This window comes from Halobacillus aidingensis (assembly GCF_900104185.1).
Lineage (GTDB): Bacteria > Bacillota > Bacilli > Bacillales > Halobacillaceae > Halobacillus > Halobacillus aidingensis.
On the sequence record NZ_FNIZ01000002.1, the window covers coordinates 1 to 55,913 of the forward strand.

A 55,913-nucleotide genomic window follows, 5' to 3' on the forward strand; every position below is an offset into this window, starting at 1 on the left:
GGCATCCCGTATCACGCATGAAACATGAGAAATCCTCATCCGGAATACTTTCCACCAATTCATGGACCGAATAGGCGATGTCATTTTCCTGAAGTTTCATTTCAACGTCCATGGGCAAAACCACTTGATTCATGTTATAATTTTTAAACATAAGAGCACCTCCGAGGTTATTGTGTAGGAACTTTAATTTTATCAGAGTGTGCTCTTATTTTTAATTGAAATGAAAAAAGACAACATAAATTGAGGAGCCCTGCGAACCAAATTGGTTCGCAGGGCTCCTTTTTGTTTCAGAGGCTGAGTTTTGTCCCAGCCTCTTTTTTCTGTAAAAGCTGCCTATTCCTGAGGGGCTGTTTTGGAACTTTTGTATGGTTGGATGGTGGTTGGGAAAGCGAACCTTTTCCCGTAGGACGTTGACATCTTCCATATTATTAAAGAAACAGCAGTTGGAAAATTTTCAGAAAATATCCAAGTAGTTTACAAGGGTATTACAATTTATTTAAGAATTCGTGGGTTTTCTTCAAATTGCGACAATTATGTATATACTGATACATGGTTAAAAAGAGCGAATGTATAAGATCAATAACTGTGTACAGGGAGTCGTCATTTAAATGAAGAAACTTATAATAATCATTGTAGTTCTATATACCACGTTTTATATGAATTCAAACATAGTGATGGCCATTTCCAAACCGGATTCTCCGTTGATCAATAGTGAAGCGGCCATCGTTCTTGAGGCGAATACAGGAAAAGTTTTATATGAGAAGAATGCTGAGACGAGTATGTACCCGGCCAGTTTGACAAAGATTGCAACAGCGATCTATGCCATTGAAAACGGGGACCTTAATGAGACTGTAACGGTTAGTGAAAGGGCTTATGAAACAGGAGGTTCCAGTGTTTTTCTTGAAGAGGGAGACCAGGCAACCTTAAAAGAGCTCGTGCAAGGGCTGCTCTTAAACTCCGGGAATGATGCTGGTGTTGCGATTGCCGAGCATTTAAGTGGGAGTGTCGAGCAATTCTCTGAAGACTTGAATGCGTACCTTAAAGAAAAAGCCGGTGTGAAGCAGACGGATTTCAAGAATCCTCATGGTTTGTTCGACTCGGAGCATCGGACGACAGCGAAAGACTTGGCTGAAATTACGAAGTATGCACAAGAAAATGAGACGTTCAAAGAAATTTATGGGTTAGAGACCCTGGATTGGGATGGGGAGAAGTGGGATGCTACGCTGTATACTCATCACCGTTTAATGAGAGAAGACCCGTATGAAGGTGTGACAGGTGGGAAGACAGGATATGTACCACAATCTGGTTTCACTTTGGCTACGAGTGCGAGCCGGGAGAATATGGATTTGATTGTAATTACAATGAAAAGCCGCACGAAAGATTTGTCTTATGAAGATACGAAGAAACTGCTGGACTATGGATTTGAATTCTATGAAACATCGGTATTAAAACCCAACGAAGAATTTCCAGGTGTAAAAGAAGACTATCAACTCCCTGAGGAGATTTCCTACACTCACCTAAAAGGAGATCCTGTTAACGCGGAAATGGACGGGGCAGGGATGCTTTCTGTAACCAATTCAGATGGAAAAGAGATATTTTCAGCACAGATGGAAAAGGTGGAGAAAGAAGCGAAACCTCCTGTGCAAAAGACAGAGGTCGAAAAGTCGGACTGGCAGGATTATTGGACACTATTCATTTTCCCGCGGCACTTTTGGGTCACAGAAATATACGAAGAACTTAAATAAACCTCCTCATTAGGGAGGTTTATTTTTTTGTTGCTGGTGAAGAAAAGGGGTGACAAAATGGTTCAGGAAAACTGAATTCGGAAATCCTCAGCCTAATGATGGAAAGGAGGTTCCGTTGCAGGTCCTCCTTTTTTCTTTAGGGTTTTAAAAGGAAATGAAGGCTAGATAGTGGAACTAGTATAAGAACACAGGGGAAAGGGGTGGGAGAGATGGCTTATGAACAAAAAACTAAGCAGAACGATCGTAGCGTGATTGCATTCATTGAAGAAGTGGACCATCCGAAAAAGCGGGAAGATGCCTACCGGTTGTTGGACATTTTCACTGAAACGACAGGGTATGAAGCCAAAATGTGGGGACCGTCCATCATTGGCTTCGGTTCTTATCATTACAAATATAAGACGGGCCATGAAGGGGATGCTCCACTTGTAGGCTTTTCTCCACGCAAAGCGAAAATCAGCCTTTATTTCGCAACGGGTGATCCGGGACGTGAAGAGCTTCTTGAGAAGTTTGGGAAACACAAGAGTGGAAAAGCGTGTGTGTATATCAACAAGGTGGATGACATTGATGAAGAGGTTTTAAAAGAACTTATCCTTCAATCTGTTACCTTCTTGCAGCGCACGTTTCCGGAGGAGTAAGGGATGTATCAGTATTTCCGAGGATTGACGATTCGTGAAGGCACAAAGGGAGTACCTGCCAAACGTGCAAAACAGCTGTTTGAAGAGGTCGGTTGGTCACAAGGTGTTCCTTTGTGGCAGGAAGAAAAATTTTCTCTCATCTTTGAGAACTCTACATGGGCGTTTACCGTATGGGATCAAGAAGAAATGGTAGGAATGGTTCGAGTCGTTTCTGATCAAATCATGATGGCGACGATCATGGACTTGGTCGTTTCGGAACCTTACCGAGGAAAGGGACTCGCCCATAAGCTGATTTCTTTATGTATGGAAAAACTGCCGCATGGAGATTGGTTTGCGCATACATCGGAAGAGAATTTCTCATTCTATGAGTCTTGTGGTTTTCATGTAGAGGAAAACTGTTCCTTTTACGGTTATCGAAAAGCGAGAGAAGAAGGACATCGAATATGATCAAGGCTGTTATTTTTGACTTGGACCGGACGCTTTTGGACCGCGATGCTTCTGTTGAGCATTTTATTAACGATCAATTCGCTCGATTCGAGAAGTCTCTCAATTCTGTATCAAGAGAAGTTTTCACCTCAAGATTCATTGAATTGGATGAGCAAGGGTATCGGCCTAAGGATCAAGTTTATCAACAACTTGTACATGAACTGGCTTTAGGGAAAGGCATGGAGGTAGAGCTCTATCAAGATTATCAGGACTCTTTTAAACATCATTGTATTCCTTTTCAAGGACTACAGGAAGTCTTGCTGCAATTAATAGCGAACAAATACCATCTGGGTCTCATCACAAATGGAAGAAGTCGTTTCCAAATGGACAACATGAAGGCCTTAGGCATTCAACCTTTTTTCAAAACCATCCTCATCTCAGAGTTGGAAGGGGTAAAAAAACCTGACCCAACGATTTTTGAACGAGCGATGGAACGGATGAATCAGCCGCCTGAAGCATGTATATATGTCGGAGATCATATGGAAAAAGATGTGCAAGCAGCAGAAAATATTGGGATGACACCCGTTTGGAAAAAGGATAGACAAGAGGAAGAATCATTGGCTCGCTATTCTATCTTTCATTTGACTGAACTCCCACCGCTTTTGCAAAAGTTGAATACTAAGGACTAAGGAGGAACGCTCGTGTTATTCGAAGTGACCAATCAAATACGTGTCCCCGACCTTGTAGAAGGGCAGCAATGGTATGAAAAACTACTTAGGAAGAAGCCTGATTTCATCCCTCATGAAGGTTTTGTCGAGTGGGAGGTCATCCCTGGATTCTGGCTGCAGCTGGCGGAGGGAGCGCCAGCTGAAAACAGTGGACCTTTCCGTATTGGCGTTACAGACCTTGAAGCGACAAAAGACTTTCTGATTGAAGAATTAGGCATTGCCCCTTTTGACATCCATTCGCGTGAAGAGGTCCCCGTCAAGTGGGGGACTTTTGAAGATCCTTGGGGCAACGGGGTAGGTTTTTATGAGTATCATGATAAAAAAGAAGAGGAAGAACGCTTAAACCTTCTTTACAAATAAGCGCGATGGGGCCGCCATTAAGGGGCTCTTTTTTGACGTGAAGACTGGAGGAAAGAAATGAACATCATTCCATTGAAATATTTTGATCTTAACAATCGCATGCTGGATGCTTTTGATCGATATCAAAAAACGGACCGCGTATGGGTGTTGAAATCAGGCGTATTTAATGAAGAACGCGATTCTTTTGAAGAGGATTGGACCGAAGAAAACAAACAGACAATCATTCATCACTTTCGGTTGGTGATAGAAAATGGCGGAGCCGTAGTAGCGGCTGTGAAGGAGCAGAAAGTCTACGGGTTCGCTGTCATTGAAGCGACTCCTTTTGGGGAAAAGGCCATGTACCGAGAATTATCGTACATACACGTGAGCCGGAACCTTAGAGGAACTGGGATAGGGAGATTGCTTTTCCAGAAAGCGGGAGCGGTTGCGAAAGCATTGGGAGCGGAGAAACTGTATATTGGTGCCCATCCCTCTGTCGGCACCCAGAAGTTTTATCAGAAGATGGGTTGTGTGCTCGCTCAGGAGGTCAATCCTATTATTTTTTCGCGTGAACCTAGAGATATTCAACTGGAATTCCCTCTATAAAAGACCCATACGCATGAAACTGCGTATGGGTCTAAGGTTATTTTTTGTTAAAGAACTCGAGGAAAGCATGATAGATCTCTGTTCCCTGATAAGATAAGAGAGACAAAGCTGTCAATGAGAACATACCGATCATGATCATTCTGAACCATAACATAGGTGAACCCTCCTTTGATTGTTGGCTGACTGGAGCAACATCAAAGGTATTGAATCACATAATTGGATTGATAGAACACAGGGTTCAGAAAGAATAACTTGCGAAAGGGCCTCATGGATGTTGATGTAATTTTTGTACATAAGCGTACGATCAACAGAAAACCAAACAAAGCTGGAGTGACAAACGTTTTGTCTGTTTGATCATCGTTTGAGGACGTTGTTTCAAGTAGAGTGCTTTCCTGGACGTCGCCTTTGAAATAGCCGCTTTGGTGTTCGCCGTATGTAAACGGCAATGCAAAACTGAGAAGCAGGATGACTATGAACAAGGCTGAGTGTCTTTTCATTCGGCGCACTCCCTTTGTATCTATGAATATATCCATTCTACATGATGCAGCCGGTAACGCAAGCAAAAGTTTTTCTAATCAAAAGGTAGTCATGTTTACTAGTTATTAAAGCATGTGGCAGGATTCTTAAAGATTTAGTTTCGAGATGTTTTTTGAGTGGATGGGGCTGCGGGGAATGAGTCGCTTTCCGCGGGAGCGCGGTGAGCCTCCTCAGGCTGACGCCTTGCGGGGTCTCACCAAGCACTCTTTTCCCGCAGGAGTCTCCCCATTCCCCTCCGCCCCTTTGCCATATAAGTGTATCAAAACCACTTCTGGAAACAGCTCATTTTCAATTGATGCAGATGAGGAGTTTTAAGCACACGGGTCATGTATTTGGATTCCTAATGTTTGATATAGAGGGCTTCCTGCGTGCAGCATGTGGACAGTGGAAGACAGCCCTTCGGACGAAGGGGTTCGTTTCTCCACTATATCAAACGGGGCGGTTGGGAAGCTGCGAGACTCCCGTGGGAGAAAGGAGATAGGCGAGATCCCGCAGGACGTAGTCCGAGGAAGCTCGCCACTCCCCCACAGGAAAGCGAGTAGCTTCCCAACCACCCCTAACGCTCAAACCAGGCAACGAACCCAGGAACATCTCGAAACTGAGCCTTCAACTATCGGGGGTTAATATTCAAAAAAGGACCATTCATACTTTATGTCTGGAAGGGGTGGAGTAGCACGTTTTTGTGAAAAAAGGGTGCAGACAGACGAGTGATTTTTCGGTAAGCTTGGAAAAGAAGAAAACAAGAATGCAGCAAAGAACAAATACAGACAGAAATAAGTAGACGTTCGGTTGAGCAAGGGGGAATAATCTATGAATCAACAAGAAAAGCGGATGGAAGATCCGCGTTACAAAATTGCGAATAAAGAAGCGTTGATCGGAGTCGCGCTTGTTGTCGTGAACTTCATTCTTTGGTATGGCTTTGCCTATGGTCTCGGGTCAGGGCCTGTGGAGGAGTACGACTACATTTTCGGCTTTCCTGCTTGGTTTTTTTATAGTTGTATCGCCGTCACGGTTTTTATCTTCCTTCTCGTGATTTTTGCGGTCAAGTTTTTATTTAAGGAAGTACCGCTGGATGAGGAGGATGAAAAATGAACTGGGGCGTTGTTATACCACTGCTATTATTTTTAGTGATCATTTTCTTCATCGGCTTTTATGCTTCGAAATACTTAAAGTCTAGTACGGATTTTCTGCAGGAATATTTTTTAGGAAGCCGTCAGCTTGGTGGTTTCATTTTAGCGATGACGATGGTGGCCACTTATGGAAGTGCGAGCAGCTTTGTCGGCGGCCCTGGAGTCGCTTACACAGTCGGACTGGGCTGGGTTTTGCTTTCCATGACACAGCTTGCGACGGGCTATTTTGTACTGTCGGTACTTGGAAAGAAATTTGCCATCATGGCTAGGAAGATTCGTGCTGTCACACTTGTGGATTTCTTAAGGGAACGTTATCAAAGTAAATGGGTAGTCATTCTTTCAGCGGCAAGCATCATCATTTTCTTATTCTCCGCGATGGCGGCCCAGTGGGTCGGAGGTGCGCGCCTGATTGAATCCTTTACAGGTCTTTCCTATACGGCAGCCTTGTTCATTTTCGCTGTTTCTGTGCTTGTTTATGTCATTATCGGAGGATTCCGTGCTGTAGCGATTACGGATACTGTGCAGGGGGTCATCATGTTTTTCGGGACGATGATCATCTTGATCGGTACGATTATCGTAGGGGGCGGGATTGAGAACATTATCTCCGATCTTGCTGCAGAGAACCCGGATCTAATTTCGCCGTATGGAGCGGACCGTTCCCTTACGCCGGTGTATGTATCGTCCTTTTGGATCCTTGTCGGTGTGGGTGTCGTCGGTCTGCCGCAAGTCGCTGTCCGTGCCATGAGCTATAAGAGCTCACGCGGGATGCACAGGGCTTTGATTATCGGTACTGTTGTGGTCGGTGTCATCATGCTCGGCATGCATTTGACAGGTGTCTTTGCTAGACCTGTCCTTCCTGGAATTGAAGTCGGAGATACAGTGATGCCGCGAATCGCTATGGAGGTGCTGCCGGCATGGCTGGCAGGCATTGTACTTGCAGCCCCGATGGCCGCAATCATGTCGACCGTCGATTCACTCCTTCTGCTTGTCAGTTCAGCTGTAGTGAAAGATGTGTATATGAACTATGTGAACCCTGAGGCAAGTGCGAAGAAGGTGAAACGACTGAGTATTTCAGTTACCGCAATCATTGGAATTCTCGTATTTGCCATGGCAATTCAGCCGCCGGATTTACTGATTTGGTTGAACTTATTTGCTTTCGGTGGTTTGGAAGCAGCTTTCATTTGGCCTGTCATCATGGGGTTATATTGGAAAAAAGGCAATGCCAGTGGAGCCATTGCTTCTATTTTAACAGGGGTAGGAAGCTATATTTTATTTCATAGCTTTATGCCTCAAGCGCTTGGTATGCATACAGTAGTACTGCCTGTACTTTTGAGTCTGCTTGCTTATATCTTGTTTAGTTTATTGACGGTGAAACGGCATGAGACCATTCAGGAGCAGGTGTTCCAAAAGTTGTGGAGTGCTTAAATAGCAAAAAGGGTGGAGGATGCTCCATCCTTTTTTTTGTTAGTAAACAAATCATAGACTGTGTTACGGTATGAATGAATATTGCTCGGGAAATAACTTTAGGTTCAAAAGTTCAGGACGGAGGGTGAACGTATGATGAAAATATATACGGGAATGATAGCCGCCTTCTTTTCATCCATCATCGTATCAATCACGGTGAACGTCTTATCTCCCGGTGATGGGGATGTTTCAGCTCTTATATTTTTGTACATATTTCCTGTTTATCTCTTTGTGGGAATTCTCTTGTCTATTATCATCGATCGTGTATGGCCTACGCGGAAATGGTGGCAAACCTTTCCTTATTATACGCTCATAGGTTTGGGGTTAAGTGGGGTCGTTGTGTTTACTTCCTCTCTAGGAAGGGGAGAAGAGCTTGTGGTTTCGGCTTTTATCATCGGGTGTGCTTGGTTGTACTTCATTGTACTTACGGTTCTTAGTTATGTAAGGAAAATGGGAGTGAAAGTATAATGGAAGGAGGACAATGATGGAGCTTGTATTTGTGCGTCATGGGGAAGGAGAACATACGGCAACAACTGATGGATTACATACCCTCCACCCTGTATTGACAACCCGTGGAGAAAGACAGGCAATAAAATTACAAGAAACATGGTCCCTATCCTCTGAAGATCTACTCATCGTCAGTCCGACGGTAAGAACTTTACAAACGGCTGAACGGTGGACTGAAGACATTTCATGCCGTAGATTTGTGTCTCCTGCCGTTGGCCCCCGCATGTTTCCGCAGAAGAAGGAGTGGAAAACTTTACCGTGTGACCGAACATTAGGTAAAGACCGGGTTTCTGCTGAATTCCCGGACTTTCATTTGATTGGTGAACGATGGGAAGAGGGGATCAATGATATCCCTGAAAAGGAATTCGTGGACGTTGCTTCTGAACTGATTCATTGGTGTAAGCAGCAAGGGAAAGACCGTGTTTTTGTCGTTACACATGATGGTACGATGACAGCATACAGGCAATGGATCGAAGGGAGACCATTAACTCGTGAGGATTTTCCGAAAGAGACGGACTGGGTAAGGGTTAAGGTGGAATGAAGAAGCCCTACAATGATGTTACGAAACATAAACAACATGTGGAGAGTCATCGTTCAGGTGCGAAAGGGAGGCTCCCTTTTTCGATTAAGGTTATGGAAATCATTCTTTCTGCACTCCTCGTGCATGTGTTTCTTCATTGAAAAGGCACAGCGTTTACTAAACGCCTGTGCCTTTTTGTTTATGACCCTATTTTTCTATATTCCTCTGCCATTGGCATCTCTTTTCCTTGAGTAAAAGCACTGATTAGAACGACAAGTCCTACGTTAACAATCAAGCCGAGGATCCCTGGATTAATATCCAAAGGGGTGGACTCCGCGACAAGCTGGAAGTAGTAGTTGACGACGGTTCCTGAGATTAATCCTGTAATGACAGCTGGTGCGGTGATTTTTTTCGAATACAAAGCACCATATACCCCAGGTGCGAATTGGACGATTGATCCGTAGGCTCCGAGGAGGAGGGCGATCAACCCCTGTCCACCAAACACAGTGATGAAATAGGCCAGCCCGCCAATTACGAACACGCCGATTCTCATGATTAAAAGCGTCGCTTTCTTTGAAAGGTCCCTTTTCACGTTGCGGATCAATCCGTCCGTGAATTCAAGGGAAGCGCTGTGTGTGATGGCATCCGCGGTACTCATGGCGGCTGCCAGGGCACCAGCACCGACAAGGCCATACACCCAGCCCGGCAAAGTGAGAACGGTGGTAATCAGGTATGGCAAAATTTCATCAGGTGAACCGATTTGGTCGGATTGGATGACGTTGACGGCAGAAAATCCGACGAACAAGAGCGGGATTAAGAACAAGGCGAACATAGGATAGACGAGCACGGTTTTCTTGATCGTCCGTGCTTTTGTAGCATAGGATTTTGAAAACAAGTGCGGCCACATGAGAAACCCGATGGTCGATACGAGTATAGTCGTGGTGTATGCCATCGTGGACATCGTTGAACCTTCTGCACCGATCTGCAGAAAGCCTGGGTTGTCCTGTGTCAAATTACGGAACATGTTCGGGACACTGTCATGAAGCTGATTCACGATTGTCAGACCGACCGTCCAGGAAATGACGATCATGAGAATCCCTTGAAACACATCAGACCAGGCTGCAGCCCGAAGCCCGCCAGTAGCTACGTAAACGACAACAATTCCGTAAGAAAGCAGGGCACCAAGCCAGAAGGGGATCCGTCCTTCTGTCATGATGTTGAAAATATAGGCCATCCCTTTCATTTGTGTGGCCAAGTACTGGATAGAGGCTAGTAAAGCGACAATTCCAATGATCATGGCGATCACACGGCTGGAGTAGCGCAGCTGTAAAAATCCGGCGACCGTATAGATGTTGTGCTTCCGGCCGATAGCTCCGATTTTCGGTCCAATGATATACCAAGGTAAGATGGCGAAGGCTGTATAGGTGATGATGTACAAAGCTGGAGCACCGCGGGAAAAGGCCCATCCCGGAGCGCCAAGGAAAGAGAAGGCGCTGAAGACCGCTCCACCCATGAGGAACCACATGACGAACAGACCGAGATTCCCTTTTGCTGTTGTGAACTCTTCTAGTGAACTTTTGTCCTGGTTACGGCCAGCTAAAACCCCGATGAATAAAGCGACGACAAGATAACCAATCATCATGATCATTGCAATTTGCCATTGTGCCATTTAGTGGACCTCCTTTTCGTCTTTGTCAGGATCGATTTTGTACAGGAATAGGACGATGATGAATGTGACTACGATCCAAAAAATGACCCAGAATACCGAAAAAGGTAACCCGATAATGAATGGCGTTTCCCTGTTGGCGATGGAGAATAGAGGGAAGACCAGGAGTGAAAATGGGATGGTTAAGGATAGGCAGTAAATTTTAACAAACTTTTGTTTGGTCAATGAGCATCCTCCTTTTGTTTTTCATACACGAGATCTCCATTCAGGACCGTCATTTCAACTTGGATGTCCTTTAATTGATGAGAGGGACAATGCAGGATCGATTGGTCGAGTATGACGAGATCTGCGTACTTTTCTGGTTCGATTGTTCCTTTTAAATGTTCATCGCCGCTTGCGTAAGCCCCTGCCCACGTATAAGCGCGGATCGCTTCTTCGACCGTAATAGTCTGATCTGGTCCGACGGATTGTCCGTTTTTACTTGTTCGATTGACGGCTGCGTGGATGCCAATCAGCGGATTCACCGATGTAATGGGGCTATCGGAACCGATGGCAAACGGAATGTTCTGTTCCAGATAACTTTTTAACGGGAAAAAGTGGTGGATTCTGTCCCCGTAATCGTTGATATACCCGTCTCCGAATTCGTAAAGAAAAGCAGGGTTCGGAATCGGAATGGAATGGGTGGCTTTTATCCTTTCTACAAGGTCAGGGGGAGTGATTCCTGCATGCTCAAGCCTGTGACGATTGTTCATGCCTGTTTTGTGATTGAGCGCTCGCTCAATTGTGGTCAACAGCATATGTACGGATTCATCCCCCATGGCATGAGCGGTAATTTGCCACCCTTGTTTGTGTGCAGGGAGGAGGTGTTGATCCAGTTCTTTTTGATCCATATATAGAATACCTGAATCATCTGGATTACTCGTATATGGCTTCCGGGTTTTGCATGTGGGGCCGCTGCTGCTTCCATCAATGAAAACTTTCGCAGGACCGATTTTAAACCAATCGTCACCGAGTCCTGTCATGATCCCGCTTTCTACACCTGCTTTGACTACGGATGGAGAATCGTAGAGGGAACCATACATGACGTAAAGACGCTGTCTGATTTTACCTCTCTGAGCAGCTTTTTGTAAGTAGCGGATGTGTTTCGTGCCATATCCTCCGGCATCATGGACGCTCGTTATCCCATTTTGTAAAAAGTGACTTGAGGCCATTTGTAATCCAAGCATCACTTCCGCCTCTGAATAATCGGCAAGCTGGAACATTTCCATATGGGCGGCTTCCAACAATAATCCGGTAAGATCGTCACCATCCCTGTGATAGGTTCCCCCGGGTGGATTTGGTGTTTGTGAAGTGAGGCCTGCCATTTCCAGTGCTTTGCTATTCACACATGAAATATGACCACAGGTACGTACGACAATGATTGGATGGGACGTGGACACTTTGTCCAAATCCCATTTTGTCAGATGGCGTTCTTCAAGCAGGGCGTTTTGATTGTACCCCCAGCCGCGGACCCATTCTCCTTGAGGTGTTTCCTCTGCCCGCATATGAAGTTTTTCAATGATAGAATCTATGGAATCCTCCTGCTTCAGGTTGACGCCGAGCTGATTGGTTCCGTACAACTCGAGGTGGGCGTGGGCATCATTAAATCCTGGCAGCAGACTTCTTCCATTCAGATCAATGACCTCTGTGTGAGAACTGCACCGTTCCATTATTTCAGCCGTCGATCCTACTTGAAGAATCCGCTTCCCTTTGACAGCAAGGGCTTCCTGGATGGTGCCATGTTGATCTGCGGTTATAACTTCTCCGTTGATGAATACGGTTGTTGCTTCCATCTTTTCTCCCTCCATTTAGGACTGAGCGATTTTTAACGCGGTGTGGTAGAGGAGCTCGACTCCTTTTTGCATGTCTTCCATTTCGGCATATTCCAACGGGTTGTGGCTGATCCCTTTTTCACACCGGACGAAAATCATCCCGTAATCACTGATGTAGGACATGAATAAGGCATCGTGAAAAGGGCCGCTCATCAAGGTTGGGGAGTCATAACCGAGCTGTTCGTCTTCCTTTTTCATGATGTCTTTGATCCAATCGGCACAGTAGCGGGGATCACTGCGTGTATCTTCACTGATGGAGAATTCCAGGTTGTGTTCTCTGCTTGTACGTTCAATGATTTCATAGAGTTTCTTTTCGAGTTTTGTGCGGGCATCCAAATCGATATCACGAAGGTCGATCGTGAACTCGACTTTTTCAGGGATAATGTTGCGGGAGTTCGGGAAGGTCTGGACACTGCCGACAGTTCCTACAGTATTCGGCGTGCCTTCTTTAAGGACAAGTTCATTGAATTCTTTTGTGATGATGGAGGCTCCTAGAAACGCATCCTGCCTTAAGTTCATCGGAACAGACCCTGCGTGTCCCGCAAACCCTTCCAATGTCACTGTAAGCCAGATCGGACCGGAAATGGCGGATACGATTCCGACGGGTTTGTTTTGCGACTCGAGTACAGGACCCTGCTCGATATGAAGCTCAAGAAAGGCTTCAATATCGCCAGGCTTATAGACAGGACTTTGACTCAAATCTGGTTCTACGCCGAATTCTCTAAGTGCTTCTAATCGGGTCACCCCATTTTTATCTTTACGTTCGAGTTCACCATCTTCCAATTGACCAATGATTCCGCGGACACCGAAGACACCTTTATTGAATCTGGAACCCTCTTCATCTGCAAAGCAGATCACCTCTATGGAGCGATTGGGGGTGATGCCTTCTTCTTTCATCGTATGTACAACTTCAATGGCGCCTAAAGCACCTAATGTTCCGTCAAAACGACCGCCATAGGGCTGGGAGTCAATATGGGAACCTAACATTAGAATCGGTTTGTCTTTTTCTTTTCCTTCGACACGACCAACTAAGTTCCCGAATCCGTCAATATGTGTATCAAGACCGGCTTCTTCCATCCAAAGGCGTACAACATCAACGGCTTCTCTGTCTTCTTTCGAATGAGCGAGTCGACAGACACCGGTTTCTCCAATTTTCCCGATTTCGGCTAAGGTTTCGATGTGTTCCTGAAATCTTTTTTGATTGATCTTCAAGTTGGATCTCCTCCTTGTTTTACTAACTATATCAAGTTCATAATTGTCTGACAATTGACAAAACGTTAAATCATAGGGGAGGAAGATTGGACAGGAGGGGGTTTTTTGTACAAGATGTCGGATGTGGAGGTCATTCATTCATTTTTCGGAAAGAATGAATGACCTACTAAAAGTTGGATGCTGATGCTTTTGAGATATAGCAGCTTTGATACAGCAGGAAGGAATGGGTTTAAAAAAGAATATAATCGTAGGAGGATGATTGGATGGATCAAAAATGGGTGAAAAGTCGTTTGATAGATTGGGCGCAAAAAGCTGGTCTTGGGTTGGATATAGATGATACCGACATTCAGTACATATGGAATCCAAATGGTTTTGTTAATCAGTCCTATCAAATTTCTGATGAGAAAAAACACTTGCATGTGAAGTTTGCAAAGCGGGACCATCAACCGAAGTTACAACAATGGGCGCGTCATCACAAATATTTGACGGAACATTATCAAGCACCAATGTTGGTTATGGACATTCATGAATCGGTGATTCCTGATCACCCTTATGGTCTTGTGTTCGAATTTTTTTCTGGGGAGGTATGGGAAAATCAAGCTTGGACGGATGAAATTTTTTCGAAGGTATCTCAGTTACACGGTGATCAAAAGCTTAAACGTATGCTTGGAGCAGCAGAAAAAAGGTGCGCAGATGCTTTCATCGGAACGTATATTCGTCGGTTCAGAGAAGATATGAAAATTATTGATGCCAATAGAGAAATCCTTTCTTTTGTAGAAAAGGAAACCTTTGATTGGTTTCATGATGTGACGGATCAGTTGGAAGAGGAAGTGCTACATTCCCCTCATTTTGAACGTCCAGCTGATGATGTTGTTCATAATGACTTGAACCAGCAAAATATTTTAGTGAATGCGGACGGGTTTTGCATGATTGATTGGGATGACCTTACTCTTGGAGATGGCGCAGCAGATTATGCATCGCTGCTTTGGTCTTGGGTTTATACGGAGGAATGATCGATGTGGGAGGAAAGAGTGAGAGTACTTGCAGGAGATGAGCGGTTTGAACGGATGGGACTTTATTTTAAGGCGAAATTATTAGATGGCATCATTGATGTGCTTGCCGATTATGTAGAAGCAGAGGAATTCCCTGATGTGAAGGAGAGAACGCAACATAGAGCGAAAGTCACACATCTTCACGCTCTGGAATTATATAAAACGCGTTATGGTACAGTTCTATAAGTGATCGATCCAAAGGATAGCGCCTTTAAAAGGTTCGCACAATTCTTGGGCATGTTTGTCTCTCTTTTTACATATCCTACTAGTAATAGAGGATCACATAGGGAGTGACAAAATGGGTTTCACATATGGAAAAGATGAACTGATTGGTGACTTGCAGCAGGTGTTTGCCAGACACAATGTCCAATCCATCCGCGTCAAAGAGCCCGGCACGTTGTTCCGTGTGGAGACAGATGGTTCACTTACGATCGGGATTGGGGCGACGATCACGTCATTTGAACGCCAGCCTGATGAAAAACAAGCACCCGTATTTAAGGTGATTAATGGAAAGAAAAAATGACGAAAAGTCCTGGGCAGGGGGATGTCCAGGACTTTTCTATGTGTTGACGTGCGTATGATTATGCTTTTTTCCAGTATGCAGCTTCTTTACTGGAACGTAGAGGTGGGAACGTATCGCCATTGCTCAACTCGATATGTTTCTCATCCTCTGTCACATTGTCGTTTTTACGACCATCCACTAAACCATCAAATTCGTAAGTGCCTGCTTCTGGAGCTTGTTCACCTGTTTTGTAACGATCAGCCATTGAGAAAAACATCCTTTCGAATTTGTTTTAGTTGTGCGCACATAAGCTATATAACCGCATACGCCAAAGTGAAAACCCTTTTTTGTAAAAATGTTACATTTGAAGGAGTTTCCATTTTCTAAGACTTGTAGTTTGACAAGTAGAAGATAAGTTATTAATATATACAACGTTGAATAGTTTGTGTAGCAACATCTTGAATTACGGACATAAAACCAATCCTACGTCCGAACAGCTATCATTAGGCTTATTTTTATAATCTATGGTTGCTACAACAACTAATTTATATAAATGGAGGTTCACACGATGACAAAAGTACTTTTCGTAAAAGCAAATTCCAGACCGATGGAGCAGTCTGTGAGCGTCAAACTTTACCACACTTTCTTGGATAACTATAAAAAGGTCCACCCGGATCACGAGATAGAAGAGCTCGACTTGTTTGAGGAAAACCTGGATTATTATGACAATGACAAAATCAATGGCATGTTTAAGCTTTCTAAAGGTATGGAACTTACTCAAGCTGAAATCCAAGCGACGAATACAGTAACAGCATACTTGGATCAGTTCCTTGCTGCAGACAAAGTCGTATTTGCATTCCCGCTATGGAATTTCACCATTCCAGCAGTTCTGCATACGTATTTCGACTACCTGGCTCAGGCTGGCCAAACGTTCCGCTATACAGAAGAAGGACCTGTCGGCTTGCTTCCTGATAAGAAGGTAGCCATTTTGAATGCCCGTGGCGGCGTTTACTCTGAAGGTCCTGCGAAATCCGCAGAGATGGCCGTTAATTATGTAGAAAACATCCTGCAATTCTGGGGAATCGAAGATATTACGACTCTCGTGGTCGAAGGTCATAACCAGTTCCCTGATCGCGCAGAAAAAATTATCGAAAATGGACTTGAAGAAGCTGCATCTGCAGCTGCGTCATTCTAATTCATCTCAAAGAACAAAAAAGCATCCCAATGGGGTGCTTTTTTTGTGTTCGGATTTAGATGGAAGAAAATGTATGACCTGGTACGGAAGAATATGTAAGACCTGGTCAGACATTTTATGGAATGATTTCCGCTTGATCTTGGGAAACTATGGGGAGAAGCTGGGGACGGAAAGGGGTAAGGGATGAGAGAGTTATTCGTCTTGTTGAAGAAAGGTAATAAACCGGCATTGTGGGCAAGCATCATAAACGCCACGATTTCATTGATTAAAGGCATTGCTTACTTCATTACTGGGAATGTGGCGATGTTTGCGGAAATGATGCACAGCATTGGTGACATGGCCAACCAATTCTTTGTGTTCATTGGTTCAGCCCTTAGTAAAAAAGCACCGACCGATAAATTTCCGAATGGTTTTGCCCGGCTTGTAAACCTTGTATTGCTTGGTGCTGTCATTATCGTTGGCATATTGGCTTATGAAACGATCAAAGAAGGGATCCATCATATCCTTCATCCACCAGAAGCAGGTTCCTGGCTCTGGCTGAACTTGACGGTACTTGGGGTTGCTGCGATTCTTGAGTCTTTTGTGTTGTACAAAGCAATGAAAGAAGTTGTCAAAGATATCGGTCAGGAGAATGTCAAAGGGATGGAGGTTGTAAAAGTGAGCCTCGCAAATCTCGGAGGGGCAAAACCGGCAACAAAGCTGGTTTTCCTTGAAGATATGGTCGCGACCGCAGGTGCACTCATTGCGATGATTTCCATCCTCATTGCCACCTATACGCCTTTTCATACAGCTGAAGGATATGCTTCCGTCATCATCGGTGTGATGCTGTTTTATGTTGTCGGTCGTATTTTCTTAGACAATGCAGCTGGTGTGTTAGGGGTAGCTGATGAAGAAATGGAAAAGAAAATTGGTGAATTTGTTTTTGAGCACCCTGAAGTGCGGGATATCAAAAAACTGATGGTTATGAAAGAGGGAGAAGAGCTGCATGTGGAATTGAAATTGGAGTTCGATCCGGAAATGTCCATAGAAATGATCGACCACGTGCTCGATGGAATTGAGAAGAAAATCCTTAACCAGCGCGGTGTAACAGAAGTCATCATTGAATCAGATAAAGATGATGACCAATTATCGTGGGATCCAGGAAAGAATGAAGTGTAATCATTTGGAAATTACTGTATGACCTGACCTGGAAGAAAATGTATGACGTGGTGTAGAAAAATATGGAAGGATGAGGTGGGAGTATGGGTAAGGAAAGGTACGATAAGGTAGAGTCGGATATTATGACGCATGGGCATAATCCTTATGAGATTGTGAAAGGGTTACTGAAAGAATCTGTGGAGAGGCTTGGCCTTCACGAAAACATTTATCATCTTCTTAAGAAACCGATGCGGGTGTTTGAAGTTTCCATTCCGGTAAGGATGGATGATGGGCGGATTGAAAATTTTACGGGATACCGGTCTCAGCATATGGATATCCTCGGACCGACAAAGGGTGGGATCCGCTTTCATCCGGATGTTAATCTAGATGAAGTGAAGGCACTATCCATCTGGATGTCTTTGAAGTCAGCGATTATCGATCTTCCTTTAGGGGGAGGTAAAGGCGGAGTGATTGTTGATCCTGATCAATTATCTGAGAGTGAGCTTGAGCTTCTGAGCCGAAACTACATCAAGAAAATCACACCAATCATCGGACCTCAGAAAGACATCCCGGCCCCGGACGTAAATACAAATCCGAAAGTCATGGGGTGGATGATCGATGAGTTCGATCAGCTTCGTGGATATAATATCCCCGGGATGCTGACAGGCAAGCCTGTTGTTCTAGGCGGTTCGCTTGGACGCCTGCAAGCGACGGGGCGTGGGGTTGTATTCACAATCCGTGAAGCTTGTAAAGTGCTCGGGATCGAGATGAGAGAGGCCACGGCAGCTATACAAGGCTTCGGGAATGTAGGGAGCATGACGGCGAAGTTTTTGCACGAACTTGGTGTGAAAATCGTAGCGGTCACGGACGCTAAAGGCGGCATCTATAAAGAAGGTGGCCTGGATATTCCGGATTTGCTAGCCTTCACAAACAAAGGAGAAAATTATGCTTCTTCCTATGAAAAAGCAGAACCGATCACGAACGAAAAGATGTTCAGCCTTCCTGTTGACATTCTCATCCCGGCTGCAATTGAAAATCAGGTGACAGAAGAAACAGCCCCGACGATTCAAGCGAAAATCCTTGCCGAAGCGGCGAATGGACCAACGACCCCGGCAGGTGATCAAATCCTTGAGGAAAAAGGGATTTTCGTCATCCCTGACATTCTCTGCAATGCCGGCGGTGTGACGGTTTCGTACTTTGAATGGGTTCAGAACAATATGAATTATTACTGGAAAGTCGATGAAATCAATAAACAATTGGAAGAAAAAATGCTTTCAGGATTTGAAAAGGTCATTCAGATGAAAGAAGAAAAAGGATGTCGGATGCGCGATGCGGCGTATATGGTCGGCATCAGCCATCTCGTGAAAGCGATGGATGCTCGTGGTTGGATCGGAGAAAAAGAGCTTAATTCATAACAAAAGCTGCTGTCCAGATTGTCGGACAGCAGCTTTTGTTTTACCCGTTCAGCCTTATGCCATAAAACTTCAATTCCGTCATATCCTCAAGTGCATATTGGACGCCTTCCCGTCCGATGCCACTCTTTTTCACCCCACCATATGGATGGTTGTCTTGACGGTAGGTGGACATTTCATTGATCCAAACCCCACCCATTTCCAGTTGATCAGCGACTCGAAATGCTCGATCAATATCTCTTGTGAAAATGCCGGCCTGAAGTCCATATATGGAGTCATTGGACTGATGGACGACCTGGTTTTCTGATGAGAATAGAATCACAGAAACGATGGGGGCGAACACTTCTTCTGCAATAATTTTCATGTCGCTTTTGACGTTTGTCATGATGGTCGGTTTTAATAACGTCCCATTCCGCTCACCACCAGTTTCAAGTTTAGCGCCATTGTCAATCGCATCATCAATCCACATCTTTGCGCGTTTCGCTTCATCTTCATTGATCATCGGTCCGAACTCCGTTTCCTCGCTCATCGGATCACCAATCTTCAGTGCTTCTGTTTTCTCAATAAACGCTGTTAAAAAACGATCATAGATATTCTGATGCACATAGATACGCTGGGCCGATATACAGACTTGTCCTGAAAAAGCAAAAGCGCCTTTGACTAAACTCGAAACCGCATAGTCCAAGTCTGCATCCTCAAAAAGAATGTTAGGACTGTTTGAGCCGAGTTCAAGTGTCACTTTTTTAAATCCAGCATTTTCACGGATCGTTCGTCCCACAGGCAGGCTTCCTGTAAATGTGACCTTATGAATTTTATCGTGTTTCACAAGAGGGTCTCCAATTTCTTTTCCTGTTCCAAGCAGAAAGTTAAGGGCGCCTTTTGGGAGTCCGGACTCATGAAGAAGCTGGACGAGTTTGTAGGCGGAAACCGGTGTTTTTTCCGCTGGTTTCAATACGATCGTGTTACCCGCGGCAATGGCAGGAGCCACTTTATGCAGCGTTAAATTTAAAGGGAAATTGAAAGGTGTGATCGCTGCCACAACCCCGAGCGGCACGCGCTTTGTGAATCCAATCCGGTTTTCCCCGCCAATCGCTGCATCCATCGGAATGACTTTCCCTTCAATGTGCTTCGCTTCTTCTGCCGCAAAGCGCAGGACTTGGACCGAACGCTGCACTTCACCCTGGCTGAATTGAAGGGGTTTCCCGGCTTCTTTGGTGATAGTTTCAGCGAACTCATCCTTACGTTCCTCTAAAAGTTTCGATGCTTTTAAAAGAATATCTGCCCGGTCATGCGCCGGCATTTTCTTCATCGTCTGATGAAAAGTGTCGTAACTAATATCGATGGCTCTATTTAAATCATCTTCTTTAGCTAAGGCCAGCTCAGCAACCATTTCCTCGTTGTAAGGGTTTTTTACCGTAATGGTTTCCCTTGTTTCTTCCAGATATTCTTCACCATTGATAATGGAGCCGATTTTCATGTGTTCACCTCATTCGCATGTAATATTTTTTAGTTTTTCCGTTAGCTTCATGTTTTCGCTGTAATCGACAGGGCAGTCGATCAACACAGGTTTGTTCATGGAAATCGCCTTGTCCAGTGCTTTTTGCAGGTCTGTCGATTGATCAACACGGAAAGCTTCCATGCCGAAAGACTGGGCCAATTTGATAAAGTTCGGATTGCCGAATTCAATGTAGGATGGATGCTCGAATTTTTTCATCTGATGCCATTCAATCAACCCGTAGCCATCATCCCTCCAAAGGAGAATGATGATCGGGAGGTTCAGTCTGACCGCGGTTTCGAGCTCTGCCCCAGTCATTAGAAAAGATCCATCCCCGCAGACAGCGACTACGTTCCGATCCGGAGCGGCCATTTTAGTTGCAATTGCCCCCGGGACCGCTACTCCCATGGAAGCGAGTCCGTTCGAGATGAGGCAGGTGTTCGGCTTGGATGTATGGTACATGCGGGCCATCCACATTTTGTGGGCGCCGACATCTGAAATCACGATGTCTTCCTCTCCCATGGCATTTCGCAAGTCCGCAATGATTCTTTGCGGTTTAAGTGGGAAGGCCTCATCCTGTTGATATTGCGCATACTCATCGAGGATATTTTTACGGATGGATGTGGCCCAGTCAAGGTTTCTTTCTTTTTCAGGAACCGCTTTTATTAATTGTTTCAAGTTCTCTTTGATATTCCCGACCACGTTCAAGGCGACCGGATAATAAGCGTCAATTTCAGCTTCTTCTGTATCGATATGCAAAATGGGTGTCTCACCGGTCGGATTCCAGTTTTGAGGTGGCGTCTCGGCCATATCAAAACCGATCGGGATGATCAGGTCTGCCTGTTGGAATCCACATGTAATATGATCTTTCCCACTCAAACCTGCCGTAAGGAGGCTGAGTTCATGCTTCCAGGACAGAGCGCCTTTCCCCATAAACGAGTGAACGACAGGGATGTCCGCTTTTTCTGCTAACGCTTGAAGTTCACCTGTTGCTTGCTCACGAGTAATTCCGTTCCCTGCTAAAATCAGAGGCTTCTCTGCCTTGGAAAGCAAATCCACTGCTTTCTGGATGACTTTTTCGTCGGCTTGTGGGAGAGAATGGCCGGTGATCGGGAGTGGTTGGGCCGTCACTTCCATGCTCGCCACATCCTCAGGTAAATCAATATGAGTCGCTCCCGGTTTTTCCTGCATCGCCAGTTGATACGCTTTTCTTACGACTTCAGGAACAATCTCGCCTGTTTTGATTTGTGCATTCCACTTCGTTACAGGGGCGTAAATGTCAACGAGATCATAGTACTGGTGGGAAATTTTATGCTGGCGGTTCAATCCCGCCTGCCCCGTAATCGCGATCAGTGGGCAGTGGTCCATATTCGCATTGGCTACACCGGTCAAAAGGTTGGTAGCTCCTGGTCCGAGTGTGGCCAGGCAGACGCCAGGTTTACCCGTCAACCTTCCGTAGGTGCCGGCCATAAAAGCAGCACTTGTTTCGTGACGAGTCGTAATGAATTCGATGGAAGAGTCCAGAAGGGCATCCATTACGTCGATGTTTTCTTCCCCAGGGACACCGAAAATATATTCGACGCCTTCGTTTTCTAAGCATTTGATCAATAGTTGCGCAACGTTCATGTCTTTTCCTCCTTGTCGCTCTTATTTTGCGTTATGACGAGCCAACTTATGAGCAAAAGGATTTCTATTTAGCAAGGGATCAAGAGCATATTTTAGATTTGTCACATTCCGTTTGACAAAGCTGCATTTAGATTGTCTTGAGAATAGGGTTGTAACCGCTTTATCATGAAAGTACAGAAAAAGAGAACAAACGAGACGAGGAGGAAATCTCATGAGTGAGAAAAAACAAACAGGTGCAAGAGCTCGTGTTCAGCGGTTCGGAAGCTTTTTGAGCGGAATGATTATGCCGAACATCGGGGCTTTCATTGCATGGGGTATTATAACAGCTTTATTTATTCCAGATGGATACATTCCTAATGAAGATTTAGCAGAAATGGTCGGTCCGATGATCACCTACTTGCTGCCATTACTGATCGGTTTTACAGGTGGACGATTGGTCCACGGACTTCGCGGAGGTGTCGTAGGTGCGACAGCTACGATGGGTGTCATCGTCGGAGCGGACATCCCGATGTTCCTTGGTGCGATGCTGATTGGTCCCCTAGGCGGTCTAGCGATCAAATGGGTGGATAAACTTTTTGAAGGCAAGATCAAGTCTGGATTTGAGATGCTTATCAACAACTTCTCTGCTGGGATTGTTGGAGCCATCCTTGCGATGATCGGCTATTATGTGATCGGCCCGATTATGTCGGGACTGACGAACATTTTAGGTTCTGCCGTTGAAGCGTTAGTGAATGCGGGATTATTGCCGCTTGTTAACATTTTCATAGAACCAGCGAAAATCTTATTCTTAAACAATGCGATCAACCACGGAATTTTAAGTCCGATTGCTGTGGATCAGACACAGGAATTAGGAAAATCGATTTTATTCTTACTTGAAACAAACCCTGGTCCTGGTTTAGGAATTCTTTTGGCATTCAGTATCTTTGGAAAAGGAATTTCCCGCCAGACGGCACCAGGCGCTGCCATCATTCACTTCTTTGGTGGTATTCACGAAATATATTTCCCTTACATCTTATCTAAGCCTGCCTTGATATTGGCAGCTATTGCCGGTGGGGTTACCGGAACGACAACGTTCGTAGCTTTCGGTGTCGGTTTGACAGCTACTCCCTCCCCAGGAAGTATTGTCGCGCTTATGCCACTCACAGCAAGAGGTGATCACCTCGGTGTGATTGCAGGTGTGCTTCTTGCGACCCTGGCATCATTCATTGTCGCTTCCTTGATTCTTAAATTCAGTAAGAACGATGAAGAAGAAGATTTGAATGAAGCTACAGCTAAAATGGAAGAAATGAAAGGGAAGAAGAGCTCTGTTTCTGGACAGTTGAATTCTCAGCAAGAAGAGCAAAAAGAAGAGGCGAATGAAGAGGTTTTAGATAGAAACACAGACGTCGTTCCATCCGTAGACCGCAGCAATGTCGATAAAATCATCTTCGCTTGTGATGCGGGAATGGGGTCTAGTGCGATGGGAGCTTCCCTCCTGAAGAACAAGTTCAAGAAAGCAGGAATCCAAATTGATGTGACGAACATGGCGATCAATGATCTGCCAAGTGACGTAGACATCGTCATTACTCACAAAGACTTGACGGAACGTGCCGTACAAAGAGTACCAAACGCACACCACATCTCTGTTGATAATTTCTTGAACAGTCCGAAGTATGATGAACTCGTAAACGAACTTAAATCTGAATAAGTCCCTTAGAGGCCTGATCACTCCGATCAGGCCTTTGTTTTTCTGAATATGGCCCTCTAGACTTAGTTTCGAGACTTTTGCAGTTAGTTGTGGGAGCTTGAGCAGATGAGACCTTTCCTGCGGTGCAATTGAAAGAGCAAGGAAAATGTAGAGGGTTGGGAAACATTGCGAAGATGATAATAAAAGCTTAAAATTCGCTAATAAATGTTCAAAAGCTGCTAATAAAAATACTGAAACCGCTAATAGGTGTCCAGGAAGCTACTGATAAAAGTTTAAAAGACGCCGATAAATGATAGAAAGACACTGATAAAAGTCTAAAAGTCATTGATAAATGTTCAAAACCCACTGATATATGCTCCTAAGACGTTGATCACTTACAAAATTTAATGAAGCATAGCTTATTAAATTTTGTCGCGCCTAGTGTGACGAAGATGACTTTTCTAATCATTGAAAACCCTTACGATGAAACCTATCATGGAAATATAGAAACAATAGTTATTAAATCTTGTCCTTGAAGGAGGTGGATCATGAATGTATGTGACAGGTCGTGAAAGGAAGATCTTAGATCGCCTGCTTGGTCAGGATGATCAAGTGACGGTGAAACAATTGGCCAAAGAGCTAGATATCAGCACAAGAACGGTGCATCGGGATTTGAAAGGGATTGAAAATATCCTGGCCGAAAGGGAATTGTCGCTTGAGAAAGAATCCGGGGGCGTCCTTTTGGTAAAAGGGCTCGTGAATCAGAAGAAAACGCTCAAGATGGAGTTAAGTCAGCAGGCCTCGGTGGATTATACGCCAGAAGAACGGCACGTTTTGATTTTATCTAAGCTTTTGGAAACTCGTGAACCTGTCAAGCTGGTGGCGATTGCGAATGACCTTGGTGTCACGGTAGCAACGATCAGTCATGACCTCGATAAAATTGAAGATCACCTCAAGGACTTTCAGTTGAAACTTGTTAGAAAAAGAGGCTATGGCGTCGAAGTAGTCGGAGAAGAATCAGGCATACGAGAAGCCATTAGTCAATTAATTATGACCCATATGAATGAGCTTGATTTTTTCACAATGGTGAGGCAGAACATCCATGAGGGGAATCAAGTGGTTGAAGATTCTTTATCCGGACAGCTGCTGGACATCGTTAATAAAGAAACTCTTGCACTTATTGAACATCACGTCGATGAGTTGCGGAAGGATTTATCGTATCCTCTGGCGGATAGTGCTTACATTGCGTTGGTCGTGCACCTTGCTTTAGCGATTGAACGCATGCAGCAAGGGGAAAAGATTCATATTGATGAAACACAGTTGGAAAAGCTCCGTGCTACGAAAGAGTATTCTTTTGCAGAGGATTTGATCGAACAATTAGCAGGTGCGTTTCAACTCTCTATACCAGAAGCTGAAACAGGTCATATTACGATGCATTTAATGGGGGCGAAGGCGAGGTACAATCGTGATTCTTTGCTCGAAGAATCAAGTATGAGCATTGCGTTTAAAGCGAAACAGCTGATCGCAAAAGTCTCCCGGCGTGTAGGGATAGACTTCAACGAGTATGACCGTTTATTGAATGACCTTGTCGTTCACTTGAAACCAAGTGTTTACCGTTTACAGCATAACATGGATATCGAAAACTCATTTACTGATCAAATGGAAGAAGATTATCCTGTTTTGTTCGAAGAAGTGGAAAAGTCGCTTCAGGAAGTATTTCCAGGATTGCATTTTCCCCGTGAAGAAACCGCTTTTATCGTGATGCATTTTGCATCTGCGCTTCTGAACATGGAAGGTGTGTCTGGAATCAATGTCCTTGTCGTCTGTTCCAGTGGAATCGGCACGGCCAAAATTCTGGCTGCCAAACTGAAGAAGAAGTTCAACGAAATTGAACAGATTGAACATCATTCTCTGTTTGATCTTAAGGGAATGGATATTTCGCAATATGACTTGATCGTATCAACCATTCGTCTTGTTGATGTAGAGGCATACGTCCAAGTGAGTCCTGTGTTACCTCAAAAGGATATTCACAAAATCGAGCATGCGATCAGAAGAGTGCGTGTGACGAAACAATTGAAAAAGCCGGTTATGGTACAGAAGGGCGAAGATGAAAAGTCGTTCCGGGCCATTCAAGCGAAGGTCGGGGCTTATGAACGCTATGCCCGTAACATTAGTAAGGTTCTTGACCACCTGCATGTGACGAATATAAAAGCTACTCATGTGGATGGTGCACTGGATCAGGCGGTTCACCATTTGAAAGAGGCCGGGGCAGTTTCTGAAGTGGACGACATCGTTGACCATTTGCTGGAACGGGAAAAAATCGGAGGACTAGGAATTCCGGAGACAAGCCTTGCGCTTTATCATGCGAGAAGCTCTTCCATCGACCAACCTTCCTTTTCTGTTCATATTTTAGATGACCCCTTGAAGGTTGAAGGAATGGATGGCGAGGAGATGGTCATCAAAACGGTGCTGCTCATGCTCGCACCTGAAGCGCCGAGTCAAGAAGGATTGGAAACGTTGAGCTTCATTAGTTCTCTCATTATAGAAGATGAAGAGTGCACGTCGATCTTAGAATCTGAAAATGAGGAAAAAATCCTTCATTATTTAGCAAACCAACTTTATATATTTTTAAAATCTAAAGGATAAGGGAGTTTTTATCATGTCTACAAACATTTTGAAAAAGGAAAACATCGAACTGAACAAAAGTCTAGCAACGAAAGAAGAAGCGATCCGCTATGTTGGTGGCATTTTGAACAAACAAGGGTATGTGGATGGAGCATACATTGAAGAAATGCTGAAGCGTGAAGAAATCACTTCTACATTCATGGGGAACTTCGTAGCCATTCCTCACGGGACAGAGGAAGCGAAAAAGTCTGTTAACGAAACAGGAATTTCTGTCGTCACTGTACCGGAAGGCGTCGATTTCGGAGGTGGCAATATCGTCAAGCTTCTGATCGGAATTGCTGGTAAAGGGGATGAGCATTTGGAAATCCTTTCTCAAATCGCTATCGTTTGTTCTGAAGAGGAGAATGTTGAAAAGTTGATTGCAGCGGAAACGAAAGAAGAAGTTCTTCAAACGTTCAGCGAGGTGGAGTAAGATGAGAGCTGTTCATTTCGGAGCAGGAAATATAGGGCGGGGTTTTATTGGCGCGCTTCTCGATCAGTCCGGCTATGAGACAGTTTTTGTTGATGTGAATGAAGCGCTGATTGATCTATTGAATGAGCGCAATCAGTACCATGTGGAATTGGCTGGCGCCGATTCTACAATTGAGGTTAAGAATGTCAGTGGGTTGAATAGTATGAAACAGCCACATGAGGTGGTGGAAGCGCTCGTTCATGCGGATCTTGTCACGACCGCCGTTGGACCTAATATCCTTCCTGTCATTTCAAAGCTTCTTGCAGAAGGATTAGAAAAGCGCATGAAGGAACAAGCGGGACCTTTGAATGTCATCGCTTGTGAAAACATGATCGGCGGATCCGAAGCGTTGAAACAGCATGTGCTTGAAAACATGGATGAGTCCTTGCATGAGCGATTGGTAGACTTGATCGGATTTCCAAATGCAGCCGTGGACAGGATAGTCCCCGACCAGCACAATGAAGATCCTTTGACCGTTAAAGTTGAACCTTATTATGAATGGGTAGTAGAAACGCCTGCCATCAAAGGGGTGCAGCCGGAAGTGGAAGGAATCACCTATGTAGAGGATCTTACTCCGTATATTGAACGAAAGTTGTTCACGGTCAATACAGGTCACGCAGCGACTGCATATCTTGGAAGCTATTATGGACATTCCACAATCAAAGAAGCGATGGATGACCCTATAGTTAAGGAGAAAGTGGAAGGCGCGTTGAAGGAAACAGGTGCTGTGCTCATAGAAAAGTATGGATTTGACAAGGTGCAGCATGAAGGCTATGTGGACAAGATCATCAACCGTTTCTTGAACCCGGACTTGTCGGATGAAGTTACACGTGTAGGACGTGGCCCGATCCGTAAGCTTGGACCGAAAGACCGTCTTGTACGTCCAGCTGTCGAATATTTAGAACGAGTAGAAGAGGATCCGCATTATTTAGTAGAAGTGATTGCAGCTGCATTAAGTTACAAAAATGAAGCAGACTCTGAAGCGAAAGAGCTGCAGGAGAAAGTCTTAGACCATGGCCCTACAGCTGCTTTTAAGGATATCTCCGAACTAAATGCTAATCACCGCTTAGTCCAATTGGTAGAACAAAAGTATAAAGAGATGAACTAACATAACGAAAGATCCCCACAGGAAATCCTGTGGGGATCTTTCGTTATCCACGAATGGAAAGCCTTTGAATAGGGTGCATGCATGGGAAATATTGGTGTACCAGGTCATACAAATTATTCCATCTATACACAAAAAAGCAGCCCTGAGCTTTTCTGATAAGCTCGGGCTTTATTTGATGCGGTCGTCGCGCTCTTCGTCGGGGATGAGAGGGCAGGTGGGGCAGCATTTGGCTTTGTCTGCGTCATGAAGCATGTATTTCATGCAGCAGTGACGTCTGACATAGGTTTCTTTTCCGTTGTCCGCCTGGTAAAAGCGGAATTTGAAATGCAGCGGGTTTCGCTTGTTTTCCTTGAACAGTTCATGGGTGGTGAACCAGCGGAAGACGGTCTCTGTCCATTCATCTGCCTGGTCTTTCACAAGGACGCACTTTCGTTGATGGAGGTTGTGAGAGACGATGGAACGCATGTGTGTCGTCTTACACTTGGACACTTGTGCGACGGTTTGGAACAATGGTTGCAAGTGCTGAGTAATGAACGTGTGAATTGATTCTTTTACTTCTTCTTCAGGCAAGTCCGCGATTTTGTGAACGGCATCCTCGTCTACGATATAATTCATGGCATTTTTTTCTTTTAGCTCAATGCAGATATTTTCAGGACTTGCATCAATGACGACCCCATGTCTGATCATCGTCTCAAACAAACCCATGGTGAGAACGGAATACATTTTTCCGAATAGCAAACCAGTGATGGCCAAGTTCGGGGCATTCAGCTGGTCCTTTTGTTTCGTCAGTAATTCTTTCATCGCTTTTTTATTTTGAATGAGATCATCGACTTTGTAATGAGAACGGTCCTTGTACTCAGAACCAACAAAGATGCGATGATCGTTCTGAATTTGTTCGAATACACGTTTCATTTCGATGTCTCCCGTTTGTAAGCTTTATTTTTGCTGATAACTGTTTTCAATTATAAAATAAAACCAAACATACAACAACTGAAGAAGCATAATGGACATGGACTTGGGAGTAAGCTAAGGTTATGAACACAAGTAGGTCCGATTATGATTCGTTGTTTTAGGGAATAGACAGATTTACAATACAATATCATTCCTCCACGGAGGTGAACAAAATGGAAGCCATGAATTTAATAAAAAAGAAATTACCGGGTTATGAATCAACATTTTTAGAAAATGTAAAAAAAGCGGATACTCTTACTTTACATCAACTGATTCAAGCGATTTTTCGGGAGCGTGTCGTTCCCTATGAATGGAGGAACCGTAAAAATACATTGGTTCTTTTAGTAAACGATGGAGAACTTCACGTACCTGTTTCTAATCTTTACATATTTCAACACATCGATATTGATGGAGACATAAGGTTTGTGGATCAAGAGGGAAATCAATCCTTGGTCGATAAGTCCGAAACTTGCTTAGAACTGCTTTTCCCGGGAAATAATCGATCTGATTTTTATAAAGAAATCCTGAACAGTGTGACGAATCTGGCTCTGGCACTTACAGTAGCGGAGCATAGAAGAAGACAAATCGGAAACCTGGCAGAAGATGCGTTTTCTTATGCAGCTTCTCAAAAGAGCCCGCTGACTTTTTTTGAACAGTGGGTCATCCAAGGGCATACCATTCACCCATGCAGTCGAACAAGAATGGGCCTGACACCTGAGGATGTCGCCCGGTACGCTCCAGAATGGCAAGGGAAACCAGGCGTACTGCCACTGCTTGTTCATAAAGACCGATATCATATGACTTCAAAAAATGGTGAAAGCATGAAGTCCATCCTTTTGCAGGAATACCCGCAGTTTGAAAAAGCATTCCAACACGTCTGTAAAACTCATGATGTAGTTGAGGAAGACTATGAAATTATTCCCATCCATCCATGGCAATGGGAACACACCATCACAAAATATTATAAGGATGATTTGGAAGAAAAATTACTAATTCCGGTCAATGAATTCACGATCCCGACATCCGCACTGATTTCTTTCCGGTCGCTTGCACCTCTGGACGATCGGACCAAGCATCACATTAAAACGGCTGTCAATGTACAGATGACGAGCGCGGTTCGAACCGTTTCAGCGGCATCGACTAAAAACGGTCCCACATTATCCCGACTCTTGCAAACGATCTTCTGTCGTGATGAGGATCTATCACGCTCACTTTCCATCATGGGAGAGGAGGTCGGTATTCATTATAAGCCCTATCAAGAAGAGAGCCAGAATTTCCTGCAGAAAAATGCGGCGGCGATTTTACGAGAAAATCCAGAGAAAGATTTGGGAGGGGATGAGGTAGCGCTGCCAGCAGCTTCTTTGCTTGCGCCTTCGCCATTTTCAGGAAAGCTGGTCGTAGAAGAAGTGGCGGCAGCCTATCCTTCACCTGAAGCATTCATCTATGACTATGCCAAGACGGTACTGCCCGGTGTGCTTACGTTGATTACGAAATATGGCATCAGCATGGAGGCCCATCTCCAGAATTGTGTCGTTATTTTTGAAAAAGGGAAGCCTAAAAAGGCGGTCCTCCGTGATTACGGAGGCATCCGGATCATGAACGAACGCTTAGAACAGTATTTTGACCAACAGCCGATCGATCCAAGCACGAATTTATTGACAAAAGATCGGTCTGAGTTATTGGATGTGTTCTCCCATGCGCTTTTCCATAATCATTTAGGGGAGATTATCGTCGCGCTCGCTAGACGAAAAGCTGTCAGTGAGAAAGTGATGTGGAGTAAAGTCGAGCAGGTGATCCACGAAACGTATGAACATATGAAAGAGGATAAACAAATTCTAACGGAAGCCCTGTTAGATAAAGAGGAGATTCTCACGAAACCGACGAAGATGAAGGCCCTCGTGAATATGCGGTTGTCTGATCAATATACGGAAAATCTTTATGTGGAAATCCCTCATCCTTTTGCTGAAAGAAAAGAGGTGAAACAAAATGATCCTGCCCTTAACTGAACGTATGAACGCGCGAAATCCTGGTTTGCATAAAGAAGAAGACCAAGCATTTCAATTCTTGAATAGCGCTTATCCTGCTTATACTGCACGTTTCTTTGAATGCCGGGCTGAAGCAAGAAAAGGCATCCTGTTGAAGCTTGCCAATTCCATTATTCGTGAAAATATTGATGACCTTTATTCCGGTGCTATTCCTATGGATGGTGAAAATTCATATTTAGGTAGAACCATTTTTGAAGGCGGAGATTCTCCACTAGAGAAAGACCGAACATATTTGCTGGTACAAAAGCAGGGGAACAAAATCTTATTCCCGGTTTTAAACAGATCGGCTTTCCGCTTTGTTGAAGTGGATGTGCCATTGCTGGTTGAAGGGCGAGGCGTCCGTCCTGTATCTTCCGCATCAGAGCTTGTGTTTCTTTTGTTTAAAAAGGAAGACTACCCAAATCGGGACACATTTGTACTGGAATTGAACAATGGAACGGCAAATCTTGCGCTCGCTCTAACTTTTCATGAGGAATGGAAACAGGCGGTACGCACGGAAGCTGCGAACCTTGAGGTGGAAACATCTATTGATTATGTGTTGGAAAAAGGGGAGGACGCCCATTTATTTTTCGAACAGCTTGTCGTTGAAGGGCACCATCTTCATCCTGGGGCTAAGACGAAAATCGGATTAACCTATGAAGATACATTCCGGTACTCCCCGGAATTTCATCAGACGTTTCCCATCCGTCTGGCTGCCGTTAAGAATACATTGGTATTGAGCACTGGAACAACGTTCGAATCCAGTTTTCCAGAAACCGCTGAGGCAGGGAAAAAGGAGTTAAAGGATCGTGGATACGTGGAGGATTCGTATACGATTTTACCTGTGCACCCCTGGCAGTTTGAACATGCGATCCCTGAGATTTATCAAAAGGAAATCGAGGATGAAGAAGTAATCCTTTTATCTTCAAGACCTATGGGTGCAGAGGCGACTTCTTCGTTCCGGACGGTAGCTCCTAAAAGGAAAGAAGCTCCTGTGTTGAAGCTTGCTGTGAACAGCCAGATGACGTCGACCGTCCGTTCGATTTCCACACAGACAGCGATGAACTCCACCGTTTTTTCAAAAATGATGGAGGAAATCAAAGATAGAGAGCCTCATTTGCATTCCTTTGTCCCCTTAAATGAATGGGGCGGGGCCGCTTTCCGATCTGAAGAACGGTTGAAAAGCCGTAATTTGACGATGTTAATTCGTGAATCTCTTCATCCGCATCTGGAAGAAGGGGAAGTGGCGGTTGCTGGGATGAGCTTGTACGCGCAATCCCCGATCAGTGGTTTGACAATCCTTCATGAGCTTGTCCAGGAATTTGAGACGAAACACCATCTCAGTCGGACCGAAGCGGCCAAAGAGTTTTTCTGTCATTATATACAAAAGGTGCTCCCGGGTTATATGACGATGATGGTCAAGTATGGAGTGGCATTGGAGGGGCATCTGCAGAACAGCCTGCCTGTGTTCAAGAATGGACGATTGACCCGATTCTTTTTCCGGGACTGGGGAGGAGCAAGGGTTTATGCGGAACGTCTTCGGAATCAAGGGATTTCTCCGAAGTTCGCCGCTGATTCGGTCAGTGTGACGAATGATCGTTCTCAGGTGCATAACAAGTTGTATTACACCGTTTTTCAAAACCATTTGGGAGAAATCATCCGTCAGCTCGTCACATATTCCGGACTGCCGGAAGAAACATTTTGGATGGAAGTAAAAAGAGTGGTAAAGGAAGAGTTGGATCGATTGTCTCTGGTGGATGATTTAGCCGTCCAAGTAGCAGAAGATCGAACGTTTCTATTCCAGCCGACCGTCATGCATAAGTCATTGACCCAAATGAGGCTGAGCAATAGTAAAGGGGACGCTTACACGGAAGTGCCGAACCCTTTAGCTTGAAGAAAGTGTGAGGATGTAGCCATGAGAATTGAACAATATATTGAGAATAAAAAACGAAAGCATGATGGGCCTATCTGTGCTTATGTTTATGATTTAGGTCAGTTACGGAAGCATGTGGATACATTGAAAAGCAGTCTTCCGGATTTTTGCCGGCTTTTTTATGCAGTAAAAGCGAATCCTGATCCGCGCATATTAGGAACTCTCGCCACGATGGTTGATGGATTCGAAGTCGCTTCCGGTGGGGAGTTGAAGAAAGTTCCCCATAATAACCCTGTGCTGTTTGGGGCTCCCGCAAAAAAGCAAGCCGAAATAGAGGAAGCGATCGATGCAGGAGTGGAAGCCATCAACGTTGAAAGCTTCCATGATTTGAACCGCATCGAATGGCTATCCAAACAAAAAGATGTCGTCACTCCAATACTGATCCGCGTCAATTTGAGTCGTGATGTCCCGGAAAGTCATCATATGATGTCCGGCGTCCCGACTCAATTCGGTGTTGATGAACGTGATGTGCCGGAGATTTTAAAAAAAGCTCTTCAAATGAATCATGTGAGTGTGCAAGGATTCCACTTCCACGCGATGTCTAACAATCTGAATGCTGAAGCTCATATGCAATTTGTGGCTATGTGCCTGGAAAAAGCCAAAAGTTGGCGGAACCATTTTGGGTTGGAGATCCGAACCGTCGATATCGGCGGAGGTATCGGCATCAATTATTGGGACCCGGACGTTGGGTTTGAGTGGGACACGTTCGCTTCCGGACTTCATCAACTGGAAGCCCAAATGGACGGGCTGAGTTTAGTGCTTGAACTTGGAAGGTTCATGACGGCCGCTGCGGGCTCGTACGTGACCGAGGTGTTAGATGTGAAAGCCAACCATGATCATCATTTCGCCCTCATCCGAGGAGGGTCGCACCACCTCAGACTGCCTGCTGCCTGGAAAATGAGCCATCCTTTCCGTATTCATCCGGTCGAAGGGTGGGGTGCTCCTTACGAAAGGCCAGGGATGAAGAAGGCGGAAGTGACCATTGCCGGAGAGTTATGTACGCCTAATGATGTCCTTGTGAAAAGTGAATATGTGGAAGAACTAAGAGCTGGAGATGTTGTGATTTTTGACTATGCTGGTGCTTATGCATGGACGATATCCCATCATGAATTTTTGAGCCATCCTGAACCGGAATTTATCTATTTAGATGAAAAGAAATAGCCGTCACATTTCGTGGCGGTTTTTTTGTTGCTCTCCTTTCCATATTCGATCAATCGACTTACAATGGATAGATGTAGTTTGATGGAAAGGTAGAAATATATGATATATGAAGAGAAAAAAATCATCAATCCAGCCGCCGGTGCCATCGTTATGGCCATCGGTATCTTTCTTTATGGGGCATGGCGGCAATTTTTCACCAATGGAGCTGTAGTTTCTGGTCTCTATTTGCTGCTGACTCTCATCATTTATCTTATGCTCATCAGGCAAAGTCTGCAAAAAGGTTTTTGGAAGCCATTCCTATCCAATCCTGTCAACTCCTTTGTTATCGGTTCGTGGGTGGCCGGTTTGGCTGTGTTATCCCAAGTGATCCTCAAGTATTTGGAACGTGTGCAGTTTTTAGTTATTGGAATAGCGGGGCTTAATACACTGCTTTGTTTATTCTTTTTCTTTCTATGCCTTTTCAACTTCAAAAAGCTTTGGCTTCGTCCGACATTTCACCATATCCATGGAGTCATTCTGTTGTCGACGGTGTCCATCCAATCGCTCGTTATTACATGGGCAAACTTGTTTCCTGGCATCCCCACAACCATGGTCGCAAGTTTAATCATCATGGGGATTTTGATTTATTTGAATTGTTCAGCTCTCTTGTTCATTCGATACAAAAACAAAACGTGGGCCATCACAGATGATTGGACAAATACCAATTGCATTTTACATGGAGCACTTTCGATTACGGGCCTGGCTGCTGTTTCGACAGGAGTCTTTTCCTCTTTTCTTGTTACTTCTCTATGGTGGTTTGTATTAGGAATTTTATTAGTAGTAGAAGGAATGGAGCTGGTAAGAGCTTACCTTCGTGTGAAAAAACTAGGCTGGCATAAAGGGGTGTGCACATACCATGTAAGTCAGTGGTCGAGGAATTTTACGTTCGGGATGTTTTATGCTTTTACGATGGTTATGCTGGAGAGTCCTTTGTACACATCCGTCTTTTCCGACTTCCAGCAATGGTTTCTATATCTCTGGGGTTGGGTTGTAGCCATTGCCCTGATTTATGAATTGATTTTATGGATCTACTCCTTTTATAAAAGTAGTTTTGAAACCTCTTCCTGAATCGGCTCATTTCATGCAAGTTCAAAGCCATTTGACTTGGAACATGGTAAGATATTGATAGAATCACGTCGAAGAGAGGGGGGAGAAGGGTGAATAAAAAGAATCATAGAAACAAAAACCGCTCATGGGGAGCCTTCCTTCTCCCCATCTTTCTACTTGGACTCGTTTTTTTTACAATGAAAAGTCAGCTTGGAGACGGAATCATGAGTAGCTGGACAACAGTCGAAGAGAGTGAACCTGATCTTCCTCAGCAGGTGCTGCAGTATGAAGATGAAATCGAAACGTACGCCGAGCAGGAAGGCATCGGTGAATACAAGGATATCTTGTTGGCTTTGATGATGCAGGAGTCTGGTGGACGTGGGGACGACCCGATGCAGGCGTCTGAATCCCATTGTGGGGAAGTGGGCTGTATTGGAAATCCTGAACTGTCCATAGAACAGGGGGTCGCTTATTTCGCAAAAACGTTGGAACGGTCCGACGGGGATGTGAAACTAGCTCTTCAATCGTACAATTTTGGTGCAGGGTTCATTGATTTTGTGATGAACAATGGTGGGAAATATACGCAGGACCTGGCCATCGAATTTTCATCGAAGAAATATGAAGAATTAAAACATACAGGTAAATACAGCTGTATTCGTGAAGAAGCCGAACAGTATGATGCTTGTTACGGAGATATATATTATGTCGATGCCGTGCTTGACCATTATGAGGAAGACGGGGATCTAATTGCATCCTCTTCCTGATAAGGCATAAAAAATCGACTCGAACCTAAGAAAGGTTTGAGTCGATTTTTTTATTATAGGTGATTCAGTTCTTCATTGAGCTTCCTGGATTCGGATTTGAAATAAAGGTAGAAGCCGATCCATATGATGAAATAGATGAACAAGAACGACAGAATGGAGAGCAAAGCAGTGGTCATTTGAAAAGGAATCCATCCGATGCCGAAGCTGATGATGAAATAAAGCAGGGAGACCGTGATGAAATGTAAGAGGGTTTGCTGCCATAGTTTGAGCGTTGTGATTTCAAAATACAAAGGTGTCACAGAGAAAAACCAGCCACAAAACATACTGCCAAGCGAGTTACGAACGAAGGCTTCACTCGAAAGTGTTTCTACATCCCCAAACCAAATGACGGCGTAAGTCATAACAAGGGCGAGAAAAGCGCCGAAGAAGATTCCGATCATGGTTCTGAATAAAAAGGTTTTCATTTTTCTTTCCTCCTGTTCATTTTTAACATATTTTTGATTTCCTTCACATAATGCCTCGACGCATATTCTTTGCTTCCTGTCTGAAAATGAACGACCAGCGTGCCGTGAAACGACGGCTCAAAATGACTGATTTTATATAGGTTGGCAATGGCAGATTTCGAGATACGGATAAACTGGTCAGATGGTAGAGTTTCGAGCAGCTCATAAAGCTTTTCTCTCAATCTGTACTTTCCTTCTTTATGAGCGGCGTAGACGATTTCTTTTTCCGTGTAGAAATACTCAATGTCCCGAGGTTTAAGAAGATGCTGCCGGTCTTCATTATAACCAATCACCAAATCATGTTTTTCCTCCTCCAAAGCATCCAGAATTTTTCTAATGGATGAATCAACTTCCTTACACTCGACGGTCACCTTTGTTTCTTTATGCGCGTCATTGATATCCACAATCAGTTTCATTTCCCCTTTCCCTCCCGTCATTCTTTCTATTGTCAGTATAGACGTGTGTGTGATTTCTGTCATGAAAAGGCAGGTAAGTGGCAAAGTGGAGAGGGTGAGTGGTATGATGAGTGCGGTCACTTAATTGGAAAAATTGTACAAATGAATTCAGACTCCTTAGAATGGATATGTTATAAGATTTATTAATGAAGTTATCCATCATCATCGATGGGGAAATTTACGTACCTGCTGGGACATGAATGGAAAAATGTTGAATAAATATAAAAGAAGGTGTAAAATTACACCATTGAAACAATGGGGGAGGGAAAAGAAATGAGCGCCTTATCCAAGGAAGAGAAACAGAGGGTATTCCGTGAACAGTTGAATCACCTGAAGGAAAATGGATACATAACAGATCAGGAGTACACAAGACTGCTGCAGGCGCAGGGGGCGTATCTTGCAGACTATGAATGAACAAGAGGTGTACCAGAAAGAAGCTCAACCAGAACCAGCTCATAAGCCGAAACCAGCACCTAAACCGAGGCCTGTCAAAAAGAAAAAAGAACGCTCTCCAGAACAAATCCGTGAAAGGAACATAACATGGACGCTTATCTTAGGTGTTTCCATCCTGCTCATCACAGGCTTGATCGTTGCGACAAGTCAGTGGGACCAGATGGGAGCGGCGACGAAAGTCGTTTCTATTTCTTTTGTTTCGCTGTTTTTCTTTGCGTTGAGCTATGGCACCGGCCGATTCTTAAAAATCAAGCAGACTGCTTTTGCCTTTTTGACACTCGGAAGTCTGCTCATTCCGATTATCATTGTTGCTATTGGTTACTTTGAGCTTTTCGGGCCCTACTTATCACTTGATGGAGAAGGGAGGCACTTGCTCGGTTTGATGGGAACGGCGATTCCGCTTCCTTTATACGTAAGGCATGCGTTCGTCCATCGTTCGCGCCTTTATGTATGGATTGCGCTTTTGTTTCTATCGCTTTCTGTAGGGTTCATGCTTGGAGCTCTCCCGTTATCCCTTGATGCTTTTTATCTTGGGATGATGTTGTATAATGCCGGGTTGCTTGTCGCCTATATCCGGTTTGAAAATAGGACTCACCTTCAGTTATTCATCAAAGAGGTGCCATTATTCGCCCAGTTGAATCTGTCATTTCCACCTTGTTGATGCTGTTTTTCTTTGAAAATGAAGTGTTTTACAGTTTCAACCTGCTGCTCACAGCCAGTGTCTATATGGCGATGGTTTTTGTTTACAAAACGAAAGAATATCAGTTTGTTTTTTCTGTGATGCTTGTGTATGCCGTGTATCAACTCGTTGAAAATACGCCGTTGTATGCCGTCGATTCGCTTGTATATGCGCTTGTCGGCATACTTTACATCGGGTTTGCGTACGCGTTCAGGAACCATACGTTCATTGAAAAGGTATTCCGGTTAACGAGCGGGGCTGTCTCCTTTTTAGCATTCATCTATATCACATATGAAAGCATTTTGATCCAGGAGCAAAGCAGCTCATGGCTCTTGCTCGCCGCCTATGTTGTCATTATGGTCAATTATCTCGTCCTATCTAATGTGACAAAATATGTGATTTTTACGTATTTAGCACCTGTATTCTTTTTTGTTTCCATGGCCCAGCTATGGGATTTGACTCAAACGGGCCCCTGGTTCTTTTTCTTGTACACAGCTGCATCTCTCCTTTTTCTCTACGGAGGAATCTGGACAAAAGTCAAGTGGCTGCAGGTATTGAAGGATAGCAATCTTTACACGTCTTTATTTGTGTTGACGGGATGTTTATATTACGCCCTTTATGACTTGCAATATGGGTATAGTGCCATCATGCTGCTCATCGTCAGTCTGCTTTCTTATTTTGTGAAAAAGAGTTCCGCCCATGCCGATATGAAGAGTACGGCGGTCTGGGTGCTTCCGTCAGGCTTGGTGGCTGCTTCCGCCATCTTTTATCAAAAGCTTCTCGAATGGGTGCCTGCTTACAGTGAAGGGTATTCGATTTCATTCCATATCGCTTTGACAGGCGTCCTTCTACTCGGTCTCCACTATGTATGGGAAAAGGCGGAAGAAGACGATTTTGCGATGTCGACTTTTTATATCGCCGAGGGCACCTATGTGGCTGCAATAATGCTCCTGCTCGTAGATGACGGAGTGGACCCGATGGTTGTCCGGCCGCTCTTGTTGCTCACAGGCATCGGGATGATGTACCTGCTTGTCCGCTATTCAAGAAAGACGTACTACTGGAGTTTCGTATCTGTCGCGTCACTTGCTTTTTATACATCATTGATCGACCCATTCGGTATTGATTCATTTTCTAACGTACTGATGTATATGATCTTCGCTCCTGTGGTCTTGATTGCCATCGGAGAATGGGGAGAAAAGAAATCCAAAGGGATGCGGCCGCATTTCTATATGCTGGGACATATCGTTCAGCCGTTCATCGTCCTTCTCATTCTTCTGGATCAGCTGGGGACGGAATATGTTCACCCCGCTCTTTTGATGATTCCATTAGGGGTGTACGTCTTCAGTGCTTTGAAAGCAGGAAGAGAATCGGGAACAAAAACAATGCTGTATGCTGCTCTGACGACTGGGTACCTTTTTATTGTCACACTATCGAAAGAACTCGGGTGGGATGAGGTCTCTTATGAAGATGCGTTTTTGGCCAGCAGTTTCTTGTATGCGGTTCTTTGGTTTTTCGTCTCTGGCGAGTGGAAAAAGCGCATCGAGTGGTACATCATTCCATTTTCCATTTTAGGTCTGTTCGTCGTGATCAGTGACGTTCCTTTAGAGGCGGAAGGAGAATGGCTGCTGGTGATCGGCTACACTGTTTTCAACCTTTTCTTCCTGCATCAGAGGTCATGGCCGCTCGTCCGCTTCGTTCCATTGATCTTGACCTTCGGGTTATGGGAAAAGCTGCGGGTGTTTTGGACCGATATGGACATGACCCTTGTCCTTGTTTTAAGTATCCTCGGTCTTCTAGGATCAGGGAAGCTTTTGCAAAAAAGACTGTTTGGCCCTGGGGTCGATGCTGATGCCTATACGTGGACAGCACTCTTGTATATCGGTTATTTGAATTTGTACACCTTGTGGGATGAAAGTGTCTGGATACGCATCCTCCCTGTTGTGCTGCTCAGCTTGTGGTTTTATCTTGGCGGAAAGAAATGTTCCGAAAAATTTCTTCAGAACGTCTTTTATACAGGTGCGGCAGTCAGTTTGTATGGAGCTTACTTGATGATCGCTGCAGCGTATAGTGAATACATCCCTGACTTGATCATTGCAGAGGTTCAAGCTTTACCGGTTCTGATTGTCCTCGCTTTTGTAAGAAAAAACATCTGGTCTGCGTCTGCAGAGATGATGAGTTACGTTCAGTTCGCTGCATTGCTTTTGATCTCAGGCTACCTTGTCGTTGATGCCATCCAGAGCCATACCATTTGGGATGCCTGGATCATCGGGGGCTTATCGCTCGCTTCGATGGTTGCCGGCATGCAGCTCCGGATCAAATCGTACTTCCTTGTCGGGATGGGTGTCCTCATTTTCAACATCATTTATCAGACACGACCGTATTGGGGCAATCTCCCGTGGTGGGTTTATCTATTGATTGCCGGGCTCGTTCTGATCGGGATTGCAAGTTACAATGAATGGCAGAAACAACGCTCAGAATCAGAAAAGCCTGTGGAGCAGAAGTGGAAGAAGCTTTGGAAAGCATTTAAGAAATGGCAGTAGAGAAGGAGTCGTCACATGAGTTTTATTTTACGCACATTCAAAAACATGGCCCTTGATTTCATCTCCATGATCAAAGGGTTCACCTATGGATTTATTATGGTCGGATTATTTATTGGGCTTCTGGGTGGAGCTATTTATGGTATTTTGTACTTGAGAAATCTTTTTCTGTAGGGGAAGACATATGCGGTTATCGACGCTGTTGTTATTCGTTATACTGTTAACCTCGTGTGGAAGTCCTGCAGTCAATGATGATCGTCCTCCAGACATTCAAGGTCCTGTAGTGGATAGACTATCCTCCAATCAAGTCCTTGTGAGGAATGAAGAAGGACAGATGAAAGTACAAGAAATCATCGTGACTGTTGAAAAAGAATCCCTTGAAAAAGGCCGAGAGTATAGCATATGGATCGAGGGTGAAATTCTAGACAGCCAGCCTCCTAAAGGAAAAGTCGGGAAAATAGAACAGATACACGATGACTAACTAACCATCCGATGCCTATTCTTTCAAACTAAGTTTCGAGCCTTTTGCGAATGGTTAGAGTAGCTGGGAACTCGCTCACCTTCATTGATTGAGCATGAAGGTAAACGTTTTTTAATCACCTTCCTGGGCGCATTGCATAAAATGTGAGGAGTCGAAGGAGGGTGATGGGGTGAACCATACAGGGAACACACAGGTGCAGGGAAGTGGCAGCCAGCCTCAAAATGTCCATGATTTCTGCAGACAAAACCTTTATCAAATGGTACAGATTGAAATGGCTGATGGGCAGACACACACCGGACTATTGCACAGCTATGATCAAAATCAAATGAATTTGATTATGCCCACCAGCCAGCAAGGGCAGAATAGGGGCATCAACGAGGAAGACAGCCGTCTGTTTTTCCCGTTCTTTGGACCGTTCGGGCTTTTTGGCTTTCCGTTTTGGGGAATCCGCAGGTGGTGGCCGTACTATTATCCATATTCATATTGGTGGTAAACACCGGTAAAGTCACTGAAAAGATTCAGTGGCTTTTTTGTTCTGTCTGACCATTTTTATGATACGATGAGTAAAAGGAATCATTTACCATAAGAGAGTGGGGATGGGATGAAAGAAAACCTGACGTTTGCCTGGATTGCTTCATGGTTTGCCCTTGTGGGACAGCTCGCTTTTTTTATTGTCGTCGCTTTATTTACAGGGGAGTGGCGTTACGTAATGTGGAGTTTATTAGTCAGTTTGAGCGTCGGGGTTCCCAATATGATTCGAACGTGGCAGGCGCAGAAAAAGGCGAATGCGAGGAAAATATATGAGCAGGGGGAAGGTTCGGTATGATTGAAAAGATCGATACGATGTGTCTGGCTGTGAAGGACGTAGAAAAAGCCGGTACATGGTATGAGGAAAAGCTTGGATTTACCGTTTCTTTTAATGGGGATGGGTACCGGGTGCTGTCCATCGGCGATCATCCGGTGCCCTTGACCATTGAAGAGAAAGAAAACGTGGGATCATCAAGTCGAAATTATCCAATCTTTTTCACGAAGGATTTAGATGAAACGTATGAACAATTGAAAGAGAAAAAGGTGGACGTTGAGGACAAGCAGAAAGACTCTGAAAACTATTATTTCGATTTTTACGACTTGGATGAAAATCGACTTCAAGTTTGTTGTTATCATTGAATCTATGAGATTTCGTACCATTTAAATGAATGAGGAGTTTTATAGACTTTTTCGAGGTGGAAGGAGGGATGAAAAATGAAAAGATCCGTTACAAATCATTCCCTGCATGGGGTTTGCGCAGGTATTGCTCATCATCTTGGTCTTTATCCTATGGCCATTCGCCTTTTGTTTATCGTTACACTTCCTTTCTCCTTCTTCCTTTACATTATTCTTGCCAATACGATGGATGCTGACCGTGCTTCCTTTTAGATGTTTCACATAAGAAAATTTTATTGGAGGGATAACATTGATGAAATTCTTTTTTCTTTTATCATCTATCATTGTTCCTGTTTCTTTATTTGTTGACCAGGCGGCAGCAGGGGTCCTTGCATCTTTGGTGTTCTTACTAACAGGTGCTTATTTCAGCAAGCCTCGTTTTCGCAAATACACGAATGAGTCCTGATATTAAGTCATTCCAAATGAAAAAAAGACCGGAGAAAGTGGAAGGTCATTATGTGGATATAGATTATATGAGTATAATTTTATAACGTATGGTTGTTGAGGAGGAAGACATTGAAAGACGAGAAAAGAGAGCCTGAACGAAATAAATGGTACCTTTATGTAGTCGTGATTTACTGGCTTTTATATACAGCCAAAACCTTCTTCATAGAGGAGCGTTGGTTTGATTTTGTTTTTTATGGTTTGACGATCATCGCGATAGCAGTTTTTGCAATCATTGAATTCAAAAAGCGGAAATTAGTCGTTTCTTTGGTGGCATGTGTGTTGTTTTTCGCGTATTTATTTGAGATCGTCCCTGTGCCTATCCCGTGAAAAAGGTGAGGGAGAGGATTGTAACCAAGTAATAAACCCTGACCATCATCTTCATTTTTAAGTCGAATGGGTTAGTATAAAGCCGTTCGAAAATTGCCTGAATTCCCTTTATTGAATGACCAGACCGTTTTCTAATCCCCAATGAGTCTCCCCTTCTAAAGATCCTTGTTTGTTAACCTTCCCTTTAACAGTAATGGAGTCTCCTCTCTCCATTTTTAGATCCAATGATTGTCCCTCGAGGTTCTGGGTTTCGACGACAAAGGTGTAGGGCAGCATCTCTGTGCTGTTCGTCTCGATATTCAGCCAATTCTCTCCATTGTAAGTGCCGCCCGCAAAGACGACGAGAAAGTCAGGAAACGTTTGGACGAGCTTGCCTTTCCATGTCACCTCTTTTTGATACATGAACCTTGTGAACGTATCAGACTTCAATGAATCTTCCAGCTTGTAAAAATGGTCGACCGTTTCTTCGAATCCATTGAATTTCCCATCACGGAATTGGTGGACAAAAGACTGTTGTTCTGCAGAGTTAAAGTAGCCTCTATAGAGTCCTTCAAGGGGCTTTCTGGCTTCAAGGACTGCTTTGAAGCTGTCTTTTTGTGACATCTGACCGAGGAACATAAGGGCGATATTTTCATGGACAAGGGCGATCGGATGATCTTTGAGTTGCTCTGTTCCTTCAGCTGTTTCGTATTCGATGATGTCGATATCTCCTGTAGAGTATCCGTTTACGAATTTTTCATGTGACTGGACACTTTCAGATAAAGGCTCTTTCTCACCTTCCAACAGGTTTGATTCGTTGAGCCATTGGTAGACGTTATCTGCTGTGTATGCTCTATTATTTTCTTCTTTCGTTTCTTCCTTGTTTGGTGATTCATTCATGCACCCGGTGAGCAAGAGAAGAAGCACGATGATCATGCTGATTGTTTTCCTCACATGTAACCTCCTGAAGTTCAAACTCTTCTAAGTATAAAGCAACAAATCTATGCTTGAAAGGGATGGAATATGTTTTAATAGAAGGACAACGATTAGATGGAGACTCCCATATATATAGAAAACATTCCGAAAACTATAGCATGGGAAATTTGGCGGAGAAAATCATTTAGGTTATGTAGCGAAAGGGGAAGCAGTCATGGGGGTTACATTTGAAAAACTGACAGAGCCAACGACACAAATCGCATCCGCATACCACCGATGGGAAAATGATACATCGCTCATTCCGATGGTCCGACCAAATCCTGATCAGGACGCATTGGAAAAAAGGTATGAAGTGACAACGGAAAGTTTGAAACAACGATTAAAGAACCATGAGATTTTCCTTATTTATATGGATGGTGAACTCGTTGGAGAAATGAATTACATGGTCAACCCTGGTCATTTACATAGCAAAGAACAAGATACAGCCTGGATTGGAATTACCATTGGTGAGGCAGCCGGTCGAGGGAAAGGAATCGGATTCGAAGCCATCCGTTATCTGGAAGGTCGGATCAAAGGGGCTGGGTTGGACCGTGTTGAGCTTGGGGTGTTCGAATTCAATGAGAAGGCACAGAAGCTGTACAGGAAACTCGGGTATAAAGAGATTGCAAGAATCCCGGATTTCACGTATTGGAACGGAAGCAAGTGGGCCGACATCCGTATGGAGAAGTTTTTGTGAAGAGAAACAAAAACGGAAGTTTAATAGAGAAAAAATAAAACGGAATGTGGATGGGCAGAAAGTCGAAAAACTCTTATAATAGAAGTAGTGACTTTTGTTTACGATTATATAGAAAGAAAAGGAGGCCCGATATGCGACACGATATACAACCGAACGAACGCGCTTTCTCTACGAAGGAAGTAGCTGAAGAAGTCGGGATCGCCACAACGACGGTCAGACGGTATGGGCAGCTTTTGGAACAGAACGGGTATGAGTTTTTCAAAGATGGCGACCGGCGGATTTTTGTAAGGTCAGATGTCGAGGTTCTCAAAAAAATCCGCGATTCGGAATTGCCGAAAGAAGATAAAATAAAAGAAATTGTAGAAGAACAGAAGGAGCTTCTTGCAGGCTATGAGTCTCGGGAACTCGCACTTTCGGATACATATGACGGAACGGATTTGCAAGATTCTGATCAGATGAAAGAGATGTTCCGTTTTCTAGCCAGTGAGCTTGCGGCCTCAAGAGAAATGAACGTTCAGTTGAAAAATGATATGGATGAACTGAAAACGACCGTATCCCGTTTAAAACAGGATCACCATGTCATAAGCTCCGGAGTCGGAAACTTTTCACAAAAGACGCATACGAAAATGGATAAGATGATGCAGCAGCAGAAAGAACAGTACGATGAATTACTGCGTCAGGAGCAGGAAAAATCAGAGTATCTGCAAAAAGAGCTCCAGGAAATGCGGGAAGAACAGAAGAAAGTGTGGCGCTCCCAAAGTGAGTTCAATGAACGGTTGGAACATTCGGTCAAACATTCCCGGGGAACCCTTGGTAAAATCATGTCCTTATTCAAAAAATAGCAGCGAGAGACGCTTGAATCCAGTGAAGGTTCAAGTGTTTTTTGTATAAAATCCTAGGAAGGGTGAGTGGATGAAGAGGTTGACCCTCGTCATGATGCTTGTGCTGATTGGTGCTATGCCTGTGGATGCTTATGTCGTCAAAGAGGACACTATAGTGGTAGAGAAATCGAACCACCTAGACGCCACCCAACTTCCATCAATCGTCATTCTTTATGATTCTGAGATGAAAAGAAAGATAGAGGTCGAATCTATAAAGGAGATTATGACGATTACTGAAGGGATAAAGGGAGCCTCATCTGTTAAAGGAGAATGGGCGAAAGGGGAAAAATTGGGTACCCTGGATTTTGGAAATGAAGAACTGATTGATGTTTATTATGGTAAGGATCGAGAGAACGTCTATCTGCTTGGAAACGCAGAAACGATGTCCATGTCCAGAAAAGACTTCTTCTCTCTCTTTTATCCTTCCATTCACACCCGCCCGCTTCCTCCAGGTGAAGGTGGGGATGTTCAACCCCTTCCGCCGGGCCAAACCGTTCAACCAGATGACTTCCTTCCTTTATAAACGAACGTACGTTTTCAGACCAATGGTGTAGATGATATTCCTTCCAATCTCGGATTCAAGTCGATGCCTTTTCCCATAACCTAAGAAGTAAGGAGGTTATGAAAAATGAGTATCGTTATTTTTAGTGGAACACCGAGGAAGAATGGACGGACAAAGATTGTGGCTCAGACTTTAGAACATAAATTGAATGGCACGTTGGTCGACTTAAGCAAGCTGGATCTTCCATTATTCAATGGGGAAGAAACGCAGGGAGATCATCCATCGGTCCAGTGGCTGCGGAGGGTTGTCGCAGAAGCGGAAGGTTTTATTTGGGTGTCGCCGGAATATCATAATGGTATGAGCGGTGCTTTGAAAAATGCGTTGGAGTTTTTGAGTGGTGCGCATTTTAAAAGGAAACCGACGTTACTGCTTGCTGTATCTGGAGGTGGGAAAGGCGGCATCAATGCACTGAATCAAATGCGCACGGTCGGGCGTGGACTCTACGCAGCCGTCGCTCCCGGGCAGTTGATCTTTGATCCGGAACACTTTGAGGGGAATCGTTTGAGGTTGGAAATGGAAGAAAAGCTGGATTTGTTGTTAGCGGAATTTATGGCGGGTCGCTTTTTGGACGTAAAGAGCAGTTGAATGGGTGTTATTTGAGAATTCGACAATGTTATTTAAGTATTCGACTCCGTTATTTAAGAATCTGAGCGGGTTAATAAGGGATTCGACAAACGAATTTTGGAATTCGACACAACTAAGCGGAAGGAGGTAGAGCCATGAGTGGATATGAACGCGTCGAAGAATTGAACATTATGAAAGTAATTGCTGAAACGCTTAACCGTTGTAATGACATGACGGTGATGCTTCAGACCGTGTTGGGAAAATTGCTCGAGCTGACAAAGCTTGAAGCGGGATGGATATTTCTCATCGACAGCCCTGAGGAGTATGTGCTCGCTGCTCATCATGGGCTTCCTCCAGCTTTATCGTGGGGGGCGTACAAGCCGATGTGCAGCGGGGATTGTTACTGCTTGAGCCGTTATCGCAATGGGAAGCTGACGGAGCCGGTCAACATCATTGAATGTAAGCGGCTGAATGAAGCGATTCAGCACGCTTGGGGGGATACGAATGGCATCACCCACCATGCGACGATCCCTCTTGGGGACGGGGAGGAATCTTTCGGGTTGTTGAACGTCGCTTCTCCCCGGAAGGAGAAATTTTCACAGGAAGAATTAACTTTGCTTCAATCGCTCGGTTTTCAAATCGGGACAGCCATACGCAGGACACGTTTGTATCAAGATGAGCGGAGGCGAGCGGAAAGCTTTGAAAAATTAAATCAGCTTGCCGGGTTTTTATGGTCAGCGGATGACTTTTATGATTTGCAAGAGATCTTAGAGAAGGACGGGCGGGGAATTTTTGGCTGGTCTTCGGTTGGTTGTTACATAGAAAATCAAATGGGCAAGAAGCCTGCTTTTGCGTTGACGGAAGAAGTCAGAGTCGAAGAATCTCTTGGGGTCATACCAATTACAAGACAACAGGTTGTAACAGGAGCAGTCTGGATCGAACCAGCGGGCACCTCGTTCCAGCCTAGTGACCGTGAATTCTTCATGGCATTGGGACGGCATTTGACGCTCGTTTATGAAAGCATCGCCCTAAAAGAGAAACGGCAGGAGTTGCTGCTTCATGAAGAGCGGAAACGCCTGGCACGCGATCTGCATGATTCTGTGAATCAGAAACTCTTCTCCTTATCGTTGACGGCTAAGGGCGCAAAGGAAATCGTGTCCAAGTATGACTCGTCACTCGGAGAATTGATGGATGAAATGTTGTCCATGTCCCAGCAGTCTTTGAAAGAGATGCGTTCATTGATTTGGCAGCTGCGACCGGTGGGACTGGAAGAGGGACTGCTTTCTGCCATGAAAAAATATGGAGAGCATCTCGGCCTCTGTGTTCAGTTTGAAATGGAACGTCTCCCCGACTGGTCACGCCAGGCAGAAGAAACGCTGTGGCGAATTAGTCAGGAAGCGATGAACAATGTGGCGAAGCACGCGAATACGAAAGAGGTCACGGTCCGCCTTTTTGATACAGATGGAGGAGCGGGCATGACTGTGATGGATCATGGGAGTGGATTTCAAATAGAAGCGGATGACGAGCGACAGACGCTCGGACTAATCAGCATGAGAGAACGGGCAGAACTATTAGGTGGAGAACTTGCTGTGAGAAGCGAACCGGAAACAGGAACGACCATTGATGTCTTTTTACCGTACCGGAGGGAGAGGAGGAATGAGGATGAAAATTAAAGTGATGCTCGTGGATGATCATCTCGTCGTGTTAAGAGGGTTGAAGTTTTTTCTGAACACGCAGGAAGATATCGAGGTCGTCGGTGAAGTGGAAAATGGGGAGAAAGCACTGAACGCCTATAAAGAATGGAATCCGGATGTTGTTCTGATGGATTTGATGATGCCTGTCATGGATGGAGTAGAAGCGACGAAAAAATTACGAGCAGCCCATCCGGAAGTAAAGGTGGTCGTCCTGACAAGCTATTCTGATCAGGATCATGTTATTCCTGCGCTGCAAGCGGGGGCTGTCGGCTATCAGCTGAAAGATGTCGACCCCGATGAACTTGTAAAAACAATCAGAGCCGCGTCCAAAGGGGAAAAACTTCTGCACCCGAAAGCAACGAATCTACTTTTGGAACAAATGAGTAATGGAGGGGAAAAGAAAGAACCTGGCGTCCATTTCAAGCTGACGAACAGGGAGAAAGATGTACTCTATCAAATCACGCTTGGGAAAAGCAACAAAGAAATTGCGAGCGACTTGTACATAACAGAAAAAACGGTCAAAACGCATGTGAGTAATCTTTTAAGCAAGCTGCAGGTCCATGATCGTACACAGGCGGCGATTTACGCCATGAAAGAAAATCTATTTGCCGACCGTTCGATAGAAAATTAATTTGATCAAAAGTCTCCTCCCCAGGGAAGAGGCTTTTTTATTTGTGCTCTTACACAATCATGCATTGTAGTTTTTTTAGACTCGACACGGAAATTATGAAACCGTTTGGATGCACAGTCGTATAAGATAGTGGAAGAAATGACACTTTCTTACATCATAAGCTTATGAGGAGAGATGGAAATGCAGGCGTTAATGGAAGTTCCCAAACAACAATTATCGAAGGACAGTGTGAAAGTATGGATCATTAGTGAAACCATAGGGAATCTGATTGGTTTCGTGATTCTTGCAGCGCTGTTCGTCACAGATCATTATTTTTCCTGGCCCGACTGGGTTGAATGGCTCCTTATTGCTCTTACGGTGCTTTCCATTTTATCAACCATCTGGTCATTCTATAGAGCTTCCTTGTTATATAAGCACTGGCGGTATGACGTCAATGAAGAATATTTGCAACTGAAATCTGGAGCCCTGCATGAACAGCATCACATCATACCTATGACAAAAATCCAATCGGTTTCGACTCACCAGGGTCCCTTACTTAAAAAGTACAATCTCTATTCTGTCAAAATAAATACGGTGGGATCCGATCATGAAATTCCAGCCTTGCCTAGGGCGAAAGCGTTTGAATTAAGAGATCGAATTGCTGTGTATGCCAAAGTGGAGGAGGTGGAGATATGAGTAGAAAACGAAACCATCCCCTAATGATGGTCTATGAATTAGGGAATCTGATTAAAAATAGTCTGTTCTTTTTTATCCTTTTCTTTGTAGTAAAAGCTGGTTCTGAAGCTTGGCTTTTCGTGTATGGACGTTATGCTGTCGTTGGTTTGTTTTTGTTGACCGTGCTTTGTATTCCAATTAAATGGTATTCCCGTACATATCAATTAGATGTGGCGTCTTTACATATAACGCGTAACTTTTTCGTGAGGAATCAGCAAACGGTTCCCTATACTAAGATTCAAAATGTACAAAAGGAGACGAAATGGTTCCACCGGATACTGGGTATGACTTCAGTAACGTTGAAAACGAGTGTGCAAGGGAAAGATCATTCAATCCGCTTCCCTGTGTTGAGGAAGGAAGAAGCAGCGTCGATTGAGACGAAAGTTCAAGGAAAGACGTCTACCCCTGTTATTCGCGTAGAAGAAGCTGCACAAGAAACTGAGCTTCCGGTATTTGAAGAAGAGAAGGTGGAGGATGAGAAAGTAACAAATCAACCAGCTTCCAAAAAAACGGTGCATTTCACTCCAACAAAAAAGGAAATCATGAAGGCGGCGTTTGCATCTCTCAGTTTTTTAGCATTCCTTCCTATTCTCGGTTCATTATTGTCGAAGTTAGATGACTTTCATTTTGAAAAACAAGTGGATGGTTTCCTTTCTTTCCTGTTTGGATCGACGACGATGCTTGTGACGACTACCATTCTATTTGTCTTACTCTCAGGTGGGTTTGGGATTGTGAGGACGGTTGTAAAATACGGGAAATATGAAATTGCCTCTGATAAAGAAACGATTTTCATTACTAAAGGCATGGTGGATGAGAATTATATATCGATCTCAAAAGACAAAGTTCAGGCGATTCTTATTGAACAATCGTTTATGAAACGGATGATGGGGCTTGCCACAGTGAAATTGGTTTGTGCTGGAGGGAATGGAGAGGAATCGGAAGTAAGCGCGCTTTATCCATTCCTGCCTGTGAGGCGTGCCTGTTCCCTAATAGAGGAATTACTTCCGGATTATCAATTATCAAAACAAATGGAACGATTGCCAAGGGAAGCATTTTGGATTCAGATGCTGAAGCCGAGCTGGCTTTGGATGATTTCGACAGGAGCCCTTTTCTACTTAAAACCTGAACCGTTCGGTCTATCATCAGCCTGGTGGGTTTTTTCCGTCATTTTGTTGGTGCTCATCATGGCTTCACGTGCTCTGAACTTTTACCATTCTAATTATGTTATTCATGATCATTACATTCAGTTTCGTACCGGAGGATTTACCACAAGTCTCTTTTTGTCTAAAAGAAGTAGAATCATTGAGTTGGAAGCTTCACAAACACTCTTTCAAAAGTTATTGGGGCTTGCGTCCATCAATACAGTCAATCAGGCGAACCCTGTCCGGCATACGTCGATGGCGGATGTCCCAGCACACTGGGCGGAAACAGCCTATCAATGGTACACAGGAAGGAAAAACGAAGTTCATTTTGTAAAGGAAGGAGAGACGAATCATGAACAAGTGGGCTTGGATGTCCTTAGGGATGGTTATCGTTAATTTTATTTTGTTTCTATTGCTGCGAGGGCCAAACGTCAATCTGCCATTGGTGGTGGCCGTTGAAAGTTCCCTTTCCATCATAGGCATCGTCTGTGCGGTGCTATCTAAAAAAATCATCGCAGGTACGGCTGGGTTCGTATTGAACGGCGGTGTTTTGATTGTTATGGGTTTTCTTCTTCTTGCGATGGGAATCAGTGAACCTTAAGGAAGGGAGTGGTGACCATTCGTCAAAAGATTCATATGACAAATCTGATTTTATTCGTACTTTTATTAGCCTGGGGATTTCTTCTTTATTTCGGTACTCACTTCGTAGAACAGGATGATCCGTATGTAGGTGAAAACCTTAGTATTCTACTGGTCTATGTGATCTGGGGACTCGGATATTTCATTCAGTTGAAACAACCTACGATGAAACGTGTGGTAGCGGTACTACTATTATCTTTAGGGTTTCAAGTATTGTATTTTTTCAGTATGTACTACGTAATCACATTTTTTGAGTGGATCTTTGAATAATGATGAAGGAGGAGAGACGAATTTGAAGAAATTATATCGCTCTACAAATGACAGCCAATTGTCTGGAGTTCTCGGCGGTCTAAGTGAAACGTATAACATTGACGTAAGCATCCTGAGGATTATTGTGGTGGTATCTGGATTTTTCACAGGAGGATTGACGTGGCTTATTTACATTATAGCCGCGATGGTCATGCCGACCGATCGACAGCTTAGGAAGTAAAAGGAGAAGCATGATGTGATGAAATTTATCTTATATGCAAGCATGATTCTTGCAAACATAAGAGTTGTTCATGAATCAACGGAAAACATGATTCTTATGTTCTTCGTTTCTGCGGGAGCCATCATCATCTTAAAAGCATTGATCAAAAATAGGCAAAACATTTATTTTTAGAGGTGGTAGAATGACAAAACTAAATAGCCATACCCAGTATATTCGTTCCATTGAATTAAAGAGTGAAAAAATACAGTCCTACAGGAATTTCCCACTCAATCTCCCCGTGATTCGAAATTTTGAACGGTTACAACTACATCCGAATGTCACCTATCTCATCGGTGAAAACGGGATGGGGAAATCGACCTTGCTTGAAGGGATGGCGATTGCGCTCGGTTTTAATCCGGAGGGCGGGACACTTAACTTCAATTTTTCCAGCTATGACTCCCACTCGAATTTAGATGAATATCTCCGTCTCGCCAAAGGAGTGCATAGACCGAAGGATTCCTTCTTCTTCCGAGCTGAAAGTTTTTATAATGTCGCGACGAACATTGAAGAACTGGATAGAGAGATAGGTGGAAGGAAGATCATCGATTCGTTCGGAGGAAAATCGCTGCATGAGCAGTCACATGGCGAATCTTTTTTTGCAGCGTTCACCGAGCGCTTCCAAGGAAAAGGATTATACATTCTCGATGAGCCGGAAGCTGCTCTTTCTCCTCTACGGCAAATGTCGATGCTTCGAAGAATTCATGACCTTGTTGTTGAAGGCTCCCAGTTTATTATCTCCACACACTCTCCGTTGTTGATGGCCTATCCTGATGCAAAAATCATGGAGTTGACGGAAAACGGAATGAAGGAGACCTCGCTTGAAGCGACGAACCACTACACCATCATGAAGCAGTTTTTTGATGATAAAGATCGTTTGTTTCATCATTTATTTCAATAATAAGGGGGATTAGTTATGGATTTAGCTTTACTATTTGGCGTTCTCTTGACATTACTGCCGCTTGTGACGATTAAAAAAGTGAAGGAAGAAACGTTATTTCAGAGAGTGATCCATATCGGTTGTCTTCTTGTAGGCATTCTGCTTCTAATCGGATTTTCCATTCAGTTTACGGCTTATATGGAAAATTATTAAGAAAGAAGAAAGGATTGATTTTGGTGAAAATACTTCTCTCAAGCTTGTTTCTTCTAGGGCTCTTTGTATCGGTGGCTGTATTTGTACATAAGCGTAAGAAGGCAGGAGTGAAGGGATGGAAAACAGCCCTCACGTCTATCTGCTTCTACGCCATTGCTGTACTGAACCTTGTGGCTTACTGGTTGGATGGTCTTGGCATCATTAGTTGGGTCCTCACGATTTTCCTCCTCATGTTAGGCGCGTATTATACGAGGTATATGCCGGCGGCTTCCCAATCGTCTGGATGAACTCATAAGAAGCTTATTCATTCATCAAACTTGATCAGGAGGTAAACATGGATATTTACTCATTTAAAAAAGAAACGGGTAAAAAGGTTGAAAAGTTCCAATCGGATTTCATCATGTCACGCATAACCAAGACTCAAAAAGACGTTCATATCGGATGCATGCATTTAGAAGAACATGGAGTGATCGGTTACCATCAAGCTGTCGTTCCTCAGCTATTGCTTGTGGTCGAAGGAGAAGGGATGGTCAAAGGTGAAGAGAAGAGGGTTACTCCTGTAAGTAGTGGGGATGCCGTCTATTGGGAAAAAGGCGAGTGGCATGAAACGAAAACGGAAGCCGGTTTGACAGCGATTGTCATTGAAAGTGAAGAGTTGGATGTTTCTGCTTTATCAACCATATCAAAACCCCATAGTGGATAATAAAAACTAAAATACATACCGAATGGGATGGGGGTACTTTTATTAAAAGATTCTTTAAGTCCTGGATTGGCTGGATGGTCGGTGTTCTTGCAGGAATATTCATTATAAGTCTATGGAATGGTGGGAACTTAGACTGGAGTCTTTTCATTAATCTGGGGATCGGCGGCCTCATTGGTACCCTAATAGGACTTGGAATAAAGAAAACTTTTAAAAAAGAGGAAAAATAACTCTGCACACGAACATACATATATAAAGCTTAGCAGAAGGGAGCGGTCATCATCGAACACGTCATCCAGGTTGAAAACTTATCCAAGTCGTTCGGCACCACTCAAGCGGTTAAGAACCTTTCATTTACGGTAAGAAAAGGAGAAATCTTCGGCATCATCGGCCCGAATGGAGCAGGAAAAACGACGACCCTTGAGATTTTAGAAGGGATTCAGAAACCAACGTCAGGTGAAGTGGAAGTACTTGGGCTGAATCCTGAGAAACAACTGCGCGAACTGAATCGAAGGATTGGGGTGCAGTTCCAGGCTACCTCTATTCAGAAGAAGATGAAGGTGAAAGAAGCGCTGGATTTATTTTCAAGCTTTTATAAAGGAAAAACACAAAAGGATCAATTGATTGATATGCTCGGTCTTGGTGAGAAACTTAATGTCCATTTCGAAGATCTTTCTGGTGGTTGGAAACAGCGGGTCACCCTTGCTTTGGCTACGCTGCACCAGCCTGAACTGTTGTTTCTGGATGAACCGAGTATGGGCCTCGATCCACATGCAAGACGCGAAATGTGGGGGATGATCCGCACCTTAAGAGATAATGGCAGCACGATCGTTGTGACAACCCATTACATGGAGGAAGCGGAAAAGCTTTGCGATCGTGTTGCGATGATCTATAGCGGGGAGCTGAAGGCATTGAACAATCCGGATGCTCTACTGGATGATGTGGCGACCCATTATATCGGGTTTGAAAGTGAACGAATGTCCTATGAGTACCTGTTAACGCTGAGTGATGTGGTTCGGGTGGAAAAAGACGAAGCCGATTTCAAAGTGTTCAGTGAGGACCTCCAACATACCGCTTATCAAATTTTCACATACTGCCATGAAGAGAATATCGAATTGAAGAACTTCAAATTTGATCGAGGATCGCTGGATGACTTGTTCGTTCAATATTTAGAAAAGGAGAAAACTGGATGAATACCGTTGTAAAACTAGCAAACTTGGAAACGAAAATGTTTTTCCGTGATCGTCTCAGTGTTTTCTGGACGTTCCTATTTCCAGTTGTGATGATCTGGTTGTTCGGTTCGATGTTCAGCGGCGACATGGCTGGTCCTTTTACCTTTGCTGAAGTCTTCATCCCGTCTTGGATCGGTGTCAATATTGTCACCACTTCGTTTTTCACTTTAGGTACCGTTCTCGCAGGTTACCGTGAAACCGGTGTACTCCGCAGGTATCAATCGACTCCCCTTCAACCGTGGAAGATCCTCGCCGCTCACACGATGCAGGGAACAGTAATCTTCATCATTTCTGCCCTATTGCTTATGATTTTCGGAATGGTCATGTACGACCTTCAGCCCCCGATGTATATCGGGAGTACGCTTTTGGCTCTATTCATCAGCATTCTTGCGTTTTTCCCTTTTGCGCTGTTCGTTACTTCTCTGGCTAAAAACACTCAGTCGGCAGCAGCCATCAGTTCGCTTTTTCTAAACTTGATGCTTTTTCTATCTGGTGCCACCTTTCCGCTGGAGATGATGCCAACGATTCTTCAGTACGTAGCGAAAGTTTTGCCTTTGTATTATGTCATTCAGTTGCTGCGTGGAACTTGGAATGAGGCTCCGATCTCTGAATTCGGCTTTGAAGTCGGGATCCTACTAGCAATTGCAGTCGTTTCGATTGTGCTAGCTTCCCGTTACTTCAAGTGGAGTGACAAGTAATAGACTCAAGGTGAAGAGGAGCGTGAATAAAAAAAACCAAATGAGGTCTAAGATAATCAAAGAAATACCGAAATAAGCCAATAGCAAGAGCATATCAAATCGATCCATAACCTAACTATAATCAAAGCCTATAAAAGAATGGATCCATTCAGAAACTGTTGCAAAGAAGATTCAAGAAGCGTTTGGTTTGTAATATTGGAGGAAATGTTTGATGAAAAGCATCATTCCGTTTTTGTTTGGTCACCCTTACAGGAAATCAAAGCTTATGACTTTGTATTATTGGATGGCCGTTTGGATGTACATAATCGCTGCTGTCTTTTTGTTGACCGCAGCTATTTTAACTGGTGACGGAGAATTTTGGCTCAGTTTCATTATGGTTCTTGTTATGTTTCCAATTATGTTCCGCCTTGTTTACGGAGTGGTCACACGCATCACTCAAGCGATATTCAATCATGAAAAAAAGCAGC

General features: G+C 44.1%; 67 protein-coding genes (1 of these 67 running past the window's edge). 55 read left to right on the forward strand and 12 right to left on the reverse strand.

The window, feature by feature from the left end; translation table 11 throughout:
• Nucleotides 1–608: 608 nt before the first annotated feature.
• From BLS23_RS01710 to BLS23_RS01735, 6 genes are all read left to right on the forward strand, one after another.
• Nucleotides 609–1,745, forward strand: a complete 1,137-nt coding sequence (locus BLS23_RS01710) for a D-alanyl-D-alanine carboxypeptidase family protein (protein ID WP_089650800.1) — start codon at nt 609–611, stop codon at nt 1,743–1,745.
• Nucleotides 1,746–1,954: 209 nt separating this feature from the next.
• Complete coding sequence (locus BLS23_RS01715; protein WP_089650801.1) at nt 1,955–2,380, forward strand: DUF1801 domain-containing protein; 426 nt, start codon at nt 1,955–1,957, stop codon at nt 2,378–2,380.
• Nucleotides 2,381–2,383: 3 nt separating this feature from the next.
• Nucleotides 2,384–2,827 (forward strand): GNAT family N-acetyltransferase, encoded by a 444-nt coding sequence (locus BLS23_RS01720; RefSeq protein ID WP_089650802.1) that lies wholly within the window; start codon nt 2,384–2,386, stop codon nt 2,825–2,827.
• Nucleotides 2,824–3,495 (forward strand): HAD family hydrolase, encoded by a 672-nt coding sequence (locus tag BLS23_RS01725; RefSeq protein WP_089650803.1) that lies wholly within the window; start codon nt 2,824–2,826, stop codon nt 3,493–3,495. The genes BLS23_RS01720 and BLS23_RS01725 overlap by 4 nt, the downstream gene beginning before the upstream one ends.
• A 12-nt stretch (nt 3,496–3,507) precedes the next feature.
• Entirely contained in the window at nt 3,508–3,894 is a 387-nt protein-coding gene (locus BLS23_RS01730; protein WP_089650804.1) for a VOC family protein, read from the forward strand.
• 57 nt (nt 3,895–3,951) lie between these two features.
• A complete protein-coding gene (locus BLS23_RS01735) occupies nt 3,952–4,479 on the forward strand; it encodes a GNAT family N-acetyltransferase (protein ID WP_089650805.1) in 528 nt (175 codons plus the stop codon).
• A 194-nt stretch (nt 4,480–4,673) separates the two neighbouring features.
• Here BLS23_RS01735 and BLS23_RS01740 read toward each other — a convergent pair whose 3' ends face one another.
• The gene (locus tag BLS23_RS01740; protein ID WP_089650806.1) at nt 4,674–4,976 is read right to left on the reverse strand and encodes a hypothetical protein; all 303 of its coding nucleotides are present in this window, start codon (nt 4,974–4,976) and stop codon (nt 4,674–4,676) included.
• Nucleotides 4,977–5,847: 871 nt separating this feature from the next.
• On the opposite strand from BLS23_RS01740, the gene BLS23_RS01745 reads away from it, so the two are divergent.
• From BLS23_RS01745 to BLS23_RS01760, 4 genes are all read left to right on the forward strand, one after another.
• On the forward strand, nt 5,848–6,108 hold the full coding sequence (locus BLS23_RS01745; protein WP_089651121.1) for a YhdT family protein: 261 nt from the start codon (nt 5,848–5,850) through the stop codon (nt 6,106–6,108).
• Complete coding sequence (gene panF / locus BLS23_RS01750) at nt 6,105–7,571, forward strand: sodium/pantothenate symporter (protein ID WP_089650807.1); 1,467 nt, start codon at nt 6,105–6,107, stop codon at nt 7,569–7,571. The genes BLS23_RS01745 and panF overlap by 4 nt, the downstream gene beginning before the upstream one ends.
• A gap of 132 nt (nt 7,572–7,703) precedes the next feature.
• Nucleotides 7,704–8,078: a hypothetical protein gene (locus BLS23_RS01755; protein WP_089650808.1), complete on the forward strand. Its 375-nt coding sequence runs from the start codon at nt 7,704–7,706 to the stop codon at nt 8,076–8,078.
• 16 nt (nt 8,079–8,094) lie between these two features.
• On the forward strand, nt 8,095–8,658 hold the full coding sequence (locus BLS23_RS01760) for a histidine phosphatase family protein (RefSeq protein WP_089650809.1): 564 nt from the start codon (nt 8,095–8,097) through the stop codon (nt 8,656–8,658).
• 178 nt (nt 8,659–8,836) lie between these two features.
• Here BLS23_RS01760 and BLS23_RS01765 read toward each other — a convergent pair whose 3' ends face one another.
• Genes BLS23_RS01765 through BLS23_RS01780 form a run of 4 tightly spaced genes read right to left on the reverse strand, consistent with a single transcriptional unit; the run spans nt 8,837 to nt 13,386 of the window.
• On the reverse strand, nt 8,837–10,306 hold the full coding sequence (locus BLS23_RS01765) for a sodium:solute symporter family protein (RefSeq protein WP_089650810.1): 1,470 nt from the start codon (nt 10,304–10,306) through the stop codon (nt 8,837–8,839).
• On the reverse strand, nt 10,307–10,528 hold the full coding sequence (locus BLS23_RS01770; RefSeq protein ID WP_089650811.1) for a DUF3311 domain-containing protein: 222 nt from the start codon (nt 10,526–10,528) through the stop codon (nt 10,307–10,309).
• Nucleotides 10,525–12,135 (reverse strand): amidohydrolase, encoded by a 1,611-nt coding sequence (locus BLS23_RS01775; RefSeq protein WP_089650812.1) that lies wholly within the window; start codon nt 12,133–12,135, stop codon nt 10,525–10,527. The genes BLS23_RS01770 and BLS23_RS01775 overlap by 4 nt, the downstream gene beginning before the upstream one ends.
• Before the next feature lie 15 nt (nt 12,136–12,150).
• On the reverse strand, nt 12,151–13,386 hold the full coding sequence (locus tag BLS23_RS01780; protein WP_244157026.1) for a Zn-dependent hydrolase: 1,236 nt from the start codon (nt 13,384–13,386) through the stop codon (nt 12,151–12,153).
• 263 nt (nt 13,387–13,649) lie between these two features.
• Here BLS23_RS01780 and BLS23_RS01785 point away from each other — a divergent pair, with 263 nt between their 5' ends.
• The 3 genes from BLS23_RS01785 to BLS23_RS01795 all read left to right on the forward strand — a co-directional run bounded on the left by BLS23_RS01785 (nt 13,650) and on the right by BLS23_RS01795 (nt 14,961).
• Nucleotides 13,650–14,399, forward strand: a complete 750-nt coding sequence (locus tag BLS23_RS01785) for an aminoglycoside phosphotransferase family protein (RefSeq protein ID WP_089650814.1) — start codon at nt 13,650–13,652, stop codon at nt 14,397–14,399.
• Nucleotides 14,400–14,402: 3 nt separating this feature from the next.
• Nucleotides 14,403–14,624: a hypothetical protein gene (locus BLS23_RS01790; RefSeq protein WP_089650815.1), complete on the forward strand. Its 222-nt coding sequence runs from the start codon at nt 14,403–14,405 to the stop codon at nt 14,622–14,624.
• Nucleotides 14,625–14,736: 112 nt separating this feature from the next.
• Complete coding sequence (locus BLS23_RS01795) at nt 14,737–14,961, forward strand: hypothetical protein (protein WP_089650816.1); 225 nt, start codon at nt 14,737–14,739, stop codon at nt 14,959–14,961.
• Between the two features lie 58 nt (nt 14,962–15,019).
• Here BLS23_RS01795 and BLS23_RS01800 read toward each other — a convergent pair whose 3' ends face one another.
• Nucleotides 15,020–15,205 (reverse strand): YjzC family protein, encoded by a 186-nt coding sequence (locus BLS23_RS01800; protein ID WP_089650817.1) that lies wholly within the window; start codon nt 15,203–15,205, stop codon nt 15,020–15,022.
• A gap of 303 nt (nt 15,206–15,508) precedes the next feature.
• Between BLS23_RS01800 and BLS23_RS01805 the strand changes: the two genes are divergently transcribed.
• The 3 genes from BLS23_RS01805 to BLS23_RS01815 all read left to right on the forward strand — a co-directional run bounded on the left by BLS23_RS01805 (nt 15,509) and on the right by BLS23_RS01815 (nt 18,687).
• Nucleotides 15,509–16,135 carry an FMN-dependent NADH-azoreductase gene (locus BLS23_RS01805; RefSeq protein WP_089650818.1) on the forward strand — a complete coding sequence of 209 codons (627 nt, stop codon included), beginning with the start codon at nt 15,509–15,511 and terminating at the stop codon, nt 16,133–16,135.
• Between the two features lie 183 nt (nt 16,136–16,318).
• Nucleotides 16,319–17,293, forward strand: coding sequence for a cation diffusion facilitator family transporter (locus tag BLS23_RS01810; protein ID WP_089650819.1), 975 nt, complete (start codon nt 16,319–16,321; stop codon nt 17,291–17,293).
• An 83-nt stretch (nt 17,294–17,376) separates the two neighbouring features.
• On the forward strand, nt 17,377–18,687 hold the full coding sequence (locus BLS23_RS01815) for a Glu/Leu/Phe/Val family dehydrogenase (protein ID WP_279615110.1): 1,311 nt from the start codon (nt 17,377–17,379) through the stop codon (nt 18,685–18,687).
• Nucleotides 18,688–18,727: 40 nt separating this feature from the next.
• Here BLS23_RS01815 and BLS23_RS01820 read toward each other — a convergent pair whose 3' ends face one another.
• Together BLS23_RS01820 and BLS23_RS01825 are read right to left on the reverse strand one after the other, a co-directional pair.
• Nucleotides 18,728–20,161: an aldehyde dehydrogenase family protein gene (locus BLS23_RS01820; protein ID WP_089650820.1), complete on the reverse strand. Its 1,434-nt coding sequence runs from the start codon at nt 20,159–20,161 to the stop codon at nt 18,728–18,730.
• Nucleotides 20,162–20,170: 9 nt separating this feature from the next.
• The gene (locus BLS23_RS01825) at nt 20,171–21,805 is read right to left on the reverse strand and encodes an acetolactate synthase large subunit (RefSeq protein WP_089650821.1); all 1,635 of its coding nucleotides are present in this window, start codon (nt 21,803–21,805) and stop codon (nt 20,171–20,173) included.
• A 211-nt stretch (nt 21,806–22,016) separates the two neighbouring features.
• Between BLS23_RS01825 and BLS23_RS01830 the strand changes: the two genes are divergently transcribed.
• The 4 genes from BLS23_RS01830 (at nt 22,017) to BLS23_RS01845 (ending at nt 27,715) form a co-directional block, all read left to right on the forward strand.
• The gene (locus BLS23_RS01830; RefSeq protein ID WP_089650822.1) at nt 22,017–23,492 is read left to right on the forward strand and encodes a PTS mannitol transporter subunit IIBC; all 1,476 of its coding nucleotides are present in this window, start codon (nt 22,017–22,019) and stop codon (nt 23,490–23,492) included.
• A 531-nt stretch (nt 23,493–24,023) separates the two neighbouring features.
• Nucleotides 24,024–26,117, forward strand: a complete 2,094-nt coding sequence (locus BLS23_RS01835; protein ID WP_089650823.1) for a BglG family transcription antiterminator — start codon at nt 24,024–24,026, stop codon at nt 26,115–26,117.
• Between the two features lie 13 nt (nt 26,118–26,130).
• Nucleotides 26,131–26,568 (forward strand): PTS mannitol transporter subunit IIA, encoded by a 438-nt coding sequence (locus BLS23_RS01840; protein ID WP_089650824.1) that lies wholly within the window; start codon nt 26,131–26,133, stop codon nt 26,566–26,568.
• A gap of 1 nt (nt 26,569) precedes the next feature.
• Nucleotides 26,570–27,715 carry a mannitol-1-phosphate 5-dehydrogenase gene (locus BLS23_RS01845; RefSeq protein WP_089650825.1) on the forward strand — a complete coding sequence of 382 codons (1,146 nt, stop codon included), beginning with the start codon at nt 26,570–26,572 and terminating at the stop codon, nt 27,713–27,715.
• Between the two features lie 168 nt (nt 27,716–27,883).
• On the opposite strand, the gene BLS23_RS01850 is transcribed toward BLS23_RS01845, so the two are convergent.
• Nucleotides 27,884–28,627: an IucA/IucC family C-terminal-domain containing protein gene (locus tag BLS23_RS01850; protein ID WP_089650826.1), complete on the reverse strand. Its 744-nt coding sequence runs from the start codon at nt 28,625–28,627 to the stop codon at nt 27,884–27,886.
• Between the two features lie 212 nt (nt 28,628–28,839).
• On the opposite strand from BLS23_RS01850, the gene BLS23_RS01855 reads away from it, so the two are divergent.
• The 5 genes from BLS23_RS01855 to BLS23_RS01875 all read left to right on the forward strand — a co-directional run bounded on the left by BLS23_RS01855 (nt 28,840) and on the right by BLS23_RS01875 (nt 35,634).
• Nucleotides 28,840–30,672: an IucA/IucC family protein gene (locus BLS23_RS01855; RefSeq protein ID WP_089650827.1), complete on the forward strand. Its 1,833-nt coding sequence runs from the start codon at nt 28,840–28,842 to the stop codon at nt 30,670–30,672.
• Nucleotides 30,653–32,584 (forward strand): IucA/IucC family protein, encoded by a 1,932-nt coding sequence (locus tag BLS23_RS01860; protein WP_089650828.1) that lies wholly within the window; start codon nt 30,653–30,655, stop codon nt 32,582–32,584. The genes BLS23_RS01855 and BLS23_RS01860 overlap by 20 nt, the downstream gene beginning before the upstream one ends.
• Nucleotides 32,585–32,605: 21 nt before the next feature.
• A complete protein-coding gene (locus BLS23_RS01865) occupies nt 32,606–33,784 on the forward strand; it encodes a type III PLP-dependent enzyme (protein ID WP_089650829.1) in 1,179 nt (392 codons plus the stop codon).
• Between the two features lie 99 nt (nt 33,785–33,883).
• Nucleotides 33,884–34,891, forward strand: a complete 1,008-nt coding sequence (locus BLS23_RS01870) for a hypothetical protein (protein WP_089650830.1) — start codon at nt 33,884–33,886, stop codon at nt 34,889–34,891.
• Nucleotides 34,892–34,980: 89 nt separating this feature from the next.
• Complete coding sequence (locus tag BLS23_RS01875) at nt 34,981–35,634, forward strand: lysozyme family protein (RefSeq protein ID WP_244157027.1); 654 nt, start codon at nt 34,981–34,983, stop codon at nt 35,632–35,634.
• A 53-nt stretch (nt 35,635–35,687) separates the two neighbouring features.
• On the opposite strand, the gene BLS23_RS01880 is transcribed toward BLS23_RS01875, so the two are convergent.
• Nucleotides 35,688–36,098 (reverse strand): DUF3021 domain-containing protein, encoded by a 411-nt coding sequence (locus tag BLS23_RS01880; RefSeq protein WP_089650831.1) that lies wholly within the window; start codon nt 36,096–36,098, stop codon nt 35,688–35,690.
• On the reverse strand, nt 36,095–36,553 hold the full coding sequence (locus tag BLS23_RS01885; RefSeq protein ID WP_089650832.1) for a LytTR family DNA-binding domain-containing protein: 459 nt from the start codon (nt 36,551–36,553) through the stop codon (nt 36,095–36,097). The genes BLS23_RS01880 and BLS23_RS01885 overlap by 4 nt, the downstream gene beginning before the upstream one ends.
• Nucleotides 36,554–36,865: 312 nt before the next feature.
• Here BLS23_RS01885 and BLS23_RS21955 point away from each other — a divergent pair, with 312 nt between their 5' ends.
• The 11 genes from BLS23_RS21955 to BLS23_RS01920 all read left to right on the forward strand — a co-directional run bounded on the left by BLS23_RS21955 (nt 36,866) and on the right by BLS23_RS01920 (nt 42,719).
• Nucleotides 36,866–37,006: a hypothetical protein gene (locus tag BLS23_RS21955; RefSeq protein ID WP_244157028.1), complete on the forward strand. Its 141-nt coding sequence runs from the start codon at nt 36,866–36,868 to the stop codon at nt 37,004–37,006.
• Nucleotides 36,990–37,706 (forward strand): hypothetical protein, encoded by a 717-nt coding sequence (locus BLS23_RS21960; RefSeq protein ID WP_244157029.1) that lies wholly within the window; start codon nt 36,990–36,992, stop codon nt 37,704–37,706. The genes BLS23_RS21955 and BLS23_RS21960 overlap by 17 nt, the downstream gene beginning before the upstream one ends.
• Complete coding sequence (locus BLS23_RS01890) at nt 37,700–40,264, forward strand: hypothetical protein (protein ID WP_244157030.1); 2,565 nt, start codon at nt 37,700–37,702, stop codon at nt 40,262–40,264. The genes BLS23_RS21960 and BLS23_RS01890 overlap by 7 nt, the downstream gene beginning before the upstream one ends.
• Nucleotides 40,265–40,279: 15 nt before the next feature.
• Nucleotides 40,280–40,435, forward strand: coding sequence for a hypothetical protein (locus tag BLS23_RS21610; protein ID WP_167355973.1), 156 nt, complete (start codon nt 40,280–40,282; stop codon nt 40,433–40,435).
• Between the two features lie 10 nt (nt 40,436–40,445).
• Nucleotides 40,446–40,742: a DUF3221 domain-containing protein gene (locus BLS23_RS01895; protein WP_089650833.1), complete on the forward strand. Its 297-nt coding sequence runs from the start codon at nt 40,446–40,448 to the stop codon at nt 40,740–40,742.
• Between the two features lie 169 nt (nt 40,743–40,911).
• Entirely contained in the window at nt 40,912–41,235 is a 324-nt protein-coding gene (locus BLS23_RS01900) for an LSm family protein (RefSeq protein WP_089650834.1), read from the forward strand.
• Nucleotides 41,236–41,343: 108 nt separating this feature from the next.
• Nucleotides 41,344–41,568, forward strand: a complete 225-nt coding sequence (locus tag BLS23_RS01905) for a hypothetical protein (RefSeq protein WP_089650835.1) — start codon at nt 41,344–41,346, stop codon at nt 41,566–41,568.
• Nucleotides 41,565–41,909 carry a VOC family protein gene (locus BLS23_RS01910; RefSeq protein WP_089650836.1) on the forward strand — a complete coding sequence of 115 codons (345 nt, stop codon included), beginning with the start codon at nt 41,565–41,567 and terminating at the stop codon, nt 41,907–41,909. The genes BLS23_RS01905 and BLS23_RS01910 overlap by 4 nt, the downstream gene beginning before the upstream one ends.
• A 75-nt stretch (nt 41,910–41,984) precedes the next feature.
• Nucleotides 41,985–42,158, forward strand: coding sequence for a PspC domain-containing protein (locus BLS23_RS01915; RefSeq protein ID WP_089650837.1), 174 nt, complete (start codon nt 41,985–41,987; stop codon nt 42,156–42,158).
• 37 nt (nt 42,159–42,195) lie between these two features.
• The gene (locus BLS23_RS21615) at nt 42,196–42,351 is read left to right on the forward strand and encodes a hypothetical protein (protein ID WP_167355974.1); all 156 of its coding nucleotides are present in this window, start codon (nt 42,196–42,198) and stop codon (nt 42,349–42,351) included.
• Between the two features lie 110 nt (nt 42,352–42,461).
• Nucleotides 42,462–42,719 carry a hypothetical protein gene (locus BLS23_RS01920; protein WP_089650838.1) on the forward strand — a complete coding sequence of 86 codons (258 nt, stop codon included), beginning with the start codon at nt 42,462–42,464 and terminating at the stop codon, nt 42,717–42,719.
• Between the two features lie 108 nt (nt 42,720–42,827).
• Here the strand turns inward: BLS23_RS01920 and BLS23_RS01925 are convergent, their stop codons facing one another.
• Nucleotides 42,828–43,652, reverse strand: a complete 825-nt coding sequence (locus tag BLS23_RS01925; protein ID WP_089650839.1) for a hypothetical protein — start codon at nt 43,650–43,652, stop codon at nt 42,828–42,830.
• A gap of 196 nt (nt 43,653–43,848) precedes the next feature.
• Here BLS23_RS01925 and BLS23_RS01930 point away from each other — a divergent pair, with 196 nt between their 5' ends.
• From BLS23_RS01930 to BLS23_RS02010, 19 genes are all read left to right on the forward strand, one after another.
• Nucleotides 43,849–44,370: a GNAT family N-acetyltransferase gene (locus BLS23_RS01930; RefSeq protein ID WP_089650840.1), complete on the forward strand. Its 522-nt coding sequence runs from the start codon at nt 43,849–43,851 to the stop codon at nt 44,368–44,370.
• Nucleotides 44,371–44,501: 131 nt separating this feature from the next.
• Nucleotides 44,502–45,212, forward strand: a complete 711-nt coding sequence (locus BLS23_RS01935; RefSeq protein ID WP_089650841.1) for a MerR family transcriptional regulator — start codon at nt 44,502–44,504, stop codon at nt 45,210–45,212.
• A gap of 70 nt (nt 45,213–45,282) precedes the next feature.
• Complete coding sequence (locus BLS23_RS01940; protein ID WP_089650842.1) at nt 45,283–45,774, forward strand: hypothetical protein; 492 nt, start codon at nt 45,283–45,285, stop codon at nt 45,772–45,774.
• A gap of 105 nt (nt 45,775–45,879) precedes the next feature.
• A complete protein-coding gene (locus BLS23_RS01945; protein WP_089650843.1) occupies nt 45,880–46,398 on the forward strand; it encodes an NADPH-dependent FMN reductase in 519 nt (172 codons plus the stop codon).
• Nucleotides 46,399–46,532: 134 nt separating this feature from the next.
• On the forward strand, nt 46,533–48,050 hold the full coding sequence (locus BLS23_RS01950) for a GAF domain-containing sensor histidine kinase (RefSeq protein WP_089650844.1): 1,518 nt from the start codon (nt 46,533–46,535) through the stop codon (nt 48,048–48,050).
• Complete coding sequence (locus tag BLS23_RS01955; protein WP_089650845.1) at nt 48,040–48,702, forward strand: response regulator; 663 nt, start codon at nt 48,040–48,042, stop codon at nt 48,700–48,702. Before BLS23_RS01950 ends, BLS23_RS01955 begins: the two co-directional genes overlap by 11 nt.
• Before the next feature lie 180 nt (nt 48,703–48,882).
• Entirely contained in the window at nt 48,883–49,377 is a 495-nt protein-coding gene (locus BLS23_RS01960; RefSeq protein ID WP_089650846.1) for a PH domain-containing protein, read from the forward strand.
• Nucleotides 49,374–50,954, forward strand: coding sequence for a PH domain-containing protein (locus tag BLS23_RS01965; RefSeq protein WP_089650847.1), 1,581 nt, complete (start codon nt 49,374–49,376; stop codon nt 50,952–50,954). Before BLS23_RS01960 ends, BLS23_RS01965 begins: the two co-directional genes overlap by 4 nt.
• Nucleotides 50,911–51,159, forward strand: coding sequence for a hypothetical protein (locus BLS23_RS01970; RefSeq protein WP_089650848.1), 249 nt, complete (start codon nt 50,911–50,913; stop codon nt 51,157–51,159). Before BLS23_RS01965 ends, BLS23_RS01970 begins: the two co-directional genes overlap by 44 nt.
• Before the next feature lie 11 nt (nt 51,160–51,170).
• On the forward strand, nt 51,171–51,467 hold the full coding sequence (locus BLS23_RS01975; protein WP_089650849.1) for a hypothetical protein: 297 nt from the start codon (nt 51,171–51,173) through the stop codon (nt 51,465–51,467).
• A gap of 22 nt (nt 51,468–51,489) precedes the next feature.
• On the forward strand, nt 51,490–51,687 hold the full coding sequence (locus tag BLS23_RS01980; protein ID WP_089650850.1) for a PspC domain-containing protein: 198 nt from the start codon (nt 51,490–51,492) through the stop codon (nt 51,685–51,687).
• Nucleotides 51,688–51,702: 15 nt separating this feature from the next.
• Nucleotides 51,703–51,858, forward strand: a complete 156-nt coding sequence (locus BLS23_RS21620) for a hypothetical protein (protein WP_167355975.1) — start codon at nt 51,703–51,705, stop codon at nt 51,856–51,858.
• Between the two features lie 10 nt (nt 51,859–51,868).
• Nucleotides 51,869–52,624, forward strand: coding sequence for an AAA family ATPase (locus BLS23_RS01985; RefSeq protein WP_089650851.1), 756 nt, complete (start codon nt 51,869–51,871; stop codon nt 52,622–52,624).
• Between the two features lie 15 nt (nt 52,625–52,639).
• Complete coding sequence (locus tag BLS23_RS21625; RefSeq protein WP_167355976.1) at nt 52,640–52,816, forward strand: hypothetical protein; 177 nt, start codon at nt 52,640–52,642, stop codon at nt 52,814–52,816.
• Nucleotides 52,817–52,839: 23 nt separating this feature from the next.
• Complete coding sequence (locus tag BLS23_RS01990) at nt 52,840–53,103, forward strand: hypothetical protein (RefSeq protein ID WP_089650852.1); 264 nt, start codon at nt 52,840–52,842, stop codon at nt 53,101–53,103.
• A 47-nt stretch (nt 53,104–53,150) separates the two neighbouring features.
• Nucleotides 53,151–53,519, forward strand: coding sequence for a cupin domain-containing protein (locus BLS23_RS01995; protein ID WP_089650853.1), 369 nt, complete (start codon nt 53,151–53,153; stop codon nt 53,517–53,519).
• Between the two features lie 278 nt (nt 53,520–53,797).
• Nucleotides 53,798–54,709: an ABC transporter ATP-binding protein gene (locus BLS23_RS02000; RefSeq protein WP_089650854.1), complete on the forward strand. Its 912-nt coding sequence runs from the start codon at nt 53,798–53,800 to the stop codon at nt 54,707–54,709.
• A complete protein-coding gene (locus BLS23_RS02005; protein ID WP_089650855.1) occupies nt 54,706–55,446 on the forward strand; it encodes an ABC transporter permease in 741 nt (246 codons plus the stop codon). Before BLS23_RS02000 ends, BLS23_RS02005 begins: the two co-directional genes overlap by 4 nt.
• Before the next feature lie 211 nt (nt 55,447–55,657).
• A protein-coding gene (locus BLS23_RS02010; RefSeq protein WP_089650856.1) for a hypothetical protein crosses the window boundary here: on the forward strand, nt 55,658–55,913 show its 5' portion. The gene runs 29 nt beyond the window's last position; 256 of the gene's 285 nt are visible here — the first part of the coding sequence; it begins with the start codon at nt 55,658–55,660; its stop codon lies beyond the right edge, outside the window.

Coding starts and splice junctions, on each gene's coding strand:
- BLS23_RS01710 (WP_089650800.1), top strand. CDS start 609: ATGAAGAAACTTATAATAATCATTGTAGTTCTATATACCACGTTTTAT.
- BLS23_RS01715 (WP_089650801.1), top strand. CDS start 1,955: ATGGCTTATGAACAAAAAACTAAGCAGAACGATCGTAGCGTGATTGCA.
- BLS23_RS01720 (WP_089650802.1), top strand. CDS start 2,384: ATGTATCAGTATTTCCGAGGATTGACGATTCGTGAAGGCACAAAGGGA.
- BLS23_RS01725 (WP_089650803.1), top strand. CDS start 2,824: ATGATCAAGGCTGTTATTTTTGACTTGGACCGGACGCTTTTGGACCGC.
- BLS23_RS01735 (WP_089650805.1), top strand. CDS start 3,952: ATGAACATCATTCCATTGAAATATTTTGATCTTAACAATCGCATGCTG.
- BLS23_RS01740 (WP_089650806.1), bottom strand. CDS start 4,976: ATGAAAAGACACTCAGCCTTGTTCATAGTCATCCTGCTTCTCAGTTTT.
- BLS23_RS01745 (WP_089651121.1), top strand. CDS start 5,848: ATGGAAGATCCGCGTTACAAAATTGCGAATAAAGAAGCGTTGATCGGA.
- panF (WP_089650807.1), top strand. CDS start 6,105: ATGAACTGGGGCGTTGTTATACCACTGCTATTATTTTTAGTGATCATT.
- BLS23_RS01755 (WP_089650808.1), top strand. CDS start 7,704: ATGATGAAAATATATACGGGAATGATAGCCGCCTTCTTTTCATCCATC.
- BLS23_RS01760 (WP_089650809.1), top strand. CDS start 8,095: ATGGAGCTTGTATTTGTGCGTCATGGGGAAGGAGAACATACGGCAACA.
- BLS23_RS01765 (WP_089650810.1), bottom strand. CDS start 10,306: ATGGCACAATGGCAAATTGCAATGATCATGATGATTGGTTATCTTGTC.
- BLS23_RS01775 (WP_089650812.1), bottom strand. CDS start 12,135: ATGGAAGCAACAACCGTATTCATCAACGGAGAAGTTATAACCGCAGAT.
- BLS23_RS01785 (WP_089650814.1), top strand. CDS start 13,650: ATGGATCAAAAATGGGTGAAAAGTCGTTTGATAGATTGGGCGCAAAAA.
- BLS23_RS01790 (WP_089650815.1), top strand. CDS start 14,403: ATGTGGGAGGAAAGAGTGAGAGTACTTGCAGGAGATGAGCGGTTTGAA.
- BLS23_RS01795 (WP_089650816.1), top strand. CDS start 14,737: ATGGGTTTCACATATGGAAAAGATGAACTGATTGGTGACTTGCAGCAG.
- BLS23_RS01800 (WP_089650817.1), bottom strand. CDS start 15,205: ATGGCTGATCGTTACAAAACAGGTGAACAAGCTCCAGAAGCAGGCACT.
- BLS23_RS01805 (WP_089650818.1), top strand. CDS start 15,509: ATGACAAAAGTACTTTTCGTAAAAGCAAATTCCAGACCGATGGAGCAG.
- BLS23_RS01810 (WP_089650819.1), top strand. CDS start 16,319: ATGAGAGAGTTATTCGTCTTGTTGAAGAAAGGTAATAAACCGGCATTG.
- BLS23_RS01815 (WP_279615110.1), top strand. CDS start 17,377: ATGGGTAAGGAAAGGTACGATAAGGTAGAGTCGGATATTATGACGCAT.
- BLS23_RS01820 (WP_089650820.1), bottom strand. CDS start 20,161: ATGAAAATCGGCTCCATTATCAATGGTGAAGAATATCTGGAAGAAACA.
- BLS23_RS01825 (WP_089650821.1), bottom strand. CDS start 21,805: ATGAACGTTGCGCAACTATTGATCAAATGCTTAGAAAACGAAGGCGTC.
- BLS23_RS01830 (WP_089650822.1), top strand. CDS start 22,017: ATGAGTGAGAAAAAACAAACAGGTGCAAGAGCTCGTGTTCAGCGGTTC.
- BLS23_RS01835 (WP_089650823.1), top strand. CDS start 24,024: ATGTATGTGACAGGTCGTGAAAGGAAGATCTTAGATCGCCTGCTTGGT.
- BLS23_RS01840 (WP_089650824.1), top strand. CDS start 26,131: ATGTCTACAAACATTTTGAAAAAGGAAAACATCGAACTGAACAAAAGT.
- BLS23_RS01845 (WP_089650825.1), top strand. CDS start 26,570: ATGAGAGCTGTTCATTTCGGAGCAGGAAATATAGGGCGGGGTTTTATT.
- BLS23_RS01850 (WP_089650826.1), bottom strand. CDS start 28,627: ATGAAACGTGTATTCGAACAAATTCAGAACGATCATCGCATCTTTGTT.
- BLS23_RS01855 (WP_089650827.1), top strand. CDS start 28,840: ATGGAAGCCATGAATTTAATAAAAAAGAAATTACCGGGTTATGAATCA.
- BLS23_RS01860 (WP_089650828.1), top strand. CDS start 30,653: ATGATCCTGCCCTTAACTGAACGTATGAACGCGCGAAATCCTGGTTTG.
- BLS23_RS01865 (WP_089650829.1), top strand. CDS start 32,606: ATGAGAATTGAACAATATATTGAGAATAAAAAACGAAAGCATGATGGG.
- BLS23_RS01870 (WP_089650830.1), top strand. CDS start 33,884: ATGATATATGAAGAGAAAAAAATCATCAATCCAGCCGCCGGTGCCATC.
- BLS23_RS01880 (WP_089650831.1), bottom strand. CDS start 36,098: ATGAAAACCTTTTTATTCAGAACCATGATCGGAATCTTCTTCGGCGCT.
- BLS23_RS01885 (WP_089650832.1), bottom strand. CDS start 36,553: ATGAAACTGATTGTGGATATCAATGACGCGCATAAAGAAACAAAGGTG.
- BLS23_RS21955 (WP_244157028.1), top strand. CDS start 36,866: ATGAGCGCCTTATCCAAGGAAGAGAAACAGAGGGTATTCCGTGAACAG.
- BLS23_RS21610 (WP_167355973.1), top strand. CDS start 40,280: ATGAGTTTTATTTTACGCACATTCAAAAACATGGCCCTTGATTTCATC.
- BLS23_RS01895 (WP_089650833.1), top strand. CDS start 40,446: ATGCGGTTATCGACGCTGTTGTTATTCGTTATACTGTTAACCTCGTGT.
- BLS23_RS01905 (WP_089650835.1), top strand. CDS start 41,344: ATGAAAGAAAACCTGACGTTTGCCTGGATTGCTTCATGGTTTGCCCTT.
- BLS23_RS01910 (WP_089650836.1), top strand. CDS start 41,565: ATGATTGAAAAGATCGATACGATGTGTCTGGCTGTGAAGGACGTAGAA.
- BLS23_RS01915 (WP_089650837.1), top strand. CDS start 41,985: ATGAAAAGATCCGTTACAAATCATTCCCTGCATGGGGTTTGCGCAGGT.
- BLS23_RS01930 (WP_089650840.1), top strand. CDS start 43,849: ATGGGGGTTACATTTGAAAAACTGACAGAGCCAACGACACAAATCGCA.
- BLS23_RS01935 (WP_089650841.1), top strand. CDS start 44,502: ATGCGACACGATATACAACCGAACGAACGCGCTTTCTCTACGAAGGAA.
- BLS23_RS01940 (WP_089650842.1), top strand. CDS start 45,283: ATGAAGAGGTTGACCCTCGTCATGATGCTTGTGCTGATTGGTGCTATG.
- BLS23_RS01945 (WP_089650843.1), top strand. CDS start 45,880: ATGAGTATCGTTATTTTTAGTGGAACACCGAGGAAGAATGGACGGACA.
- BLS23_RS01950 (WP_089650844.1), top strand. CDS start 46,533: ATGAGTGGATATGAACGCGTCGAAGAATTGAACATTATGAAAGTAATT.
- BLS23_RS01955 (WP_089650845.1), top strand. CDS start 48,040: ATGAAAATTAAAGTGATGCTCGTGGATGATCATCTCGTCGTGTTAAGA.
- BLS23_RS01960 (WP_089650846.1), top strand. CDS start 48,883: ATGCAGGCGTTAATGGAAGTTCCCAAACAACAATTATCGAAGGACAGT.
- BLS23_RS01965 (WP_089650847.1), top strand. CDS start 49,374: ATGAGTAGAAAACGAAACCATCCCCTAATGATGGTCTATGAATTAGGG.
- BLS23_RS01970 (WP_089650848.1), top strand. CDS start 50,911: ATGAACAAGTGGGCTTGGATGTCCTTAGGGATGGTTATCGTTAATTTT.
- BLS23_RS01985 (WP_089650851.1), top strand. CDS start 51,869: ATGACAAAACTAAATAGCCATACCCAGTATATTCGTTCCATTGAATTA.
- BLS23_RS21625 (WP_167355976.1), top strand. CDS start 52,640: ATGGATTTAGCTTTACTATTTGGCGTTCTCTTGACATTACTGCCGCTT.
- BLS23_RS01995 (WP_089650853.1), top strand. CDS start 53,151: ATGGATATTTACTCATTTAAAAAAGAAACGGGTAAAAAGGTTGAAAAG.
- BLS23_RS02005 (WP_089650855.1), top strand. CDS start 54,706: ATGAATACCGTTGTAAAACTAGCAAACTTGGAAACGAAAATGTTTTTC.